Annotated in this window: 55 protein-coding genes (2 of these 55 running past the window's edge); 20 read left to right on the forward strand and 35 right to left on the reverse strand. The window is 30.3% G+C overall.

The window, feature by feature from the left end:
- From D1817_06010 to D1817_06040, 7 genes are all read right to left on the reverse strand, one after another.
- Positions 1–140: the start of an acetamidase gene (locus D1817_06010; GenBank protein ID AXT19436.1), read on the reverse strand. The gene continues 889 nt to the left of window position 1, outside the view; 140 of the gene's 1,029 nt are visible here — the first part of the coding sequence; the start codon lies at positions 138–140; the stop codon falls past the left edge of the window.
- 84 nt (positions 141–224) lie between these two features.
- Positions 225–2,480: a hypothetical protein gene (locus tag D1817_06015; GenBank protein AXT19437.1), complete on the reverse strand. Its 2,256-nt coding sequence runs from the start codon at positions 2,478–2,480 to the stop codon at positions 225–227.
- Positions 2,481–2,550: 70 nt separating this feature from the next.
- Positions 2,551–3,735, reverse strand: a complete 1,185-nt coding sequence (locus D1817_06020) for a DUF1624 domain-containing protein (protein ID AXT19438.1) — start codon at positions 3,733–3,735, stop codon at positions 2,551–2,553.
- A gap of 36 nt (positions 3,736–3,771) precedes the next feature.
- Positions 3,772–4,125, reverse strand: coding sequence for a hypothetical protein (locus D1817_06025; protein ID AXT21239.1), 354 nt, complete (start codon positions 4,123–4,125; stop codon positions 3,772–3,774).
- Positions 4,118–5,107, reverse strand: a complete 990-nt coding sequence (locus D1817_06030; GenBank protein ID AXT19439.1) for a hypothetical protein — start codon at positions 5,105–5,107, stop codon at positions 4,118–4,120. The genes D1817_06025 and D1817_06030 overlap by 8 nt, the downstream gene beginning before the upstream one ends.
- A 6-nt stretch (positions 5,108–5,113) precedes the next feature.
- Positions 5,114–6,895: a DUF885 domain-containing protein gene (locus tag D1817_06035; protein AXT19440.1), complete on the reverse strand. Its 1,782-nt coding sequence runs from the start codon at positions 6,893–6,895 to the stop codon at positions 5,114–5,116.
- A 109-nt stretch (positions 6,896–7,004) separates the two neighbouring features.
- Positions 7,005–7,349 carry a hypothetical protein gene (locus D1817_06040; protein ID AXT19441.1) on the reverse strand — a complete coding sequence of 115 codons (345 nt, stop codon included), beginning with the start codon at positions 7,347–7,349 and terminating at the stop codon, positions 7,005–7,007.
- A gap of 207 nt (positions 7,350–7,556) precedes the next feature.
- Between D1817_06040 and D1817_06045 the strand changes: the two genes are divergently transcribed.
- Together D1817_06045 and D1817_06050 are read left to right on the forward strand one after the other, a co-directional pair.
- Positions 7,557–8,159, forward strand: a complete 603-nt coding sequence (locus tag D1817_06045; GenBank protein ID AXT19442.1) for a sigma-70 family RNA polymerase sigma factor — start codon at positions 7,557–7,559, stop codon at positions 8,157–8,159.
- Positions 8,128–8,544, forward strand: coding sequence for a hypothetical protein (locus D1817_06050; protein AXT19443.1), 417 nt, complete (start codon positions 8,128–8,130; stop codon positions 8,542–8,544). The genes D1817_06045 and D1817_06050 overlap by 32 nt, the downstream gene beginning before the upstream one ends.
- On the opposite strand, the gene D1817_06055 is transcribed toward D1817_06050, so the two are convergent.
- From D1817_06055 to htpG, 11 genes are all read right to left on the reverse strand, one after another.
- Positions 8,541–9,860, reverse strand: coding sequence for a hypothetical protein (locus D1817_06055; protein AXT19444.1), 1,320 nt, complete (start codon positions 9,858–9,860; stop codon positions 8,541–8,543). The genes D1817_06050 and D1817_06055 overlap by 4 nt on opposite strands.
- 143 nt (positions 9,861–10,003) lie before the next feature.
- Positions 10,004–11,527, reverse strand: a complete 1,524-nt coding sequence (locus D1817_06060; GenBank protein ID AXT19445.1) for an alpha/beta hydrolase — start codon at positions 11,525–11,527, stop codon at positions 10,004–10,006.
- Between the two features lie 103 nt (positions 11,528–11,630).
- Positions 11,631–12,869: a DEAD/DEAH box helicase gene (locus D1817_06065; GenBank protein AXT19446.1), complete on the reverse strand. Its 1,239-nt coding sequence runs from the start codon at positions 12,867–12,869 to the stop codon at positions 11,631–11,633.
- A 55-nt stretch (positions 12,870–12,924) separates the two neighbouring features.
- The gene (locus D1817_06070) at positions 12,925–13,377 is read right to left on the reverse strand and encodes a tRNA (cytidine(34)-2'-O)-methyltransferase (protein AXT19447.1); all 453 of its coding nucleotides are present in this window, start codon (positions 13,375–13,377) and stop codon (positions 12,925–12,927) included.
- Positions 13,377–14,015: an MOSC domain-containing protein gene (locus tag D1817_06075; GenBank protein AXT19448.1), complete on the reverse strand. Its 639-nt coding sequence runs from the start codon at positions 14,013–14,015 to the stop codon at positions 13,377–13,379. Before D1817_06075 ends, D1817_06070 begins: the two co-directional genes overlap by 1 nt.
- 18 nt (positions 14,016–14,033) lie before the next feature.
- Positions 14,034–15,020, reverse strand: a complete 987-nt coding sequence (locus D1817_06080) for a cyclase family protein (GenBank protein AXT19449.1) — start codon at positions 15,018–15,020, stop codon at positions 14,034–14,036.
- A gap of 123 nt (positions 15,021–15,143) precedes the next feature.
- On the reverse strand, positions 15,144–17,075 hold the full coding sequence (locus D1817_06085) for a serine hydrolase (GenBank protein AXT19450.1): 1,932 nt from the start codon (positions 17,073–17,075) through the stop codon (positions 15,144–15,146).
- Positions 17,076–17,249: 174 nt separating this feature from the next.
- Positions 17,250–18,047 (reverse strand): nuclear transport factor 2 family protein, encoded by a 798-nt coding sequence (locus D1817_06090; GenBank protein ID AXT19451.1) that lies wholly within the window; start codon positions 18,045–18,047, stop codon positions 17,250–17,252.
- Positions 18,048–18,157: 110 nt separating this feature from the next.
- Entirely contained in the window at positions 18,158–19,237 is a 1,080-nt protein-coding gene (locus tag D1817_06095; protein AXT19452.1) for a class A beta-lactamase-related serine hydrolase, read from the reverse strand.
- Positions 19,238–19,335: 98 nt separating this feature from the next.
- Complete coding sequence (locus D1817_06100) at positions 19,336–20,085, reverse strand: LytTR family transcriptional regulator (protein AXT19453.1); 750 nt, start codon at positions 20,083–20,085, stop codon at positions 19,336–19,338.
- Between the two features lie 113 nt (positions 20,086–20,198).
- Positions 20,199–22,112, reverse strand: a complete 1,914-nt coding sequence (gene htpG, locus D1817_06105; protein ID AXT19454.1) for a molecular chaperone HtpG — start codon at positions 22,110–22,112, stop codon at positions 20,199–20,201.
- 223 nt (positions 22,113–22,335) lie between these two features.
- Here htpG and D1817_06110 point away from each other — a divergent pair, with 223 nt between their 5' ends.
- Positions 22,336–23,343, forward strand: coding sequence for a ketoacyl-ACP synthase III (locus D1817_06110; GenBank protein AXT19455.1), 1,008 nt, complete (start codon positions 22,336–22,338; stop codon positions 23,341–23,343).
- 485 nt (positions 23,344–23,828) lie between these two features.
- Here the strand turns inward: D1817_06110 and D1817_06115 are convergent, their stop codons facing one another.
- On the reverse strand, positions 23,829–26,297 hold the full coding sequence (locus D1817_06115) for a TonB-dependent receptor (protein ID AXT19456.1): 2,469 nt from the start codon (positions 26,295–26,297) through the stop codon (positions 23,829–23,831).
- 378 nt (positions 26,298–26,675) lie between these two features.
- Here D1817_06115 and D1817_06120 point away from each other — a divergent pair, with 378 nt between their 5' ends.
- Positions 26,676–27,038, forward strand: coding sequence for a CoA-binding protein (locus tag D1817_06120; GenBank protein AXT19457.1), 363 nt, complete (start codon positions 26,676–26,678; stop codon positions 27,036–27,038).
- Here D1817_06120 and D1817_06125 read toward each other — a convergent pair.
- On the reverse strand, positions 27,015–28,472 hold the full coding sequence (locus tag D1817_06125) for a sodium:solute symporter (GenBank protein AXT19458.1): 1,458 nt from the start codon (positions 28,470–28,472) through the stop codon (positions 27,015–27,017). The two genes, D1817_06120 and D1817_06125, sit on opposite strands and share 24 nt — an antisense overlap.
- An 81-nt stretch (positions 28,473–28,553) precedes the next feature.
- On the opposite strand from D1817_06125, the gene recR reads away from it, so the two are divergent.
- From recR to D1817_06140, 3 genes are all read left to right on the forward strand, one after another.
- Complete coding sequence (gene recR, locus D1817_06130) at positions 28,554–29,171, forward strand: recombination protein RecR (protein AXT19459.1); 618 nt, start codon at positions 28,554–28,556, stop codon at positions 29,169–29,171.
- Positions 29,172–29,178: 7 nt separating this feature from the next.
- Positions 29,179–30,282 (forward strand): glycosyltransferase family 2 protein, encoded by a 1,104-nt coding sequence (locus D1817_06135; protein ID AXT19460.1) that lies wholly within the window; start codon positions 29,179–29,181, stop codon positions 30,280–30,282.
- An 84-nt stretch (positions 30,283–30,366) separates the two neighbouring features.
- Entirely contained in the window at positions 30,367–31,677 is a 1,311-nt protein-coding gene (locus D1817_06140) for a 2-oxo acid dehydrogenase subunit E2 (GenBank protein ID AXT19461.1), read from the forward strand.
- 104 nt (positions 31,678–31,781) lie between these two features.
- Here D1817_06140 and D1817_06145 read toward each other — a convergent pair whose 3' ends face one another.
- The 8 genes from D1817_06145 to D1817_06180 all read right to left on the reverse strand — a co-directional run bounded on the left by D1817_06145 (position 31,782) and on the right by D1817_06180 (position 38,090).
- On the reverse strand, positions 31,782–32,552 hold the full coding sequence (locus D1817_06145; GenBank protein AXT19462.1) for a DNA-binding response regulator: 771 nt from the start codon (positions 32,550–32,552) through the stop codon (positions 31,782–31,784).
- Positions 32,545–33,597: a histidine kinase gene (locus D1817_06150; GenBank protein ID AXT19463.1), complete on the reverse strand. Its 1,053-nt coding sequence runs from the start codon at positions 33,595–33,597 to the stop codon at positions 32,545–32,547. The genes D1817_06145 and D1817_06150 overlap by 8 nt, the downstream gene beginning before the upstream one ends.
- 83 nt (positions 33,598–33,680) lie before the next feature.
- A complete protein-coding gene (locus tag D1817_06155; protein AXT19464.1) occupies positions 33,681–34,424 on the reverse strand; it encodes a hypothetical protein in 744 nt (247 codons plus the stop codon).
- A gap of 241 nt (positions 34,425–34,665) precedes the next feature.
- The gene (locus D1817_06160) at positions 34,666–35,370 is read right to left on the reverse strand and encodes an amino acid racemase (protein AXT19465.1); all 705 of its coding nucleotides are present in this window, start codon (positions 35,368–35,370) and stop codon (positions 34,666–34,668) included.
- Between the two features lie 136 nt (positions 35,371–35,506).
- Complete coding sequence (locus D1817_06165) at positions 35,507–36,037, reverse strand: hypothetical protein (GenBank protein AXT19466.1); 531 nt, start codon at positions 36,035–36,037, stop codon at positions 35,507–35,509.
- A 56-nt stretch (positions 36,038–36,093) separates the two neighbouring features.
- A complete protein-coding gene (locus D1817_06170; GenBank protein ID AXT19467.1) occupies positions 36,094–36,636 on the reverse strand; it encodes a hypothetical protein in 543 nt (180 codons plus the stop codon).
- Between the two features lie 149 nt (positions 36,637–36,785).
- Positions 36,786–37,337: a hypothetical protein gene (locus D1817_06175; protein AXT19468.1), complete on the reverse strand. Its 552-nt coding sequence runs from the start codon at positions 37,335–37,337 to the stop codon at positions 36,786–36,788.
- Between the two features lie 351 nt (positions 37,338–37,688).
- The gene (locus tag D1817_06180; protein AXT19469.1) at positions 37,689–38,090 is read right to left on the reverse strand and encodes a DoxX family membrane protein; all 402 of its coding nucleotides are present in this window, start codon (positions 38,088–38,090) and stop codon (positions 37,689–37,691) included.
- A gap of 139 nt (positions 38,091–38,229) precedes the next feature.
- Here D1817_06180 and D1817_06185 point away from each other — a divergent pair, with 139 nt between their 5' ends.
- The 10 genes from D1817_06185 to rimO all read left to right on the forward strand — a co-directional run bounded on the left by D1817_06185 (position 38,230) and on the right by rimO (position 46,388).
- A complete protein-coding gene (locus D1817_06185) occupies positions 38,230–39,006 on the forward strand; it encodes a 3'-5' exonuclease (protein ID AXT19470.1) in 777 nt (258 codons plus the stop codon).
- 41 nt (positions 39,007–39,047) lie between these two features.
- A complete protein-coding gene (locus D1817_06190) occupies positions 39,048–39,659 on the forward strand; it encodes an FAA hydrolase family protein (GenBank protein ID AXT19471.1) in 612 nt (203 codons plus the stop codon).
- 2 nt (positions 39,660–39,661) lie between these two features.
- Positions 39,662–40,003, forward strand: a complete 342-nt coding sequence (locus D1817_06195; protein AXT19472.1) for an Hpt domain-containing protein — start codon at positions 39,662–39,664, stop codon at positions 40,001–40,003.
- The gene (locus D1817_06200; GenBank protein AXT19473.1) at positions 40,003–41,247 is read left to right on the forward strand and encodes a competence/damage-inducible protein A; all 1,245 of its coding nucleotides are present in this window, start codon (positions 40,003–40,005) and stop codon (positions 41,245–41,247) included. Before D1817_06195 ends, D1817_06200 begins: the two co-directional genes overlap by 1 nt.
- Positions 41,248–41,329: 82 nt before the next feature.
- Positions 41,330–41,566 carry a 50S ribosomal protein L28 gene (locus D1817_06205; GenBank protein AXT19474.1) on the forward strand — a complete coding sequence of 79 codons (237 nt, stop codon included), beginning with the start codon at positions 41,330–41,332 and terminating at the stop codon, positions 41,564–41,566.
- A gap of 26 nt (positions 41,567–41,592) precedes the next feature.
- Positions 41,593–41,775 carry a 50S ribosomal protein L33 gene (rpmG, locus tag D1817_06210; protein ID AXT19475.1) on the forward strand — a complete coding sequence of 61 codons (183 nt, stop codon included), beginning with the start codon at positions 41,593–41,595 and terminating at the stop codon, positions 41,773–41,775.
- Positions 41,776–41,828: 53 nt separating this feature from the next.
- Positions 41,829–41,981 (forward strand): DUF4295 domain-containing protein, encoded by a 153-nt coding sequence (locus D1817_06215; GenBank protein AXT19476.1) that lies wholly within the window; start codon positions 41,829–41,831, stop codon positions 41,979–41,981.
- Positions 41,982–42,198: 217 nt separating this feature from the next.
- Complete coding sequence (gene ftsY / locus D1817_06220; GenBank protein AXT19477.1) at positions 42,199–43,152, forward strand: signal recognition particle-docking protein FtsY; 954 nt, start codon at positions 42,199–42,201, stop codon at positions 43,150–43,152.
- Between the two features lie 128 nt (positions 43,153–43,280).
- Positions 43,281–44,939, forward strand: a complete 1,659-nt coding sequence (locus D1817_06225; GenBank protein ID AXT19478.1) for an amidase — start codon at positions 43,281–43,283, stop codon at positions 44,937–44,939.
- A gap of 147 nt (positions 44,940–45,086) precedes the next feature.
- Positions 45,087–46,388, forward strand: coding sequence for a 30S ribosomal protein S12 methylthiotransferase RimO (gene rimO / locus D1817_06230; GenBank protein AXT19479.1), 1,302 nt, complete (start codon positions 45,087–45,089; stop codon positions 46,386–46,388).
- Between the two features lie 31 nt (positions 46,389–46,419).
- On the opposite strand, the gene D1817_06235 is transcribed toward rimO, so the two are convergent.
- The 6 genes from D1817_06235 to D1817_06260 all read right to left on the reverse strand — a co-directional run bounded on the left by D1817_06235 (position 46,420) and on the right by D1817_06260 (position 52,516).
- Complete coding sequence (locus D1817_06235) at positions 46,420–46,644, reverse strand: hypothetical protein (protein AXT19480.1); 225 nt, start codon at positions 46,642–46,644, stop codon at positions 46,420–46,422.
- A gap of 70 nt (positions 46,645–46,714) precedes the next feature.
- Positions 46,715–47,458 carry an alpha/beta fold hydrolase gene (locus D1817_06240; GenBank protein ID AXT19481.1) on the reverse strand — a complete coding sequence of 248 codons (744 nt, stop codon included), beginning with the start codon at positions 47,456–47,458 and terminating at the stop codon, positions 46,715–46,717.
- A gap of 97 nt (positions 47,459–47,555) precedes the next feature.
- Positions 47,556–48,167, reverse strand: coding sequence for a hypothetical protein (locus D1817_06245; GenBank protein AXT19482.1), 612 nt, complete (start codon positions 48,165–48,167; stop codon positions 47,556–47,558).
- A gap of 95 nt (positions 48,168–48,262) precedes the next feature.
- Positions 48,263–49,363, reverse strand: a complete 1,101-nt coding sequence (locus D1817_06250) for an AraC family transcriptional regulator (GenBank protein AXT19483.1) — start codon at positions 49,361–49,363, stop codon at positions 48,263–48,265.
- 146 nt (positions 49,364–49,509) lie between these two features.
- Positions 49,510–49,944, reverse strand: a complete 435-nt coding sequence (locus D1817_06255) for a hypothetical protein (protein ID AXT19484.1) — start codon at positions 49,942–49,944, stop codon at positions 49,510–49,512.
- An 88-nt stretch (positions 49,945–50,032) separates the two neighbouring features.
- Complete coding sequence (locus D1817_06260) at positions 50,033–52,516, reverse strand: zinc carboxypeptidase (GenBank protein AXT19485.1); 2,484 nt, start codon at positions 52,514–52,516, stop codon at positions 50,033–50,035.
- 226 nt (positions 52,517–52,742) lie between these two features.
- On the opposite strand from D1817_06260, the gene bshC reads away from it, so the two are divergent.
- A complete protein-coding gene (gene bshC / locus D1817_06265; protein ID AXT19486.1) occupies positions 52,743–54,338 on the forward strand; it encodes a bacillithiol biosynthesis cysteine-adding enzyme BshC in 1,596 nt (531 codons plus the stop codon).
- Here the strand turns inward: bshC and D1817_06270 are convergent.
- Positions 54,335–54,814, reverse strand: coding sequence for a hypothetical protein (locus D1817_06270; GenBank protein ID AXT19487.1), 480 nt, complete (start codon positions 54,812–54,814; stop codon positions 54,335–54,337). The two genes, bshC and D1817_06270, sit on opposite strands and share 4 nt — an antisense overlap.
- Before the next feature lie 83 nt (positions 54,815–54,897).
- Here D1817_06270 and D1817_06275 point away from each other — a divergent pair, with 83 nt between their 5' ends.
- Together D1817_06275 and D1817_06280 are read left to right on the forward strand one after the other, a co-directional pair.
- Positions 54,898–56,433, forward strand: a complete 1,536-nt coding sequence (locus D1817_06275; GenBank protein AXT19488.1) for a glutamine-hydrolyzing GMP synthase — start codon at positions 54,898–54,900, stop codon at positions 56,431–56,433.
- A gap of 143 nt (positions 56,434–56,576) precedes the next feature.
- On the forward strand, positions 56,577–57,671 hold the 5' portion of the coding sequence (locus D1817_06280) for a LysM peptidoglycan-binding domain-containing protein (protein AXT19489.1). Its footprint extends 825 nt past the window's final position; the window shows 1,095 of its 1,920 coding nt (coding positions 1–1,095); its start codon is at positions 56,577–56,579; its stop codon lies off the right edge, out of view.

The raw sequence follows: 57,671 nt of genomic DNA on the forward strand, positions 1-57,671 counted from the left end.
GTTAATGTGTATTGTATTTGAGGTTCTGAAGCAGCGATCTCTTCTATTTCATTTTCTATTGTAATTTCTTGTGGTTGTTCTTTACAATTGTATGCGATGATAAGTATTGCAAAGCTTAAAATTATATTGGCTTTTTTCATTTTATCGGTTGTGTTATGTGTTATAAATTGAATTTATGATTATAAGTTCTTTAAATTTCAATTGCCTACTACTTTGCTCAGACCTCATTCAACCTCCCATTCTGATTTCCAATCGCCTTGTGTTTTTAAATAGGTAATCACTTCCGCACGCGCTTTATGCACATCATCTAACACCTCTTTTTCATAGGCTTTAACTTCTGGTGTGTCTTTATATAATAAGTAATACGATTCTATTTGTTGTTGTTTCCATAGATACTTATGATTTTTCTCAAAATAGATATTTCGTAAGGTATTAGCAAAAGTTTCAGCATTGCCTTGTAAAGCAGCACATATCATCTCATGATCTTCTTTAGTATTGTAAGCAGCTGACATAATACTGCCTGGTTTAAGCGTGTCAAAGAGTGAACATAATTTTGAAGCTATGTTTTGTTTTAAGGATGTATTACCTTCTAAGTCAGCAATGACAGCATATTTTAAAAGTACTCCAATTTGATTAATATCATTTTGGTCTTCAAATGAGTTTCTACTAGGTTGGTAATCAGGATTAACTATGTCTGGAAACGTATCTTCTATAATCGTTTTTGCTTTATCGCTATTTCCAGATATTAAGTACATATAGGATAAAACGTCACTTATAGGACGATTAGATACTTCTCCAAAACGTTCTTTGAAGCCTTCTAAAAGTTGAATATTAATAGCAGCATTTCCTTTTATACTATTTATATTGACAAATAGCCCAATGGTGTTAAGACTTTCACGATAATGTGTCATGCTTATATTCAAATAGTAATCAGCAGCAGGGATCATATCTAAATCTATAAAAGCTCTAGTGAGCCCATTAAGAAGTATTCGATTTAAGCTGTCTTTTTTATAGGCATTATATATGGTTTTGAAACTCCCCACAAGATCGCCATAAGGTTTTGAGCGTAATAACTCAGCTTTATTATTATGCGCATTTGCAAATTTTGGTGAACGTTTAATAAGGTCATCTAAAACACCTAAACCTTCTTCATATTTTTCATTACCTATATGAAAATCAGCTAAATTACTACTAATGACATCACTTAAAGGATCGAGCTCATGCGCTTTCAAAATATATTGATACGCTTTTTCGCCATCGTACTCTTGATATATATGTACAATATGATTGTATATGTAGGCATTGTTGGGCTCATACTCCAATCCTTTTTGGAACGCTTTCAAGGCTTCTTCATCACTATTTGGTATAATATCTAATTGTTTGTAATAGCCTAATGCTCTGTATGCGACCCCTAAATTGTTGTTGAATTGTAATGCTTTATCTACATTTTGTTTCATATTTATTGTAGTCTCTTCTATGGATGGGCCTCCATATTCGATTAAGAAACCATAGGCAAGGGCTAGCCTAGAATACGCTAAACCAAAATCTTTGTCTAAGGCTATGGCATTTTTATAATGTTCTATAGCTTGTTGTATATCTTCAGGGCGTCTATTGGCTACTAACTGTGTCCCTTTTAAGTAGGCATTATAAGCCTCTAAGTTTTTTGTCGGAAAGCTTTTGATTTCTGTTTCTTCTTGCGGTAAAAGACGTACTTTAAGTTCGTTAAGTACGGTGCGCGATATTTCTTCTTGTATATCAAAGACATTATTGGCAGTAAGTTCTCGGTCATAGGTTTCTGACCAAAGATGAAAACCATCCTCTACCTTAATTAATTGCGCTGTAATACGAATTCGATTTCCAGACTTACGCACACTGCCTTCTAAAATATGATTTACATTTAACTCATTGCCAATTAGTGTGAGATTTTCATTTTGCCCCTTAAATTTGAATGATGAGGTGCGTCCAGCAACTTTCATATCTTCTACTTTGGCAAGTATATTTAATAGCTCTTCCGATAACCCATCTGAAAAATATTCTTGATCCCCTTGAGGCGATAAATCAGCAAACGGTAATACCGCTATTGAGGTAGAGCCAATATCAAGGTCGCTTGAAGATGTATTATTAGCAAAGTATAGGCGCTCTACAATTAAAAAAATGATGGCTAAAGACAAAACACTAATGATAATCTTGTTTAGCTTTTTACTCTTGGAAGCTTTAAATGTATTTATGGTGTCTGTAGATTCTACACTATCGGTTTTCTTTAAACCATCTGGTGTTAATTCAAATGCCCAAGCAATGATAAGTGCAATAGGAAAACCAATGCCCACTAAAATAATAACTGTTGTGTCTAACCAATCGGGTAGCGATAAGGGTTTTTCAATAGCAACAATTATTTGAATAATAAGCCATCCTGCAATTGCATAAGCAGTAGCCACTTTAAAAACATTACGCCTTTTAAGTTCTTGGAAGAGTTTATTCATTTAGTTATGTTAATTGGTTAATTAATAGTTGAATGCGATAAAGTTACATCTTTAAATAATGAATAAAAAATTATAGATAACTCAACCACCATTTATCTTTATTGTTCAATTTATATTTCATATACCATTTGCAAATAGGGTAGAGTAGTGCTACAATACCAATCCAAATAAGATAGGTTGTAAATAGAGAATAGCCATAACCTTCAAACGGATTGCTACTGCCAGCAGATTGATTAAAAATCATAATCTTCCAATCTTTCCCAGTAATTAAAAGCCCAATTATAGCACCTGTATGTATAATAAAAATATGTAAGATGTAATAAAAGAAGGGTACTCGACCAAACACCAATAAAAAATCTGTGATTTTATTTTTAATAGTTTCGATGCCGTATAAAAATAAAAATGCTGGCCCTAAAGTAATTAATAAAAAGCCTAAAGAAGGTGGATATTTAGTGACATTAAAAAAAGAAATAATAGTTTTTGTTGTTGTTTCTTGTGCTGTCCAAGGAGATAAATCTGCATAAAAATTAAAACCCCTGAAGATGAAAAATAAAACAATACTTCCAAAACCTAAATATAGTAACCACTTTTTTCTAAATGCTATTAAAGCTCCTTTCTTATAAAAATCACCAAAACAATATCCTAATAACATAACTCCAATCCAAGGTAATACAGGATAAGCAAACCATACAAAACGACTCCCTAAACTAATCCCGTTAGATTGATGTAACATATACCAGATTACTGAAATTATATCTTGTCCATTTCTGGTAATGTCATCTAAAGCATTATGGCCAAAAACTAAAAGTAATCCTAAAATTAATATTAGACGTTTAGGTAAATATATAACTAAACCTAAGATAATCATTGAAAACCCAATAGCCCAAATAACCTGAAGATTAGTGAAACTAAAACTCACATCAAACCACCATAAAAAATTATTTATAAAAATCTCAACAAAAATTAGCCATAAGCCACGTGTAATTAAAAACTTAGATAATTGTTTTTTGGGTCTTGTTTGACCATATAAAAATGCCGAAGTTCCAGCTAAAAAAACAAAAACGGGCGCACAATAATGTGTTATAAAGCGTGTGAAAAATAAAATAAGCGTAGTAGATTCTAAATTTTCTGGATAATTATTTGCAAGTGCATTAATATGAAAATAATCACGAACATGATCTAATGCCATAATAACCATAACAAGTCCTCTTAAAATATCTATAGATTGTATTCTGGATGATTTTATTAAGGCCATACCTTTATTAATTATTTAAATATAGCAATAATTAGGTTATAGGTAAGAATACGCCCAATACATCAATACAAATTGTAATGGTATACGAAGTATTAAAACCCATTTTGGGATACCAGCTGCAGCTTTTTTACCTGATAGCATATAAAAATGCACGGATAAAAAGATAATGAGCATTATTATAATACTATAGATTGATATTGTTTTAAAAACAGGAATACATAATCCAATACCCAATATGACTTCTAAAATACCGCTTATGTAAACTAACAACCTATGTTTTGGTAAATATCGAGGCATTATTCTCATAAAAGCTTTTGGCTTAAAAAAATGCATTATACCAGCAAAAATGTAGATTAATGCCATAAAGTATAAATGCCAAAGGCTATTCATCTTTATAAACATTAAGATGCATGCCAATACCATAATTATTAATACCAGATTTTAAAAGACTAGAAGGCTTGGTTTGGCTTTCTTTTTCATGGCGTAACCAATAGTTACCATTAATAAACACTCGTTTTACATAAGTGCGATTTTCAGGTATTTCTTCTGTAAAGGGGAGTAGAGGTCTAAAATTGGTAGGGATTTTTACTATTCCGTTTTTAGATTTTATCTCTTTATATTTTTTATTTGGTAATAATTTACCTGCTTTATCTGTATAGCCTAATACTTGAATGGAAACAAAAATTCCATTTTTAGGGACGTAAATATCATAATCTGTAACATCTAATTCAAATACATCTTTGTTTTGTTCTGTAACTCTAAATGTTATATTCTCGTAACTTAATACATCTCCGGGTAGTCCTCTCTTATCACTATTATAAAACTGTACTCTAAATAAAGTTGAAAATGGCCGTTTTTTTGCTCCTGACCGTTTACGCTCTTTCCAATCGGAAGCTTCTATTTTTATAGGAAAAAAAACAGTTGTTATTTTTTTTGTTTGAGGTGTTGTATTTGGGAAAAATACTGCAATTTCAGATTCTATTGTTGGTAACCAACATTTAAAATAATCATTATGTACCTTAGGTTTTCTCTTTTCAACTTTAAATTTTCTGTTAATTTTTGTTTGAACAATAATTTCTTGTAATTCGTCAGCCTGAGCCTCTAAAAATAATGTTTTTGGTAAATTAAGTGTGGCAATTTTTAACTCTTTATATCCTAATGCAGAAATATATAATGTGTCTATATCTGGATATATTTTTTTTGTAAATAAAAATGAACCATTATCATCTGCAAAAACCCCATTTCCGTTACCGAATGAAATAGTTGCAAAAGATATTGGAGATTGAGTTTTACTATCCTCTATTTTTGTTTGTGATACAGAAGATAGTACTACTAATAAAAAACAGAATAGTAATACGTATCTTTTTAACATATATTATTATTTATTAGCTTCAATCCACTTATTAATTTTATCTTCTAAAATAGATAATGGAACTGAACCAGTTTCTAATACTTGATTATGATATTGACGAATATCAAACTTATCTCCTAAAGCTGCTGAAGCTTTTGCACGTAGTTCAAGAATTTTTAATTGTCCGATTTTATAAGATAGTGCTTGACCTGGATTTGCCATATAACGCTCTATCTCCCTAGTAATATCTGCTTCACTTTCGGCTTCATTGTCTAAAGAGTATTGTATCGCTTGTTCACGTGTCCACCCTTTAGAATGTAACCCCGTATCGACTACCAAACGAACTGCACGATGCATTTCTGCTCCTAACATTCCAAATAATTGATAAGGATCTGTATATAACCCTAGCTCTTTACCTAAAGATTCGGTATATAATGCCCAACCTTCTCCATATCCGCTATACCAAAGTGTTTTTCTAAATTCTGGTAACTCAGTACTTTCTTGAGTTAATGAAATTTGATAATGATGCCCAGGAATAGCTTCGTGTAAAAATAAAGATTCATCTGAGTATACATTATATTTTGTAGCATCTGGAATTGGGGTGTAAAAAATACCAGGTCGAGTTCCGTCCAAAGATCCTTGATTATATTCTGCACTTGCAGATTTTTCTCTAAAAGCTTCAGTACGCCTTACCTCAAAAGCTGTTTTTGGTTTTACATCAAATAACTTTTCTATTTGTGGTTTCATACGCTCATGAATTGCATTAAAATTTGCAATTACCTCTTCGGGAGTAGTAAATGGCATTAATTCTTTTTTGTTTCTTACATAATTAAAAAAATCTTTTATAGAGCCTTCAAAACCAACTTCAGTTTTAATTTTTTCCATTTCAGATAAAATACGTGCAACTTCACTTAACCCAAGATTATGAATCTCATCTGCAGTCATATCAGTAGTTGTATAAGTTTTTATTTGATGAGCATAATAAGCTTCTCCATTTGGAATAGCATCAATACCACTTGTGGTACGACCAGCTTCCATATATTCTGTATTCATAAATTTATGAAGGCTCTTATAGGCTGGGATTACCTTATTATTAAGTATTGTTGTGAACGCATCAGTTAATGATTTTTTCTCTTCTTCAGAAAAAGAATCTGGAAATTGTTTTATTGGGTTGTAAAATAAATGTGAATTTAAATCGGTATTTGTTAATACATCTAATTGTGGTACTACTTTAGCAATTAAAGATTTTGGCAATACATACCCAGAAGCCATTCCTTCTCTCATTTTAGCTTCAGCTGAAGTCATCCATTGTAAATAACCTTCTAAACGCTGTAACCAATTGTTATAATCGTCAACTGTTTTAAAAGGTTGTGCTCCTTGTCCACTAGCTAACTGTCCCACCATTAAATTTACAGACCACATTTGATCTATAGGAAAAAGATCTTGCCTAAATGTCAAGCGATCTAAATTTATCTCACAATCCCATTTTAAAACTGCTTTACTCATTTTCTGGCTTTCAGATAAATCAGCGTCATTATATTTAGATAATTGATCTAGATAATTTGTATAGTAAACTTTTAATTCGTCATTATATGCTTTAGAAAGCGTATTTGGAAAACTATTATTATATCTATTATCTCCAGAAAATGTGGCATCTATCGGATTTAATTTTAAGCGTTCTTGATTATAATTATCTAACATTTCGTCAAATGCAGAGCTAGTCGTTTCTGAATTATCAATATTAGAAGTTTCATTTTTACAAGCTATTACTATAGTAACAATAAATATTAAAGTGAAGAATTTTTTCATTATATTTTTTTAATTTACCTGCTAAAGGTACTTAGAAAATAGAAAAAGACATAAAAAAACCGCCTTAATAAGTTAAGGCGGCTTGATTATGCGGTAGTTCGTTTTTTGATTAGTCTACCCATTTTTTAGTTTGTGTGAAGCCTACATATAATCCAACCCCTGCCATAAAGAAAATTGTAGCTGGATATACAGAATGCCTGTCTAATGTAGTGTAAGCATCTAATATTGAAGCTAAAAAAACTCCTAAGCCTACCCCCATAGATAAAAAAGCTAAATTAAGAACTAATACTTTCCAGATAGGTGCTGTATGTTCTTTGCCTTTAGCAAAAATAGTAGCATCTGCTCCTTTTTCGATTAAGGCTAAACGTTCTTTATTACGTGTTGAATAATATAAGTAAAATACTCCAAAAATTGCTCCAAATATTATTGGTACGATTATTAATTCTGATCCCATAAGTGTTGTTTTAAAATTGATATTTCTTAATATGTTCATAGCTTATGACGATCACTTTTAAGTTTCGGTTACAGTTTTTTTAATTTTATTAAAATTTAACTTTATTTAAGTATTTATATATTTGATAATGAGTGCTTAATGAATATATAAGATATTAAACGTATATTTATGTAACCGATAAAACTAAAATGTCGTCTTACATTAAAAATGACCACCATCGACGATCAAATTTATATAGATAAGATATTAAATGGCGATACCAATGCATTTGCAATTTTGGTGGATCGTTATAAAGACTTGGTGTTTACTTTAGCTTTACGAATGCTTAAAAATAAAGAAGAAGCTGAAGAAGTATCTCAAGATACATTTATTAAGACATACAAATCTTTGAATAGGTTTAAAGGTAATTCAAAATTTTCGACCTGGATTTATAGGGTAGCTTATAATACATGTCTAGATCGATTAAAAAAGAATAAACGCAAACAAAATACAGTAGCTATTGATGAATATACAGAACATCAGGTAAAGACTATAGATAATGCTTTAGATAGAATTGAAACTCAAGAAAAACAACAAGCAATTAAAAATTGTTTAGAGTTACTTCCAAGCGAAGATAGTTTTTTACTAACTTTATACTACTTTGAAGAACAATCGTTAGACGAAATAGCAAAAGTTGTAAATCTTACGCCTAATAATGTAAAAGTAAAACTGTTTAGAAGTCGTAAAAAATTAGCAACGATTTTAAAACAACAATTAGATAACGAAACTATAGAAAGTTATGCAGGACAATACAGAGCAGCATTTAGATAAATTGGCTGAAAAAATAATGAAGTCATCATTTTTAGAGCAACCATCTATGGATTTTACAGAACATTTGATGACGAAAATTGAAGCATCTACCTCTAAAGTAACAGCTTATAAACCATTAATCTCAAAACATATATGGTTTACTATTGCTATTTTAATCATAGGAATTATTTCATATTCACTTTTAGGAACAGAATTGAAAACTTCAGAATGGCTTAATGCGATTGATTTTAGCATACTTTCAAATAATAAGGTAACAGAGACAGTATCTAATTTTTCGTTTAGTATATCTAACATTTTAATGTATGCCATTGTGTTTTTTGGTTTAGCCTTTTTTATACAAATAACTGTTCTTAAAAACTACCATCAAAAACGATTAAACTATTAATCTTTATAATACCAAAACGGAATACGAGAAATACGAGTGTTAATAGTATCGTTTCTTCTAATTCTTAAACGATTAACTCCTAATATGTGTTTGCCATCTTCTAAAGCTTTTGTACTAACATAGGTTTCAAATCCTAGCTTTCCATTTTTACTCTTAGCTAAAATAAAATTAGTGTCATAATCAGTAGTATCTATTCTTACAGAATAAATATCGTTGAATGTTTTTAAATAAGACCGTCTTAAACTATCTCTTTTGCGAAAGTTAATGTTTGTACCAAAGCTAATACCTGAGGTTAATCCTCTAGCATCTTCTTCAGGTCTTAATTTAGGATTAAAATCAAAAATATTATCTTCAATATTTTCAGAATACAAAACAAAAACTTTTATATAATTTTCTGAAATCACTTTTGATTGAATAGCTACATTATCTATAAATCCATTAGTCTCATCTAATAAGTTTTCATAATTGTTGTTATTTGCAACATAACTATTTGATGATATATCTGAATGAAGATAATTTGAGACTTTGTAATTAAAAGAAGTTGCTAATGCAATTAAAATATAAAATGGCACTAATGCCAAGCTGAGGCGTTTTCCAAATTTGTTATCTAAAAAGTTATAAACTAGTGGGCGATACAAAAAAGATAAAGTTATAAAGCTAAACACCCAATATACTGGAAAATATATTTTAGACAACCATTTTTTCTTTTTAAGAAAACCAAGAGTAATAAAATCGAGAAGCGTTAAAAGTAAGCCAATAGAAATAAAAACGACAGCGGAAACACCAACTCCGAGAGATAGCCAATTTGGTAAGTTATCGTTGTCTATTAATTGAGTTGAAATTAAAACAATGGTTAATACGGTAAAAGTAATTGCTAATACATAAAATATGAGTAAAAATGATACTGCAAAAATAACACTACAATAATTTTCTAGAGTACCAATATATTTGTCAAAAGAGCCAACTCGTTTTTTTAAATATTTTGTGAATTTTGCACTGTATTTTAGGCTATCATAATCAATATCACCAGAAACATAGCGTAATCCTAAAGCACCAATCCATAAGCCTCGTAATAATACATGAAGTAATAAATTGAAAATTAATATCGAACAAGATATTAATGCAATTAATAGAGTAACAAATTTATAAATTTGTTGACTATTTTGCGCTTCGTTAAACCCTTCGGAAATTGTAGGAATTGCTGTAAATAAACCAAAAATGGCAAAACCAGAGATTAATAATTCTAACTGCCAACTTTCTTCTTGAAGTTTTTGAAGTAGCTTTTTAAATTCTGGTTTAGTATAGTCATTATTCATTTTGTAAAATGTTGGTTAACATTAAAAGTACTAACTTTTATAAAGAGGCTTCTAAAATACAAATGTTAGATTCTAAAAAACAGATATAATTTTAAAATTTTTAATGATTTTCTTTAAAAATTTAATTCATAAGAAAGAAAGTTTTATTTCTTTAACTCTAATAACCTGTTAATTGCATTTTGATTTTCTGAATTTAACTTTAAAGATTTTTCAAAATTAATAATCGCATTTTTTGTATCTCCTAAATGTAAGTGTCCTTCAGCCAAACTATCAAACAAATTAGAAGAATTTGGATAAATTTGAGTTGCAAGTGTAAAAATAGAAATACCAGAAGATGAAGTTTTAGGATTGAAAATTAATTGTAACCCTAAGTTATTAAGTCGTCCTTCAGGTAATTGTAAATTGGGATATTTTAGTGAAAGAGAATCGTATATTTTTTTTAAGTTTTTATAGCCTTGTTTTGCAGCAAGGTCATTAAAATCTTGAAAACTGAATGACTTTAAATTTGGTTTTTTAAATTGTTTAGAAATTAACCTTTCTTTAATACTATTTTGCTGAGGTGTATTCTCTATAAATTGAAGTGCTTTTACATCATTTTTTAAATAAGCATTTAAAAAATTTAATGTGTATTTTGAAAGCAATTTATAAGATTCCATAATTTCGAGATCACTCTTATCTTGCCGTTTATCTTTTGATTTAAGTAATAATCCTAAAGTGCCAAACTGTGAATGAGATAAATTATGAAAACGTAAACGATATGCTTTACTATTGGTTAAACTATCATAGAATTGAAATTTAGTGTTTAATTCTGGATCTATATGATCTTCTTTTAAAACTTGTTCAGGAATTATTTTTTGTGCCATATGTAAATAAGGAACATCTACATTTTCAATTTTTGCATATGGAGATTTCATTAATGTGTTATAATCGTATCTCGACTTACCATCTAAACTTACCATAGCTTTAATATTATCATTACGCATTTGTGTAAGTACTGCTGCTAATCCACCAAGACTATAATCCAGAGTTGCTATTTTTTCGATATTAGCTGACGGAAATGTTTTTATTTCTTTAATTAAAAATTCTAAATCACGTGCTTGTGTTTCTACATCTTTAAGAGTTCCACCTTCTTGAAAACGATGCTCAGTTCCTCTAGCAGAACTAGCAATAACTATATAACCGTGACTTGCTAGATATTCGCAAATCCCAAAATTTTCAACAGAAGATGCTCTTAAACTTGCAGAATAGAGTATCACAGGAAATTTTCCTTTTAAAGCTTGGCTATTTAAAATAGCTATTGCAGATTCTTTTAAATGCTCTTGATTTTTAGGCGTATTAGGAAATTCAAACCAATTTAAAATTTGTTCGTTTGGTAAATATTCCCATTCTTCTTCTTCCTTAACAATTTCCATATAGTTTAATATAGAAAGTGGAGATTTATCTGATTTTATAGAAGGATACCAAATACTTATAGGTATTGGTCTAGAAATACTTCTGTTAGTCCAATCCTGAAGACGTGTATATGTTCTTGAGTGATCAGATTTTGTATAATGACGAAAACCAACAGTGTAATCTCCATAATCTAAGTTAATAGCTTTTAATGATGTTTGAGAAAATAAATAATGAACTGAAAATAACAGAGAGAAAATAAAAAGCTTGAGTTTCATAAATCTATGGTTAATGTTTTATTATAGATGCTAGTTATTTTAAAGTGTTACAGTATTTTACAAATCTATGATCCAAAACCAAATCAACTTGAAACTTATTTATTTAGTACCAACGCTTTTTCTTTTTTTTAGAAGCTGCACTTTTACGCCCTTTTTTATGTTTACTTTTTCCTGGCGTTTTATGAATTTCTTTTTTTGCTTTAGGATCTAAAGGATATGGATGATTTTCAATAATATCTATTTGTAACTGTATGAGTTGTTGAATATCTTTAACATATGTTTTTTCGTCTGCAGAACAAAACGAATATGCAATACCTGAATTTCCAGCTCTTGCAGTACGACCTATACGATGTACATAAGTTTCAGGAATATTAGGTAAGTCAAAATTAATTACAGCATCCAAATTATTAATATCAATACCACGTGCTGCTACATCAGTAGCGATTAAAATATTGACCTCTTGTTTTTTAAATCGATTAAGAGCAGTTTGTCTATTACTCTGACTTTTATCTCCGTGAATACTATCAACTTTATATCCGTTTTTAAGAAGTGTTTTTTCAAGTTTATCTACTCCAAATTTAGTACGCCTAAAAATGATGATATTCCCTTTTATTATGTTTCTTAATAGGTGTAAGCACAATTCAATCTTATTTTTTTTAGGGACATAATATAAAAACTGATTTACATTTTTTGATGTAGATGAATTTGGCGTGACTTCAATACGAATAGGTGCTTTTAAAATAGTATTGGCTAGTTGTTCTACTTTAAAAGGAATAGTTGCAGAAAACAATAAAGTTTGTTTTGTTCTAGGGCAGAGGCGTTCAATTTTTTTGACATCGTCTATAAAACCCATATCTAGCATTAAATCAGCCTCATCTAAAACGAGCGTTTCAATATAATCTAGATTAATAATGTCTTGTTTATGTAAATCCAGTAATCTACCTGGAGTGGCTATTAAAATATCTATTCCTTTTTTTAAAACATCTTTTTGAGGTTCTATAGATGTTCCTCCAAATATTACTGTTGTACGTAAATTAATGTAAATACTATAGTTGTTAAAATTTGCTTCAATTTGTGAAGCTAACTCTCGTGTTGGACTTACTATAAGGGCTTTAATTTTCTTACCTTTTTTAGGAGCATTTTGTCTATCGTACAAACGTTGAATAATGGGTAATGCAAAAGCAGCTGTTTTGCCCGTTCCGGTTTGTGCCGAAACGATAATATCTTTATTATTTAATACCTGAGGGATGGTTTTTTCTTGAACTAATGTAGGTTCGTCATAACCTTGTTCAGCTACAGCCCGTAAAATAGGCTTGTTAAGTTGTAAATCTTTAAAAGACATTAATAGTATTTAGTATGTATGGACAAAGATAGTTTAAAACAAACAGATATTTATTTTACTTAATATGCTTCAATCCTTCATAAACTACAATACTCACTGCATTGGCTAAATTAAGACTTCTAATATGTTCGCTATATAAAGGAATTTTATAAAGTTGAGCCGAATTAGTATTAATAATTTCTTTAGACAGCCCTTTTGATTCTTTTCCGAAAACAAAAAACATGTCGTCCTGATAATCAATATCCCAATGAACTTGTTTTCCGTGACTTGAAAAATAAACTAAATTTTTGTTATGATGTATTTTATAGAAATCTTCAAGACTATCATAAATAGATAACGAAATGTGCTTCCAATAATCTAATCCTGCACGTTTTAATCGGGCATCACTTAATTCAAATCCTAATGGTTTTACTAAATGTAAATGCGATCCGGTAGCTAAGCTCAAACGACCGATATTTCCTGTGTTGGTATGGATTTCGGGTTCGACTAAAACAATATTGTATGCCATTATTGTTTGATAAAATTTGCTAATGCAACTTTTAGACTATTCGGAACCACTTCATTATTTATAGCTATAGCCAAATGATTTTGATCTTTTTCTCTTGCAAAAATGAGTTTAAATAAATTAAAAATGCTTAAACTATTCTTAGCTTTTTCTACAAGTGAAATAGTATCGTTAACATTAACTTCTCCTTCTTTTAATACTTTAACATAGACTCCAGAATACCCATAACTTACAAATTGCGGTAGTACTTGTTGTGATTCAAATTTTACTCCAAACTTGTAACAAGGCTCCCTAGGTTGTGTCACTTGTACTAAAGCGGTGCCTAATTTGTAAATATCTCCAATATGTATCTGAGTTTCATCTAAACCTTTTACTGTTAGGTTTTCACCAAACATACCATATTCCCAGTCTAAATTAGGATATAAATTTTGCCAATATGCGTAATGATCTACCGAAAATAAATAACAAGCCTTATTGATTCCGCCATGAAACCTACGATCTGAAACCTCATCGCCTTTTACTTCTTCTTTATTTAGATATAGTGGTTGATTTACTGGTTTTTTGTAGATGCCTGTAGTAACTTCGTTACCACGCCAAATAATTGTTGTAGGTTTTGCAATATTGGTAGATATAATTTGCATAAAAATGTATTAAATAGATTATCGAATCGCTATTGGTCGTCCAGGAGAACCTGTAGCACCTTTAAATGGGATTGGTGTAAAAATAAACATAAACTCAGAAACTTTATCTTTTACTAAAGATTCAAAAGTGAGGTTTTCTAAATTTAGAATTCCATTTTGATTTAATAAAAGTTGATGTACAGGAAAAGCTTCGCCAGCGACTGAGCTAGGTTCGACTTCAGTGCCATATTGGTCAGACCCGACCATAGTTACATTTTTGGTAACTACCCATTTAGCAACTTCCATTCCAATTCCTGGAGGATTAGTATTATATTTTTCTGGATCTCCCCAATATTTTGACCATCCGTATCTAAAGAAAATTGCATCTCCATTTTTAAAACCCTCTTCTTTAATGCCTTGTTTTTGCATTGCACCTTTAACATCGGCAAGAGTTACTTCATAACTATTAGGAAGTACATCTACATTCTTGTACCCAGCAATGTCAATTAAAAAACCTCGAGTTATAATTGGTTTTACTTTTTCGATCCCTAATTGTTGTAGTCCATAAGAGCTGTACATTTTATCTCCAACAACTCCATTGTAATACACATCGTGTTCTTTCCCATCTTCAAATTTCATACGTGTGCCTATATGACCTAATCCATCAAATTGAGTACCAACTTGACCAATTTCGGTAGTGATAAGTTCATCATTATATACCAATGTGTTATCTCCAAATGGACCGCCAGTAGGATTGCCTGGACTTACCATTTTATAAGTGCGAGTACCATATAAAGGCATATTAGCTTCATATACTTGCCCCATTTCATAAACTTTGCCAGTTTTAACCATCGTCATTGCTTCTAAAATTTTTTCAGAAGTAATCCAGTTTGATGCTCCAGCTTGATCATTAGCACCCCAAATAGGATGTGGCCACCAAGGCCCTTTTTCTATAGTTTGTGCTTTAACTGTAATAACACTAATTAAAGTAAAGATTACTACTATTATGGATGTTTTCAGTTTCATAAATTTTAAATCTTAAAGTGCAATGGCACGAATTTAGTTGTTTTCTTGGATAAGAACAATAAAAAAAATCCACTTCAAAATAAAGTGGATTTTTTTATGACTAATGAGAGTAAGAGTTATTAGTTACTCTATTTTTTTTGCCAACATTTCTTGACCATCTTGAAACAAGGTTAGACTCTCTACCTTGTTCGAGGCATCTTTATTAAACCTAACTTTTGCAGCAACAACTTTTACAAAAAAGTTAGCTTTATCTTCAGCAAATAATTCAAATTGCCCTTGCCCAGTTGCTTGAGCAAAAATCTGAGTATCATCAATTGTAATTTCAATAATAAAGTCAGGTGCTAACTCATATTTTCCAACATATTGTTTTAATACATCTAGGGGTAATGAAATTTCTTTTCTCTCAGATGGTACTGCTTTATCAATTTTTTTTGCCAACATTTCTTGACCACCTTGAAACAAGGTTAGACTCTCTACCTTGCTCGAGGCATCTTTATTAAACCTAACTTTTGCAGCAACAACTTTTACAAAAAAGTTAGTTTTATCTTCAGCAAATAATTCAAATCGTCCTTGCCCAGTTGCTTGAGCAAAAATCTGAGTGCCATCAATTGTAACTTCAATAATAAAGTCAGGTGCTAACTCATATTTTCCGACATATTGTTTTAATACATCCAAGGGCAATGAAATCTCTTTTTTCTCAGATGGTGACGCTTTATCAATGCCTTTGCCCATAGCAGAAATACCATTAGAAGTCATTTTTACCATACGCTTCTCGTTTTCTGTATAAAAATCATATACTGTAGTTCCACCATCAAAAATGAAATTACTTGCCGTCATAGGATATATCTCTACATTTGTACTCCCTTCTTTTTGACTAAATAGTTGCTTGCCTTTTAATGTGATATGGCGAATTATACTGCCTTCAAACTCATAAGCGCCAACCCATTTTTTTAATTGATTTTCATTTAGAACTATCGCATCTTCTTTATTTGGAAAAGGTTTTCCAATTACTAAAGCAGCAATTTTATTAGCGATAGCATCAGGAGATTTGCAATCACAATTTGTAAGAACAGATACAAAAACATCTTCTTCTGGCATATAAATACCCATTGTGGCATACCCGAGAGTACTTCCGTTATGAGAAATACTTTTAGAACCTTGAATATTATTTGTATCTAACCCGTATCCATATGTAATATGTTCGCCGTTATTTAGTGTAGAACCATTAATGGCTTTTTCATAGCTTTTTCGAGTAATTAATTGATTTGTATTTAAGGCTTTTTGCCATTTATAAAGATCATCTATATTAGACATTAGCGCCCCAGCTGCGTAAGCTAATGTTAAACTTAAATACTCTGAATTTACATAATCATTGCCATTTTGTTGGTAACCTGAAGCTCTGTTTTTAATGATTTGTTTTGTTTTCCCGTAAGTGGATGAAGACATCTCTATTTTATCAAAAATATATTTTTCAATAAAACCTTCATACGATTGTCCAGATACAATTTCGATAATATGCCCTAATAATACATATCCTGAATTACTATATAAAAATCGCTCTCCAGGTCTGAAGTCCATAGGTTCGTTTTTAAACACATCAATAAGTTCAGTAGGTGACATATCTGTTCTTACTAACTTTATGAAATTTTCCATGCTGGTATAATCTTTAATTCCAGATGTATGATTTAACAAGTTATGGATGGTTATAGTAGCTCCTTGAGTTGGATAATCGGAGATGTATTTCGTAATGTTATCGGTTACTTTTAATTTTCCTTGCTCTTCGAGCATTAAAATAGCAATGGCAGTAAACTGTTTAGTGATAGAGCCAATTTCAAACACGTTTTCAGGTTTCATTTTCGTTTCTAGTTCTAGATTAGAAAGGCCAAAGGCTTTTCTGTATATGGTTTTACCGCCTTTGCCAACTAATACTGTTGCTCCAGATTCATTTGGTTTATAAACAGAATTGATATAGTTGTTTATTTGTGTTTCTAAGTTTTGTGAATGCCCAAAATAACATACAAAAAGGAATGAGATGATTGGTAATAGTGATTTCATAAAGAAATAATTAATGATTTTTTTGATTGAATTCATAGATTTTTTTAATTAATAATATAATTATACATTATATACAAAGACGCATTATTTTACGAGAAGGTTGCCTATGTTTATAAATAAAAAAAATCCACTTCAAAAGAAAGTGGATTTTTTTATTATGAGTAAATAAATGATTTATTTAATTCGTTTTGCTTCTTCAACTATTTTTCCATTTTCACGAATAATAAATTTAATAATATTGCCATCATCATTTTTTATAAATTCGAAAGTTAAAGGCGCTTGTTTATGAAAAAAGAGAGTCTCAGATTCAGGATAAATTTTAGCAATCATTTTACCAGCATTTATTTCAAGAGTATTGTCAACGATAGTTATATTAACAATTCCAGTATTTGGAGCTTTATATTCCCCTGTAAGTTTTAATAGTTCATTTTTAGATAATGTAATTTTATCTTTTGAAGTATTTTCAGAAATAGGTTGGTGATCATAACTTATTATACGAGACATCTTCCATCGATTTTCTTTTAATTGCCATATATGTGTAAACTTAGCTTTTTCAATAAGTTTTTCTTTTTCTCCATTTTCTGTTAAATAAAAAGTATGTTCTCCGGATATAATAGCTCCATAGTTGTTTAAAGGATATACATTTACTGAAGACTTAACTGCTTCTCTTCGTAAACGCATATTTTTATTGCCACAAAGACCATTTTTAACTGATGTCATTAATTTGGATAATGTAGTGATTAAACCTCCTTTATCGTGATAAAACTCTAAGTCGTCAGTTAAAAATGTTTTGAAATTTTCTAAATCACATGTATTGTAAGCTTTCCAGAATTGGTTATCCAATTCGAGAATTACTTTATTCAAATCTTCAGAATTATATTTGACATTAGTAGATTGTGCATTTAATTGATGCGAAGAAATAAAAATGCTTAGTATTAAGAAATAGATGAAGTGAAAATGTTTTGAATTCATTTGTCGTTTTTTAATTGATTTTTTATTTTGATATGACGACTTAGAACGATTTTGGGTTACAAAAAAACCACCTTGCTTTCACAAAATGGTTTTTAGCTTGAATTTCATTATTACTGTTTTTTTTGAGAAATACCTATTAAATTTCCTGCCACTGTACTTACCTCTTTTCCAGCACCAGATGTATTTGAAACAGTTACAACAACGGTTTTTCTACCTGGAATAATAAATAGCTGTGTTGAAGTTCCTGTTTGCGCACCATTGTGCCCATATATACTTCCTTCGTTAGGATGTTTTCCATAAAGAAAAAATCCAAATCCATAACTATTATTAACTTTCTCTAAGCTATGGTGTTCAGTCATCAATTTTATAGTATTCTCATTTACTAGTGTATTATTAAGTAATGCGTTTCCAAATTTTATAAGATCATTAACAGTAGAGTAAAAACCACCACCAGGAATACGATTACTTAGGTTATTAACTTTTGAACTTTTAAGTTTTTCTTTACGATCTCTTCGATATAAAGATGCTGTATTTTCTCTTTTGCTTTCTAATTTTTCTATACCAGTATTTGTCATATTAGCTTTATCCCAAATATGTTTTTGCATATAAGTTTCAAATGATAAACCAGATACTTTTTCTATTAAGAGACCTAAAACAACATAACCATAACTTGTGTAGTAATATTGCGTGCCAGGTTCAAAACGTAACTTACGATCTTTAAATACTTCATAAGCATCGAGTAACGATTCATAATTTACTTTGTTTTCAATTTCTTTTATATTTTTATAATCATCAATTCCTGAGGTATGTGTTAATATATGCTTTGTAGTAATTTTTATTTTTGCTTTCTGAATAAATTCAGATATATAAGTGTCAATAGGTAAATTAATGTCTATTAAATCTTGTTCAACCAATTGCATAACGGCTATGGCAGTCATAGATTTAGCAATTGATGCTGTTCGTACTTCAGTATCTGTTTTAAATTCTTTGCCTTTATCTTGATCTGCAAAACCTGCAGCTGATTTCCATAATATATCTCCATTAACAGAATAACCTGCAGATACTCCAACTACCTTTTTTTCTTTAACTAAATTTTCAATTAGAACATTAGAAGCTTCAGTTCTGCTTTGAGCAACTATATTTAATGTAAAGCAGATTAAGATGATTACAATTGGAATTGATTTTTTCATAATAGATATTATTTAATAGGAATCAAATCTACAGATGACCTCAATAAAAACCTCTATATTTATTGCGTTTGGGATAAAGTATATGTTTTTAGGGACGATTAAATTAGTTTCATTACAACAGCTCTATAATTTTTTGAAACAGGGATTTCTATTTCCGTAAGTTTTATACTATTAGAACCATTCCATTCTTTAAAATGAACTGGGTTAATTAAATGAGATCGATGTACTTTAAGTAAATCAGGAACATCATTTTGAGTATCTTTAAGTGTATTGCGTAATAATTTTTTATGCAATGTTCCTTTAATAAGATAACTGACTTCTATATAATTATCAGCACTCGATACACAGATTAAATCTTCAAATAAGATTTTTAAAATATCTAATTTATTACCACCTTTAAGTGTAATTACACTTGATTTTTTTGATGCTTTTTTATACAAAAACCATCTTGAGAAGATAAAAATTGGAAGTATAATTAAACAGATAGGAAGGTAAACTTCTAAACCAAAGGCCTTAAAGTCATAATTGCCGTTGACAATATCTGTTTTATAGTACAAGTATGATAGAAAAAATAATGCGATGTCATAAACTAAAATAAAAATAATTTCTAAAGAGATATTCCATATTTTATAGTGTTTAAAAAACCAATTTTGAATAAAGATTAACAATAAGTAAGTTCCAAAACAGAGAACACCATAAAATGGTAAGATTTTAAAACGATTGACAAAATTTAATTCCGAAGCATCAAAGGGTGCAATAAAAATAAGGAATGTCACCAGCCATAAACTAATTACCAAAGCAACTAGAGTATGATGCCTAAAAGAAGTATTAAGAGGTAACTTTCGCATTAATATTTAACGATTAAAAATCTAAGATAATTGAAATCGTAATAAACTCAAAAAAAACAAAAAACCACCTTGCTTTCGCAAAGTGGTTTATATATAAAATAAAAAGTAGGGACTTACTTAATCATCTCGTAACTACGCTTAATAAAATTAGTAAGCTCTTCTCCTTTTAATAATCCTTGAGATAAACGTGCTAAATCTAAACTTTGAGTAATCAAACGCTCTTGTTTCTTTTTAGTTTTAGTATTTAAAATTTCACTAACAAGAGCAGAATTTGTATTTACTACTAGATTGTACATTTCTGGCATATTACCCATGCCAAACATACCGCCACCACCGCCAGTTTGTTGCATTTCTTTCATACGACGCATAAATTCTGGTTGTGTGATCATAAATGGAGCAGCTTCGCTATCCATAGCATCTAATTGCACCATGAATTTTTCAGAAGGAATAACTTCTTTCAATAATTCATCTAAAGCCTTAGTTTGTTCTTCATCTAATTTAGAAATAGTAGTATCATCTTTCTTAATTAGCTTATCTATAGAATCAGCATCAACACGTGCAAAAGAAATCTTTTCTTTAGTGGTTTCAAGCTTTTGCATTAAATGCGATACTATAGGAGAATCTAATAATAATACTTCATAACCTTTTGCTTTAGCAGCTTCAATATAACTATGTTGCTCATCTTTATTTGAAGCATAAAGAATTACTAGTTTATCATCTTTATCTGTTTGATTTGCTTTAATTTTATTGTATAATTCTTCATAAGTATAATGCTTACCATCTACACTAGGGTATAAGGCAAAAGCATCTGCTTTTTCGAAGAACTTTTCTTCAGAAAGCATTCCGTACTCAATTACAATTTTGATATCATTCCATTTAACTTCAAAATCTTCACGATTGTTGTTGAATAATGATTTTAATTTATCGGCAACTTTACGTGTAATGTAAGATGAAATCTTTTTTACATTACCATCGGCTTGTAAATAACTACGTGATACGTTTAACGGAATATCTGGAGAATCAATAACACCTCGAAGCATTGTTAAGAATTCAGGAACAATGCCTTCTACATTATCTGTCACGAATACTTGATTTTGGTATAATTGAATTTTATCTTTTTGAATGTTTAAATCATTCGTCATCTTAGGGAAGTATAAAATCCCTGTTAAATTAAACGGATAATCTACATTTAAATGAATGTTGAACAAAGGTTCTTCAAATTGTGTTGGATACAATTCTCTGTAAAAGCCTTTATAATCATCTTCCTCTAAATCTGCTGGTTGTTTTGTCCAAGCTGGATCAGGATTATTGATAATATCATCAACAGTGATCTGACGATGAGGTTCAGTAGTTTCCTTTCCATCTTTATCTGTTGTAGTTTCTGGAGTATGCTCAGGGTCGTTAATTTCCTTAGTTCCGAATTTAATCGAAATAGGCATAAACTTATTATACTTTAAAAGTAATTCTCTAATACGTCTTTCTTCTAAAAATTCTGTAGAATCTTCAGCAATATGAAGAATTATTTCTGTTCCTCTATCTGTTTTATCAGATGCTTCTAATGTAAATTCAGGAGATCCATCGCAAGTCCAATGTGCTGCTGGTTCATCTTTATGAGATTTAGTAATGATTTCTACTTTTTCAGCTACCATAAAAGCAGAGTAAAATCCAAGCCCGAAATGACCAATTATACCCGAATCTTTAGCAGCATCTTTATACTGATCTAAAAATTCTTCGGCGCCAGAAAATGCTACTTGATTAATATATTTTTCAACCTCATCTGCAGTCATACCTAAACCTTGATCGATAATATGAAGCTTTTTTGCATCCTTATCGATCTTAATTTCAATTTGAGGGTTACCATATTCAGATTTAGATTCACCAATACTAGTTAAATGTTTTAACTTTAAAGTGGCATCTGTGGCATTACTTATAAGCTCACGTAAAAAGATTTCGTGATCACTATATAGGAATTTTTTAATTAGGGGAAAGATATTCTCTACCGAAACATTAATACTTCCTTTTGTCATAATATATATTGTTATGTTAAAAATTGTTTTTTGTGTAAGACAAAAAAAGTACCAATGACTAAAATGTGACAAACTGACACAATATTTCTGTTAAAAACAGGAGTTTTTAATCTATCGTTTTAGTAAAATGTATGTTTATTAAAAAAATGAGATTGATAAATTTGCACTATATTTAATAATTAAAAAGAATTTCTACTTCTGTAGGAAATTATAAAAGAGTTTTATGTACAATTCAAAAATAACTGGCCTTGGCTATTACGTTCCAGATAATATAATTACGAATGATGATTTATCCAAAATGATGGATACTAATGATGAATGGATACAAGAACGTACAGGAATAAAAGAGCGTAGATGGATTAAAGAGGGCACTGACGATACTTCTGCTGTTATGGGAGCTAAAGCTTCGCGTATAGCTATAGAACGTGCAGGATTAACAAAAGATGATATTGATTTTATCATATTTGCTACTTTGAGCCCAGATATGTATTTCCCAGGAGGAGGTGTTCAATTACAAGATATTTTAGAGATGCCAACTATTGGGGCTTTAGATGTTAGAAACCAATGCTCTGGATTTATATATTCGTTATCTGTTGCAGATCAGTTTATAAAAACTGGAATGTATAAAAATATACTTGTAGTAGGTGCAGAGTACCATTCAGGTGGATTAGATAAAACTACTAGAGGAAGAAATGTTTCTGTAATATTTGGAGATGGAGCAGGAGCAGCAATATTATCCAGAACAGAAGATAATACAAAAGGTATCTTATCATCGCATTTACATTCAGAAGGAAAACACGCAAAGGAATTAACTGTTGAAGGGCCTAGTATATGCAAATGGGTGCCAGAGATTCTGGAAGCTAACGATCCAGATGATACATCTTATTACCCTTATATGAATGGTACATTTGTTTTTAAACATGCTGTGGTTCGTTTTAGTGAAGCAATTATTGAAGGATTAAAAACAAATAACTTACAAGCTTCAGATATAGATATGTTAATTCCACATCAAGCTAATTTGAGAATTTCTCAATTTGTTCAGAAAAAATTTGGACTAAATGACGATCAGGTATTTAATAATATTCAGAAATATGGTAATACTACAGCAGCATCTGTAATTATCGCACTAACTGAGGCTTGGGAACAAAATAAAATTAAAGATGGTGATACAGTTGTATTAGCTGCTTTTGGAAGTGGATTTACATGGGGAAGTGTTATTATAAAATGGTAACGAATTACTATTAAATAGTATATCCTAATAAATAAAGAATTAAAAAAGCCTGAAACATAAGATTTGTTTCAGGCTTTTCAACTATTAACCAACATTAACACTTATTAAAAAATGCTTATACTAGTTAGACGTAATAATTTCCGTTTTATTATAAAATAGATTCAATTTTAACCATTTTTAACATATTTAAATAAATAAAGCTCGAAAATTTAAAGTTTTCGAGCTTTTGTGGTTTGTAATTTTTAAGAGAAATATATGTTTAGAAGACTAATTCAAATTATATAGAAACTCGTTTTGTTTATTTTTACAACCAATTAGATGATGGTGTTTTTAATTAACTACATTGAATTGATTTTTAGTAATTAATATTGATTTAAAGATTAATAAAAAATGTAAACCCAAAATAATGTTACTTTGGGTTTACTGATTAACAGCCAAACATTAACACTAACCATCAATTGTAAATGTTAACTATTAATTTTTATTTAAAAAATACTCCCCCCATCTTTTTCATCTTTATCTCTTTGTTTTCTAGATTTAGCTCTGTATTTACCACCTCCAAACCTATAGAGAATACTTGCAGATACAGTTCTAAATTCAGGACTAACATCTGCAGTTTGTAAGAATGGGCGTTCTCCAAGAATTGAAATTTCTTGGGTACCTAAGACATCATTAAAGTTTAAACTAAAGGTTCCATTAGGAATAAAGTTATAACGCATTCCTAAATTAAGAAAATAAATAGGATCTGTTTCAAATTGTAAGCCTCTATCTTTTCCACGATATAAACCGAAAGCAGTAAATGTTAACTTTTTATTGACTCTAAAGTTATTAAAAACTCTAAAATTCCAAATCACATTATCTACTTCTACTTCTTCAAGGCGAATATCGTCCATTGTTGGGTTGATGATACTAGCATCTAATACTTCTGAAAAACTTCTTTGCGTTTGTGAATATAAATCGAAACTTGCATTTAGACTCCACCATTTAACTGGTCGATAATTACTGGACAATTCTATTCCATATGCTGTAGTATTATCAAAATTATCAAAAGTTAAAATAATTCTTCCCGAATCTAGATCTGAATCATCTACTCTAACAGCTTGATTAATTTCATCTTCAATTACTCTAAAAAATGTGCCAGCTGTTAAACTTCCTTTTTTCAATTTTCTAGTATAATTCACTTCAATAGAGTTTGTGAATTGTGGTTGTAAATTTTGATTCCCAAATTGAGAAACTAAGGGAGTATTAAATTCAGGAATAGGGTTCACTTGTCCAACACCAGGGCGATCAACTCTCCTGCTATAACTTAATTGGTAAGAATTTTTCTCAGAAGGATTATACGTGAAAAATGCAGATGGATATAATTGGACGTAATCATTTTCAAAAGGGAATAAAGTTGTGACATTTGCATCTAAATCTGTATCAATAGCTAATGCATCAACATTTACACTTTCAGCTCGTAAGCCTAACTGGTATGACCATTTTTCTAATTGTTTGCCATAAGTTACATAAGCAGAAAAAATATCTCTACTGTAATCATAATCTGTTGCTGATGGAATAAATTCTCCCATTGAGTTTCGTATTCTGGCATCAGAATTATAAAGTAAACGAGTATCAAATAATCGTGCTTGTAAACCTAATTCTAGTTTTGTATTTTCAGATAGTGGATTAACATAATCTAAATTTATAGTAGTTCTGTCTCGTTCTGTATCAGTAAATTCTAAAAAGTTAGGCCTTGCATTTGGCCCAGAAAATAAATTGTTAGTTTCTATGTCATTATTAAATGTATTATAATCTACTTCCAACTCAATATTATGACCTTCTTTGGCAAAATCTAATTTATAATCAAAATTGTATTGAGAGGAATGATTTTCATTTATACTATTAATTTCTTGGTCTTGATCGTTAGATGGATTTGTAATAAAATCAAGATTTGTTAAAATTAGATTATCGCCTTCAAAAATATTTTGATTGGTGAAAAAAGAAAGAGTATTCTTCTCATTTAAATATAAGTCTACCCCAACTTTAAATAAATGTGAATCCCGATCATCTAAAATATCTATGGTTTGCAAAGAATTATTTACTATTTGCGCAATATTTACATCAGTTTGATTTTTAGATAAGTTATTCCCATAATTACCATACAAATTAAATTTCCCATTTCTATAATTCATATCAATAGAGCTATTAAACTTAGGTTCTCTTTGGTATCTTAATCCAACATTTAAATTACCATTAAACCCAATATTGACATTCTTTTTTAAAACAATATTAATTAACCCACTTAAACCTTCGGGATTGTATTTAGCAGAAGGATTTGTAATTAATTCAATTTGTTTTATTGAGTTAGAAGGTAACTGTCTAAGCAATTGTGCAGCTGGAATATTTGATAATTTTCCGTCTACCATTACTTGTACATTTTGATTTCCTCTTAGTGAAATATTTCCTGTTTGTTGATCTACATTCACTGATGGTATAGCTATCATTATATCAGACGCAGTACCACTTGCTGCTAAATCCTTGCCAATGGTAATAACTTTTCGATCTACCTTTTGTTGAATTGTAGATACTTCGGCGGTTACAGTAACTTCATCTAGAGCAGAAGCACTTTCTTCCAACATAATTCTCCCTAAATCTATCTTGTAATTGCCTTTAGCAATTGTGACTTCTTTAGTTACAGATTTATAACCAATATATTGAGCTGTAACGGTAAACTTTCCTTCTGGAATCTTATCAATTTTAAATGTTCCATTTTCTTGAGTTATTCCACCAGTTACAACATCACCTTCTAAGCTCTTGACAATAACATTCACATAGGGCATAGGCTCATTAAGAGCTGCATCGATAATTACTCCAGAAATAACCCCGTCTTTAAGTTCTTTATTTTCTGTTGCTTGTATGCTTAATGAGGTAAGTAAAAATAAAGCACACCACAGAGTGATTTGTTTTTTCATTGATTCGTTTTTTGATTGATTGATTTACTATTATTGATTAATAGTGAGACTGTCAATTCATAAAAATGTTACTCCTTTTTATGATGTTAACATTATTTTAACAAAATAATGTTTTTAAATAACTAAAAAATAAAAGCCCGAAGGATTGAAACTTCGGGCTCTCTTATTAATAACCGCGCATTAACACTAACCATCAATTATTTCTGCTGGCTATTAAAATCTTTATGAGATGTTAAAATGATTTAATCTAAAAGAAATACTTAAGATTTTCATTGAATAAATTTGTTTTTTGATTGATTGATTTACTTTTATACTTTAAAGACTGCAAGATTATAAATGTGTTACTCTTTTTTATAAACTTAACATGATTTTAACAATATGAGTAAAAAAACTTTAATTATTGGAGCTTCATTAAAAGCTTATAGATATTCTAACCTTGCAATTCATAAATTATTGTCTAAAGAACATTCTGTAGTAGCAATTGGATTAAGAGAAGGGCAAATAGCTGGTGTAGATATCATTAAACAAAAAAAGAATTTTAAAGATATTGATACTGTAACCTTGTACATTAGGCCTCAACATCAATTGGAGTATTATGACTATATTATTTCTTTAAAACCTAAACGTGTTATATTCAATCCTGGAACAGAAAATCCTGAATTTTATAAACTTCTCATTGAGCATAAAATTATTGCAGAAGTATCTTGTACATTAGTATTACTTTCGACGAATCAATATTAATCCAATAAAAGTAATCAAACCATTTATAGGTAATAATTCATAACCTACTTTGTAACCTCCTATATATTGAGGAGGAATATTTGCGATGGTGATAATAATAAGTACAGAGCAAAGTGCTACTACCCAAACCAGCTTGTCTTTAACTTTATGTTTTGTGAAAATTCCAAATGCAAACAATCCAAGTAAAGGGCCATAAGTATAGGTAGCAACGGTAAGTAAGCTATCAATTACATTTCGATCTAAAATGTGTTTAAAGATAATAATAACAACAACTAGCAATATACTCATTGCAATATGTATTCGTTTTCGAATTCTCTTTTGATCAGCTTCAGGTTTTTTTTCAATGTTTAAAAAATCAATACAGTAAGAAGTTGTTAAAGAAGTTAAAGCGCTATCTGCACTACTGTAAGCAGCAGCTATTAAGCCTAACATAAATGTTATGGCTAGTGTAATACTTAATCCGCTATTAAGTGCAATTTCAGGGAATAATAAATCGGTTTTTGCCTGCCCATCCATTAAAGGAGTAGCAATATTAAATTTTTGAGCATATATAAACAAGAGTGCTCCTAAAAGTAAGAATACAAAATTCACAACTACCAACACCAAACTAAAAGATACCATATTTTTCTGCGCATCTTTAAGTGTTTTGCAAGTCAAGTTCTTTTGCATCATATCTTGATCTAATCCAGTCATGCATACAGCAATAAATAAACCACCTAAAAACGATTTTATAAAATGGTTTTTTTCAAGAAAACTATCTAAAAAAACGATTTTATTATACTCTTTTAGTTCATCAGAAGCTAAGAATTCAGAGAAACTCCAACCTAGTTTATCATTAATATAATATATTGATAAACCAACAGCAATAAGCATAAATAAGGTTTGCAAGGTATCTGTCCAAACAATTGTTTTAATCCCCCCTTTAAATGTATATAACCAGATTAATGTAATCGAGATAATAACAGTAATTTCAAAGGGAACATTCCAGGCATCAAATACAAATTGTTGTAAAACAATAGCGACTAAAAATAATCGAAAAGAAGCTCCTAATACACGAGAAATGAAAAAGAAAAACGCACCTGTTTTATGACTCACCACTCCAAAGCGTTCTTCTAAATATTCGTAAATAGAAGTTACATTGTATTTATAATATACAGGCATTAATACATAAGCGATTATAAAATAACCTACTAAGTAGCCTATAACTACCTGCATGTAACTAAATTGAGCTCCTTCTACCCAACCAGGAACAGATATAAATGTAACACCAGATAAGGATGTGCCTATCATTCCAAAAGCAACTAAAAACCAAGGTGATTTCTTGCCAGCTTTAAAAAAATCTGCATTACTATCATTTTTTCCTGTAAAATAGGAGATGAGTATAAGCACACCAAAATAAGCAGCTATAAGTAAAAGGATTTGAGTTGCAGTCATATGTAAAAGATTCTACTGCCAAAATACAAATTACATTGGGATAAGAATAATTCTTAAATCAAAAATTGTAAATTCGCAGCTATGGAATTTTCTTCAAAACTTCTTGAAAATGCAGTAAATGAAGTGTCGCAATTACCAGGTATAGGTAAGCGTACAGCATTGCGTTTAGTGTTGCATTTATTAAAGCAACCTGAATCGCAAACGTTACATTTATCACAGGCATTGTCTGCTATGAGAGAAGATATTAAATTTTGTAAGAGCTGTCATAATATTAGCGATGTAGATCTTTGTGAGATTTGCTCAAATAAATTTAGAAATGAAGAAGTGGTTTGTGTTGTCGAAGATATTCGTGATGTGATGGCTATCGAAAGCACAAGCTCATTTAAAGGATTATATCATGTATTAGGAGGCAAGATATCGCCTATAGATGGTATAGGACCTCACGATTTAACTATAACTTCTTTGGTTGATAAAGTTAAACAAGGACGCATAAAAGAACTTATTTTTGCATTGAGCTCTACTATGGAAGGAGATACCACTAACTTCTATATTTATAAACAAATTAAGGATTATAATATAGTTACGTCTACAATAGCCAGAGGAATATCTGTAGGAGATGAGTTAGAATATGCAGATGAGGTTACTTTAGGCCGAAGTATTTTAAATAGAATTCCTTTTGAATCTTCTTTAAAAATGTAATCAAAGTTTGGAACTTTCTGTTGTTATATTAAATTATAATGTTCGTTATTTTTTAGAACTCTGTATAAAAAGTGTGCAAGCAGCTATTGCAGATATTGATGCAGAAATTATTGTAATAGATAATAACTCTTCTGATAAAAGTTGCGAAATGATAATGCAGCTATTTCCAGAAGTACACTTAATTAAAAATACAGAAAACTTAGGCTTTTCAAAAGCCAATAACTTAGCTGTTAAAAAAGCTAAAGGTAAATATGTTTGTATTTTAAACCCAGATACAGTAGTTACTGAAAATACGTTTAAAACACTTTTAGAATTCGCAAACTCTAAAAATAATTTAGGAGTTGTTGGCTGTAAGCTTATAGATGGTTCTGGTAAGCTTTTACCTGAGAGCAAACGTAATATCCCGTATGTAAGCGCGGCAGTTTTTAAGCTTTTAGGAAATACAAAACGTTATTATGCATCACATTTATCTGAAAATAGAGTAGGAAAAGTAGATGTACTTGTAGGTGCATTTATGCTGATGAAACGTAAGTTATATGATGAATTAGGAGGGTTTGATGAAGATTATTTTATGTATGGAGAAGATATTGATTTATCTTATAGAGTATTAAAATCAGGAAAAGATAACTATTACTATGGAGAAGAAACTATTATTCATTACAAAGGAGAAAGTACATTAAAAGATAAAAATTATGCAAAGCAATTTTTTGGAGCGATGCAGATTTTTTATAAAAAACATTTTAAGAAAAACTTGATTTTCGATAGCTTAGTTTGGCTGGGAATTCGTTTGGCATATTTAATGCGTGAGGAGCAAGAATCAAAAGATCAAACTATTTCAAAATATTATTTTGTGTCTGATAGGCAAAATAAAAAACTAGAAGATAAATTAGATAAAAAATTAATTTTACAATCAAAACTAAATAGTTTTGAAGATAATACCGAAATTATTTTTGATGCTAATTATTTGAAATATCAACAGATAGTTGAAAAGATATTGGAAATTAGTGAAATTGATAAAGCAATAACATATAAAATCTTACCTAATAATTCGAATTTTATAATAGGAAGTGATCAAAAATTTAGTCAAGGAACGAAGATTATTTTTGAGTAATTAATTGATGAACCTGCAAAGAATTATGCGATTTTTTATTAATTTTGCAAATGTAAACCAGAAAATAGCTTTATAAATAGAGATATGGCAAAATTTGAACTTAAATTGCCCAAAATGGGTGAAAGTGTTGCTGAAGCGACAATTACAGCTTGGTTAAAAGAAGTAGGAGATGCTATTGAAGCAGATGAGGCAGTATTAGAAATAGCTACAGATAAGGTAGATAGTGAAGTTCCTAGTGAAGTTGATGGTGTTTTAGTTGAAAAACTTTTTAATGTAGACGATGTTGTTCAAGTAGGACAAACGATTGCAATTATAGAAACAGAAGGAGAAGGTTCAGTAGATGTATCTGTACCAAAAACAGAGTCAGTTAAAGTAGAAGCTCCAGATAAAGCAGTTGAAGAAGTAGCGCAAACTGTAGTTGCTGCGCAAGCTACCGTTGTAACAGAAATAAGTTCTAACGGAGATCGTTTTTATTCTCCTTTAGTAAAAAATATAGCTAAGCAAGAAGGTATTGCTCAAGCTGAACTAGATGCTATACCAGGCACAGGAAAAGAAGGACGTGTAACGAAAGCAGATATTTTATCTTATATAGAGACAAGAGGAAATCAAACTGTACAGCAGACGGTAGTTAAAGTTACAACTCCAGCTCAAACAAGTGTTGTTTCTGCACCAATTGTTAGCAATGGAGAAGATGAAATTATTGAAATGACCAGAATGGGCAAACTTATTGCTAAACACATGGTCGATTCTGTACAGACATCTGCACACGTACAATCGTTTATTGAAGCAGATGTTACTAATATCTGGAACTGGCGTAAAAAAGTAAAAGATGCATTTAAAGCCAGAGAAGGTGAGAACTTAACGTTTACACCTATTTTTATGGAAGCGGTTGCTAAAGCATTACGCGACTTTCCGATGATGAATATTGCTGTACAAGGTGATAGTATTATTAAAAAGAAAAATATTAATCTGGGGATGGCAGCAGCTTTACCAGATGGGAATTTAATTGTACCTGTAATTAAAAATGCAGATCAATTAAATTTAATCGGAATGACTAAGCAGGTTAACGATCTTGCTAATCGCGCTAGAACAAATAAATTAAAACCAGACGATATTCAAGAAGGTACATATACAGTAACAAACGTAGGTACATTTGGTAGTATTATGGGAACCCCTATAATTAACCAGCCGCAAGTAGGTATTTTGGCACTCGGAGCCATTCGTAAAACACCTGCGGTGATTGAAACCCCGGAAGGCGATTTTATAGGTATTCGTTATAAAATGTACTTATCACATTCTTACGACCACCGTGTAGTTAATGGTGCTTTAGGTGGGCAGTTTGTAAAAGCTGTAAAAGATTACCTTGAAGCTTGGGATGTAAATACCGAAATATAATTCCTGAATAAAAAGGAATCTGATTAAATATAAAAAAGCATTTACTTTAATAAGTAGATGCTTTTTTAGTAAGTTATTTTTAGAGTGTTTGCTTACACATATTATTATAACCCCATCCAAGAGTTAAATGATGCTGTATTATTCTGACTCGTTTTCAATATGTGAGACTTTATATGAATAGCAACGGTATTTTTAGTGTAGCGATTTATTTTCTCAACATAATCTCTGTTTATCAATTCACTCCTGTTAATTTTGAAGAATTTCATTGGGTTGAGTATTTCTTGTATTTCTTTGAGAGTCGTTTGATTTAATAGGTGCTTTTTATTAGCTGAGTCATACGCAAAAATGACACCATAATCTGATTGAATAAAGACAACATCTTCCACTTTTAAAAAGTAAATACCACTATTGGATTTCACTGAAATATATTCCTTATACACAGGTTTTAGATCTAATTTACTCTGGTAATAGGCATCTAGTTTTTTAAAGATATTATTGTGATTAATTTCCATTTTGTTTTTCAGAGAAGTGTATTTATTCCAGGCTTTTTCAAAACGATTATAAGAATAAGGTTTCAGCAGGTATTCAATACCACTCGTTTCAAATGCATTCATCCAAAATTGGTCATAAGCAGTAACAAAAATGATAGGAAAATTAATTGTTATTTGGTTATATACATCAAAAACATTCCCATCTCTTAATTCAATATCCGAGAAAATTAAATCGATATCGGGAGATGTTTGAAAAAATGATTGGGTTTCATCAACAGTTTCAATTTCTTTTATGATTTCAATAGGCTCTCCTATTTTTCCCAGGTAATTTTTAAGCTTCTTTCTCGCTGGAGCTTCGTCTTCTATAATTACTACTTTAATCATTGTTATTCATTTTAATAAGAGGTAAGGTGACAGCAAAATTAGCTTCAGATTCCTGAATAGTAATAGGATTATTCGTTAATAGTTGAAATTGTTCACTTAGGTTTTTTAAGGCCACTCCATTACCCTTTTTCTTTCTGCTTTGTACAATTTTATTATTACTAACTTTTATTCCATTTTCGAATGTTATATGAATGATTACAGGACCTTGAATTGTCCCTAGATTATGTACAATAGCATTCTCTACCAATACTTGAAGACAAAATGGAGGAACTATAGTAGTTGAGGTGTTAATACTATCCGTTACAATTAATTTGTAATACCCTTGATATTTTTTCTCCATTAATTCAAAATAGTTTTGAGTAAATGTTAGCTCTTCTTGAATAGCGATGAGCTCTTTTTCGGAACTTTGCAAAGCGTAACGATATAGTTCTGAAAAATGACTTAAAAAATCGGATGCCTTATCTTGATCTTCTTCAATTAACTGATCTAATATGTTTAAATTATTAAAAAGGAAATGTGGGTTTAACTGAGCTTTGAGCTGTTGTATTTTACTTTTAGAATTGCTTATTTCATATTCATCTAACCTTTTTCTATAGTTCCTGTTTTCTTTTGAGTATAAATAGGCTAAAGAAATACCACCAAAAATTAAAAAATCAATAGTTTGACTAAAAATTCGATAAGTTATTTGATATGAAGAATTAAAGTTTCTAGCTACTGTATTAAAAGAAACAGAAACAAGAACTCCGAATAGATTTTTAATAAGTAAATAGCTGACAAAACTTATTCCGAAAATTTTTAGATATGTCCATACAGATGGCGTTTTATTTATAACCCTTTTTTCATTCTTTCTTTTAATAAAATTGGTAAATATAAAGATGAGGAATCCATCTATAAAAACCCAAAAAGGAGCATCTGGATGAAAAACAAAATTACTCCACGATGTTGCAAATCCAATGTTATTTTTAAGTGTTAATACCCAACTAAAAACAAACAAGAAAATGATGATGACTTGATTTTCTTTTAGAAATTGAATGGTGTTTTTCATAATAAAAAGAGGTAAATATATAGAATTTGCTATAGAATTTGCGATGAAGATTTTTAATAAAACTCCACCGCAAATTTTTAATTTTATTTTTTTTCAGGCCAGGAACTGATTATATTTCCTTTTTCATCATACGCTATAAGTTTAACATTGTTTTCTTTATCTATAATAAACTTAGCTCTTGGCCTTCCGCTGTCGTCGTACAAGAATAAGCCATTTTGTTTTCCGGCTGTCTGCCCAAGAGCAACTCTTGGTACTTCTCCTATAAGCCCTTTTTTTCTATATTCTTCATATTTTTTATATCGTTCTTTTCTGTCTGTTATTGTTTTTAATTCCTTTGAAATCTTAGTCATACTTTCTTTAGTTTCTTTATCACCGCGGTCATTAAAAACAAGGTAACTAGATTTATTTCTTTTATCTCCAATTTTGCTGTCTGTAGTTATCAATTGCATAACCTGATCTCCATCGTATTGGTCATAAGTTAGAGAGAGGCCTGCGCTATGGCCGTTTTTTGTTTTGGCTCCATCATAAATAAACCCACCAGCTTCTTTTCCGTCTTCTGTAAAAAATAGCATTCCTGCACGTTTTTTACGCTCATGATAGATTCTGCCATTTATGCTATCTCCAGCGGTTGGAAAATGACTGGCATTAGTGATGACCATTTTTGTTGTACCATCATTTTCAACAATATTAATACGTTCCACATCAATGGTTCCAAATTTTTGATTGCCAGAATGTTTAAAGGCAACCGAAGTAAACATTAATAATCCTAAAACTGTAGTAATTGCAAATGTTCTTAAAAAAACAAGTTCTCTTTTTGTATTTTTCATAATAAATAGATTTAATAATTAATGATGACCCAAAACTATAGGGATCATCATGTTTAAAAAATCGGTTTCTGATGAATGCAGGAAAAATTAAACAGAACTAAGGAAGAACAGTGTAAAATGAGATAATAAGATAAATAGTTTATTAGTGTTGAAATAGTTTTTTTGATAACGGTCTTGTGTATGATGTTCATTGCCAGCTTTTGCTGGCAATGAACATCATACACGTTGTTGTAGCCAGTTTTTATTTTTTCAAACCTTCCAATATAAAATTCACTCCTGCTTTTGCATGTATCTTTGTTGTATTGAAAATTGGAATTTGTAAATCAATATCATTTATCATCAATGGAAATTCCGTACAGCCTAAAATGACACCCTCAGCTCCTTTTTCTGTAAATGATTGAATGATGTTAATAACATATTCTTTGGACTGAGTGATAATTTTTCCATAAGTCAATTCTTCTTGAATTATCCGATGTAATTCATTGATTTCTTTCTCCTTATTTGGAGTAAGTACCTCAACTCCATTATTTGATATTCTATTGGTAATAAAACTCTCTATCATAGAGTATTTTGTACCCAGGAAACAAACCTTCTTCATATTTTTTGATTTAATCTCCTTCGTTGTTGCATCTGCTATGTGTAATATTGGAGTATTAATTTCTTTTTCTACAATATCGTAAACTTTATGAGGAGTATTAGCACAAAACATTACCATATCAGCTCCTGCTTTTTCGAGGTTTTTTGCTGCGTTAATCAATATTTCAGCTATACCAATCCAATTGGATTCTCTTTGATATTGATGTATTAAAGATTGATTTAAAGTATATATAATCAAAGGCGGATTTGTGTTATCTCCAAAATAGTCATTAACGAGCTGATTAATATTTCGATAATATTCTATTGTTGAATGCCATGATGTCCCTCCGATTAATCCAAGTGGTCTCATTTTTTTTATTTTAATTGTTCACAACGGTTTCGTATAACCGTCAGTTACGGGTTAAGTTAGCGATTATTTTCAGTTTGACACTGACTTTGGCAATTCCGAGTGGATTCGGACGTAGTCGAATCTGCCGTAATTGCGATTATACATTGTTGTATACTGGCTTTTTTTTCAATAATTCAATTATTCTTGGTTGGATTACCCATATTCCAATTGGGAATACCCAAAAACCCATCATGTACCAAAGAGAAAATTCATGTTTGTTTCTTAATGTAACCATACATTTTGACAGAAAATAGATTGTATGAATTATTGAATACATTAAGATTAAATGTAAAGGAATAATAGCCCAAACTGTCCAACCGTAGTCTGAGATATTTTCATTAGTAATTTCATATCCACCAAAAGGGAAGACGATAATGAAATAAATAACTACAAATGCAATTTGATATTTAAATCGTTTTAAGTTTAATATAGATTTGTCTTCAAGTCTTTTATGAAGTTCTTCTCCAACGCGTAATGTCCAATACGTGAATAATCCACACCAAAGAATCATGTATAAAACTCCGATTTTTGTCTCCGCGAGAATAGCAAATAGCATTGCAGATAGAAATAAAGCCCAAGGTTTAATCGTCAATATTTTATCCAGTTTGTATTTCATTTCTGCTTGCATTAGCTAAAGAAAGCTATTAGACACTAATTCGTTATAGTCATTGTTGCACACCGTTTTTATTTTTCTGTTTGTTTTTTCAATTCGCCATTTGGATAATAATACTTCCAAGTTCCGCTTTTTTTTCCATTAGTATGTTCATTTTTCAAATATAAGTACCATTTATTCAGTTCGAAAGAGTATTTGTAATCCTTTGATTTGATAATAAATGTGATATGCCTATTAGAATTTTCAAACTCTTGTAAATCGTTTGCAGTTGTATTTAGCGCAAGAGTTTTTGAGTCAGATACAAGATTTCCATTTTTATCAAAGTATTTATTATCCATAACCGTTTCCCACGAGTCGTAAACACTCTCTGTTCTCGAACCATTTTTGTAATATCTAATATGTTTTCCAGTCAAGAAAGAATACTCCTTGCCATTATATTCGTAATAGGAAGTAGTTCCAGAATATTTTGGTTGTCCGTTCTTAAAATGGGTTTCAATTTTACTTGAATCAATGAGTTTTAAATTGTTCATTAATTCCAAATATTTATCACTATGCTGAGCATAAGAAAAGAATGGAATTAGAATCAGAATCTTGATTGTATGTTTAATGTTCATTCAAATGTTGTACGGTTTTGTGTATGATTAGTTGCGAAAAAGGATGCGAGTCATTTTCCGCCGTAGCCGAAAGATAGCAAATTAGCGTTGAATTCCGATTAGGAATTCAACCGCAATGAACTATAGCCAATGTTAGGTATAGTTGTTTTTTATTCAGAACAATATACATATCCGACTTGACCTCCTAAATATCCTTGTTCATTCGTTGATAGTCCAAGAAAATATTCAGCACTTAATCTTTCAGAAATTTTGTCAATGGTACATTCGCACAATTTTTCGCTATTTGGTCTTTTTGAGAGAGCATAATTACAAATGTCTAAAAATTGCTTTTTTTCACTTTCAGTCCAAGGAATATCGTTTTGACTTTTTATATAAATATCCCATAATTTAAAAGCATCTGGTCGTCCTTTGCTTTCAGCTTTCAGTTTACTCGCAACAGTTGAGTATTCCAAAAATGACGGACATAGTTCGTGAAGCTTTCTTGAAATATTTTCTTCTTTTTCAGAATCGTAATTCACGAGTTTAATTTGAACGGTTTTTATGTAAATCATTCGGTTACTTGGATAACTGTTGTTTTTAGAATATTGTTTTGAGAATTCATCGCATAGTTCTAAAGCAATTTCCTTGTCAGTTTTTGTGTCTTTTTGTTGAGCACAACTCAAGCTTGTTATTAAAAGAAAAAATATTAATGGGTGTTTCATATCAATTATACCTAACTTCTGTTTAAACCAAATATATTTAAAAACTTTGATTTAAAGTTGTATAGAGTAGTTAAAAGCAATCTTTATATACTGAACGTAATACTCTTGCTTGTTAGCTTTATTACAACTTTTATCTAAATATAGATGTTAAAGTGTAGTAACGAATAATTAAAAAACATTTTTTCAATTATTCTAGGAAATGATTCACGTTTCATAAAAGACACGTTTTTCTTTTTCCGCTTAAAGTAAGATTGCTTTTAATCAGTCAGTCACAATACTTCTTTATCAATTGCTCTGTCTTTTAGGTTAAATACTTTGCGATTTTATTATTAAACATAAATAAAAATACTTCTAACTTAATATAAATATACAAGCTACAGTAACTAAAAAGTAACCTACTAATGTACTAGAGCCTTCATACTCATTAGCGACTCTTTGACCAAAAAATAAAGCGACTATAGATAAGGCAGATAACTGAGCACCAATTAAACCTAAACTCGTACCGCCATTAATAATTAGTTGTAAAGCACCTATAGTTGTAAAAATACCAGCAGCTATTTCTAGTATCGTAATCACAGGCATAAGTAAACCCACAGTGTTTTTTAAAATGCTTTTAGCAAAGTGAGATTTAAAATATTCGTAATTTCCTTTGTAATTAAAAACTTTATCTAAGCCAGATTGGATAAAAAGAATAGCTAAAAATATTAAAATAATAAGTTGTAAAAAAGTTGTCGCATCTAGAAGGTTACTCATAATTATAGTTTTTGATAGTTATTAAATGTAGTCGTAATTTTTAATGAATATTTATTTATTGGTAAAATAAAATAGCTTTTAAAAATCGCTTAAGGCTATTAGGGTTATTCTATATATCTTTGCGCTCAAACAAAAACAAATGCAGCTTAATCTTACCAAACCTATTTGTTTCTTCGACTTAGAAACCACTGGGATTAATATTTCTAAAGACAGAATTGTTGAAATTTCAATATTAAAAGTATTTCCAAATGGTACAGAAGAAAGCAAAACATGGTTGGTAAATCCAGAAATGGAAATACCTGGAGAAGTGATTGCAATTCATGGCATTACTAATGAGAAAGTTGCAAACGAACCTACATTTAAAGATCTCGCAAAGGATATTCATCTTATGATTAAAGATTCTGATCTAGGAGGATTTAATTCAAACCGATTTGATATTCCGTTGTTAGCAGAAGAAATGCTTCGTGCTGAGGTAGATTTTGATATGAAAAATAGAGTTGCTGTAGATGTACAGACTATTTTTCATAAAATGGAACAACGCACCTTAAGTGCAGCATACAAATTTTATTGCGATAAAAATTTAGATGGTGCTCATAGCGCAGAAGCAGATACCAATGCAACTTACGAAGTCTTAAAAGCACAGGTTGAGAAATACGACGATTTAGAAAACAATACGAAGTTCTTGGCAGAATTTAGTTCTCGAAAAAAGTTTGCAGATTTTGCAGGGTTTATAGCGTTTAATAAAGATGGAGTAGAGTGTTTCTCGTTTGGAAAACACAAAGGAAAATTAGTTACAGATGTTTTAGAAAATGAGCCAGGATACTTTGGTTGGTTGCTAAATGCAGATTTTCCGCTATATACTAAAAAAGTACTAACAGCGATTAAGTTAAGAGCATTTAATAATAAACTAGGGTAATACCGATTAGATTAAAGAATAAATAAAATAAACAATTACTAGTGAAACTCATTTGCATAGGCCGTAATTATACAGAACATATTAAGGAGCTGGAAAACGAAAAACCTACAGACCCTATTATATTTATAAAACCCGATACAGCAATATTATTAAAAAAACAACCGTTTTTTATTCCGGATTTCTCTGATGATGTGCATCATGAGGTAGAAATTTTAGTAAAAATTAATAAAGTAGGTAAACATATCGATAAAAAATTTGCTCATAAATATTACGATGAGATAGGTTTAGGGATCGATTTTACAGCTAGAGACCTTCAAAGCAAATTAAAAGCAAAAGGGCATCCATGGGAAAAAGCAAAAGCTTTTGACGGAGCAGCAGTAGTAGGGAAATGGCTTTCAAAAAGTAATTTCGATAATGTAAACGATATTAATTTTAAGTTACTTAAAAATGATGAAGTCGTTCAGGATGGTAATACAAACTTAATGCTTTGGAAAATAGATGAATTAATCGAATATGTATCAAAATATTTTACATTAAAGATTGGAGACATTATCTTTACCGGCACTCCAGCAGGAGTTGGCAGAGTTGTAGCCAATGATAAATTAAAAGGATTTGTAGAAGAAAACGAAATGTTTTCAATAACAGTAAAATAAGTATGGAAGAATATTATAAGTTAGATAGAGTTCGTGAATTAGCAGATAATGACGAAGAATTTATCGAAACTTTAGCATTAACATTTTTAGAAGAAGTGCCAGAAGATGCAGCACTTTTAAAAATAGCTGTTGAAAATAAAGATTATAAAGCAGCATATCAATCTGCTCATAAAATGAAACCTACCATAGATTTATTTGAGCTAGGCATACTTTCAGATTTAATAGAAGTACAAGACTGGGGTAAGTTTGAGAAAATTGGAGAAGATATCTCTCAAAAGCTAGAGATCGTTTTAACGGCAGTTGAAAATGCTGTTAATGCGATAAAAGCCGATTTTAATATATAATGCAAGCCGAAATAATTACCATTGGTGATGAAATTCTTATTGGTCAGATCGTAGACTCTAATTCTGCATTTATTGGTAGAGAACTTAATAAAATTGGAGTTTCTGTTTACCAAATTACTTCTGTTCAGGACGATCAAACACATATTTTAAAAGCGCTTGAAGAAGCTGAAAATAATGTAGATATAATTATTGTAACAGGAGGACTAGGTCCAACCAAAGACGATATTACAAAAACGACATTAACCAAATATTTTGATGATACTTTAGTACAAAATGAAGTCGCATTAGAGAATATTAAATCTATTTGGAAACAATACAAAATACCACTTACCCAAGTTAATATAGACCAAGCACTAATACCCTCAAAAGCAGAAATGCTTTTAAATAAGTTTGGAAGTGCACCAGGTATATGGATTAATAAAAACGATAAAGTATTTATCTCGTTACCAGGAGTACCTTTTGAAATGAAGGCATTAATTACTGATGCGGTGATACCTAAATTAAGAGCAACTTATAAACTCCCTTTTATTTATCATAAAACCTTATTAGTTTATGGGATAGGAGAGAGTATGCTTGCAGAGAAAATCGCTAGTTGGGAAGATAATCTACCAAAATTTATAAAACTTGCCTATTTACCTAATTTGGGAAGCGTGCGTTTAAGATTATCTGCAAAAGGATTGAAAAAAGAAACAGTCTTAACAGAAATAGATGATCAATTAGAAAAACTAACGCCACTTTTAGAAGGCATATTTTTTAGTTTTGAAGAAAGCGAATCTGCTGAGGTTTTATTAGGGCAACAATTAACTCAACTTAAAAAAACAATAACCACTGCAGAAAGTTGTACAGGAGGCAAAATAGCAGAACGTATTACTGCAAATTCTGGTGCTTCTGCTTATTTTAAAGGAGGGCTAGTGACCTATGCAACACAATCTAAAATTGATGTGCTAAAAGTAGATGCCTCATTAATAGAAAAACATTCAGTAGTAAGTAAACAAGTGGCAGAAGCTATGGCTTTAAATGCGAAAGCATTGTTTAATACAGATTATGCTATTGCTACAACAGGAGAAGCAGGTCCAACAAAAGGAGATTCTAATGCAGAAGTAGGTACTGTTTTTATTGCATTAGCAACCCCAGAAAATGTTATCGTTAAAGAATTTAATTTAGGGCAGCCACGTTTTAAAGTTATTAATAAAGCAGTTAATAAAGCCTTTGAAATGTTGCAGAAAGAAATTTTAAAAAATTGACATATTTAATTTGCCAACTATTAAAGAATTTGTAAATTTGCACCTCGTTTAAAAATAACAACATTTTTTAAAGTTAGATATAATGTCAAGAGTTTGTGAACTTACAGGAAAAAAAGCGATGGTTGGTAACAACGTTTCGCATGCATTAAACAGAACTAAGCGTAAATTTAATGCAAACCTTATTAAAAAACGTTTCTACATTCCGGAAGAGGATAATTGGATAACTTTAAAAGTATCTACATCAGCATTAAAAACGATTAATAAAATTGGTATTTCTGCTGCGATTAAAGAAGCTAAATCTAAAGGATTTTTAAAATAAAAGCCTAATAGTTAAAGATAAGTACAATGGCAAAAAAAGGAAATAGAGTTCAAGTAATATTAGAATGTACAGAGCATAAAGCATCTGGACAACCAGGAACTTCTAGATATATTACAACTAAAAATAAAAAGAATACGCCAGACAGAATGGAGATTAAAAAATTTAATCCAATTCTTAAACGTATGACTGTTCATAAAGAAATTAAATAATTAGAAATTTTATAACCTATAAAGTTTAAAGTTTCAAATAACGCATAAGAATTATGGCAAAGAAATCAGTAGCATCATTACAAACAGGATCTAAAAGATTAACAAAAGCAATCAAGATGGTAAAATCACCAAAATCTGGAGCTTATATGTTTGTAGAATCGATAATGAGTCCAGACCAAGTAAACGACTTTCTTAATAAAAAATAGTCATACTTCGCACAAGATATTTAAAGCTGCTTTCTTATAGAGAGCAGCTTTTATTTTATATTTACGTCACATTTTTATGACAAATCTTCCGACTCATTAAATGGGCAAGAAAATTGTTATATAATTATGACGTTTTCAGGTTAATAAGCATGATGAAACTTTTTAAATTGAAGAGCGACAAAAGTTTAATAACACAATAAAACCAACGGCAACACAAATGAGTTTTTTTAAAAAGATATTCTCTTCAGAGAAAAAAGAAACACTAGATAAAGGTTTAGAAAAATCTAAATCCTCCTTTTTTTCGAAATTAAATAAAGCTGTAGCAGGTAAATCTAAAGTAGACGATGAAGTTTTAGATAACTTGGAAGAAGTTTTAGTTACAAGCGATGTAGGAGTAAATACAACACTTAAGGTAATAGATCGTATTGAAGATCGCGTTGCAAAAGATAAATATTTAGGAACTTCTGAACTTAATCAGATTTTACGAGAAGAGATTGCTGGACTTTTATCAGAAACTAATTCTGGTGAAGCTACAGAATTTTCAATCCCAAAAACAGGCACACCTCATGTTATTATGGTAGTGGGAGTTAATGGTGTTGGAAAAACAACTACTATTGGTAAATTAGCTTATCAGTTTAAAAAGCAAGGTTTAAATGTAGTCTTAGGCGCAGGAGATACCTTTAGAGCAGCTGCTATAGATCAATTACAAGTTTGGGCAGAACGTGTAGGAGTACCTATCGTTAAACAAGATATGGGAAGTGATCCAGCTTCGGTTGCTTTTGATGCTTTAGAATCTGGGGTGGCCCAAAATGCAGATGTTATTATTATAGATACAGCAGGGCGTCTTCATAATAAAGTAAATTTAATGAACGAGCTTACTAAAGTAAAGCGTGTGATGCAAAAAGTAATAGGTGATGCACCACATGATGTATTACTAGTGTTAGATGGTTCTACAGGGCAAAATGCTTTTGAGCAAGCAAAACAATTTACTGCAGCTACAGAAGTATCTTCATTAGCAGTTACTAAATTAGATGGAACAGCAAAAGGAGGTGTCGTAATAGGGATTAGTGATGAGTTTCAAATTCCAGTAAAATACATAGGTGTAGGTGAGGGTATAGAAGACCTTCAAGTATTTAATAAATATGAATTTGTAGATTCATTTTTCAAGTAAATTCTAACCTGAATAGATATTAAAAAGCTAGTTTATATTAATAAACTAGCTTTTTCTTTTAACAACAATATTTATTACTTTAGTCGGCTTAGTAATAAACCATATAATCCTTTTTAATTCAATCTAAAATGAAAAAACTAATTTTATTATTTCTTGTTGTATTTACAATTGTATCATGTAAAAAAGATACTAAACAAACTGAAGAAATACCAGAAGATGCTAAAATTGAAGCAAGTGATATTGAAGTTAAAGATTTTAGAGAATTTAAAGTATTAGATTCAAAATACATCACTTCAAGTGATGTCATGAAAACTGTTGAAAGTGACTTAAAAGGATTTACAGAAGAAGATTATAACCGTCTAAAAGGTTTAATTATAGACAAAGATATTCCAAGACTTCAAAATCATATTTTAACAGGAAGATTAACTTATGAAAACTTAACAAAATTCTATTTATACAGAATTAAAAAGTATGACAGAAATAATGAGTTATCATTAAACTCTATAATAGCTTTAAATCCAGATGCAATTAAAATAGCAAAGCAAAAAGATGCAGAACTTAAAGCATCTCCAAAAGAGATGAATCAATTAAAATATTCAGTTTTTGGGATGCCAATTTTATTAAAAGACAATATTAATACAGAGGGGATGATGACCACTGCTGGTGCTGCTGCTTTAGAAAATAATAATGTAGGAGACGCTTTTGTTGTAGAACGTTTAAAAGCTAATGGAGCTATTATTTTAGGGAAGGCTAATTTAAGTGAATGGGCTTATTTTTTCTGTGGTGATTGTCCAAGTGGTTATAGTGCCATAGGTGGACAAACGTTAAATCCATATGGGAGACGTATTTTTGATACAGGAGGTTCTAGCTCAGGAAGTGGTGTTTCTGCTACAGCTAATTTTGCTGTTGCGGCTATTGGTAGTGAAACAGCAGGTTCTATTTTGTCACCGGCAAGTAGTAACTCGGCAGTAGGCATAAAACCAACTATTGGTTTATTGAGTAGAGGAGGAGTTGTACCAATTTCTAGCACCTTAGATACTACTGGACCAATTACTAAAAATGTTATAGATAATGCGATCGTATTATCAGCGATGACCGGTAAAGATGCTAAAGACAGTGCATCGTTTACAAATCATGGAGACGGGTTTAATTATGCCAGCAATCTTGATCTAGATTTAAAAGGAAAACGTTTTGGAGCTATTAAAGGATTAATGACAGATACATTATATGTTAATGCAGTTAATAATTTAAAAGAGTTAGGTGCCGAAGTTATTGAAATAGAACAAGAACAAGTTGATCTTCCTGAATTTACAAGATTTCTAACTGCAGAGATGAAAATCGATCTACCTAGCTACTTTGAAAATTATGGAGATAAAAGCTTGAATCTTAAAAACGCAAAAGATGTGGTTACATTTAATAATCAGGATTCTTTAAAATCTGCACCTTATGGACAACGTTTATTTAAAGGTATTGTAGCAGAAACTGCAACAACTAAAGAGTTAGAAGCAATGAGAGATTTATTACGTACTAACGGACGTAAATTTTTTGATACACCAATGAATGCTCATAATTTAGATGGTGTATTATCTATTAATAATTTTCATGCTGGTTTTGCAGCAGTAGCTTTGTACCCTGCTATAACAGTACCTATGGGTTATAGAGATAATGGACAACCAAGAGGATTAACATTTATAGCTAAACCTAAAGAAGAGCTTAAATTATTGAGCTGGGCTAATGCATACGAACGCGCTTCAAAAATGAGAATTTCCCCAAAAAATTATAATTAAAACGTTAGATATAATAATTAAATCTTATTAAAAAATGCCATTTTAAGCTACCTTATAATGGCATTTTTTAGCTTTAAGATATATCCGTTATAAATAATTATACCAAACAAATTTAGGTTGTATCTTTGCAGCTCGATAAATTGAGGTATGCGAACAAAATCACTAAAAAAGAATAAGATTAACGTAGTAACACTAGGTTGTAGTAAAAATGTTTACGATAGTGAAGTGTTAATGGGACAGCTTAAAGCAAATAACAAAGAAGTTGTACATGAAGAAGAAGGTAATATTGTAGTGATAAATACTTGCGGATTTATTAATAATGCTAAAGAAGAAAGCGTTAATACCATTTTAGAATACGTTAAAAAGAAAGAAGAAGGAGATGTAGATAAAGTGTTTGTAACAGGATGTTTAAGCGAACGATATAAACCTGATTTGCAAAAAGAGATCCCAAATGTTGACCAATACTTTGGAACCACAGAGTTACCAGGTTTATTAAAAGTTTTAGGAGCAGACTATAAACACGAACTTATAGGAGAACGCTTAACAACAACTCCTAAAAACTACGCATATTTAAAAATCGCTGAAGGTTGTGATCGCCCATGTAGTTTTTGTGCTATTCCATTAATGCGAGGGAAACATAAATCGACCCCTATTGAAGAATTAGTAGTTGAAGCTGAAAAATTAGCGGCTAATGGAGTAAAAGAATTAATTCTGATAGCTCAGGATTTAACCTATTACGGATTAGATCTATACAAAAAACGAAACCTTGCCGAACTACTTGAAGCTTTAGTAAAAGTTGAAGGAATCGAATGGATTCGTTTACATTATGCGTTTCCGACAGGTTTCCCGATGGATGTGTTAGATGTTATGAATCGTGAACCTAAAATATGTAACTATTTAGATATTCCGCTACAGCATATTTCAGATTCTATATTAAAAAGTATGCGTCGTGGAACTACAAAGGAAAAAACTACTAAACTGCTTAAACAATTTAGAGCTACCGTTCCAGATATGACAATTAGAACGACTTTAATTGTTGGTTATCCAGGAGAAACAGAAGAAGATTATCAAACGCTTAAAAACTGGGTTCAAGATATGCGATTTGAACGTTTAGGGTGTTTTACCTATTCTCACGAAGAAAATACGCATGCATATAATTTAGAAGATGACGTGCCAAAAGAAGTGAAACAAGAACGTGCCAACGAGATTATGGAAATTCAATCTCAAATCTCTTGGGAACTTAATCAGCAAAAAATAGGGAAAGAGTTTAAAATAGTTATCGACCGTAAGGAAGGTGATTACTTTGTAGGGCGTACTGAATTTGATTCACCAGACGTAGATAATGAAGTTTTAATAAATGCTTCAGAAACTTACCTTAAAACGGGGGAATTTGCTAAAGTTAAAGTTACAGATGCATCAGATTTTGATTTGTATGCAGAAGTAATTTGATTAATCCTAAATATAGTTAACGAATCTTTGTTTACTTGCTATTTTTTATATAATTAAGGAGTAATTTAAAAATAACTACTGTAGAAGTTCCCATTAAGAGTAGTACGATACTGTTTTTGCTTTGGAAAAGGGTTTCTGTAAATAAATCAGTTACAACTAGAGCCAATAAGGTAATCCCAATAAACCATAACGAAATAAATACAATTAATTGTTTTCTTGAAGGATTGTTGATCCAGATGTTTTTTATTTCTTTCATAGCTTTAATAAAACTTTAATGCAACAGTAAGACGATTTTATATAATATTGTTACATTATTTTATAAAAATTCACAACGTTTTTTTAAACCACTCTATTATTTCATTATTCAGATTTTGATTAGCTTTTAAGATATGAGCGCCGTGCTGATTTCCTTCAGCAATAACTATTTTTCGTTCCCTAGAAGTTTTTGCATATAATTCTTCAGCCCATTTTTTGCGTAACCCACCTTGCTCATTTTTTGAAGCAATATGAAATGCATTTTTTAGTTTAATAGGTGCTTTATTACCACTTAAATTTTGTGCAGCAGAAGTTTTTGAAGATAGAGAAACTATAGATTTTACTCCATATTTGGAATCGGAAGCAGCTACACAAGCTAAATTAGCGCCTACTGAAGCTCCCATAATTCCAATACGTTTGGTATTAATACGCTTATCATTATGTAAAAAGTTAATTGCAGCTTGTAAATCTAATGGTGCTCTATTGGGGTTATTAAATAAGTCAAAAATGTCTCCTTTGTCTTTTGATGATTTACCATGTTGTCTGATATCATAAGCTAATATTGCGTATCCTTCTTTTATGAGTCTATCGGTTATAGATAAACCTAACCATTCTTGTTTTGAAGAACCACCTTGATGAATTAGTATAATAGCAGGGTAATTTTCAACTTTAGTTTGCGGTATTAAATAAGTAGCACTTATAGTTTGATTATCTTTTGTGTTAAAGTTTATTTCTGAAGTATTATTAACTTGTGCACCTAAGGCAATTAAAAATGTAATTGATAATATAAATGCAAGTGATATTTTACGAGTCATAAATTTATAATATTGAAAGTTATGTTTAAGTTTAAAATATAATTTCCAATATTAACGTAATAGATAATAATTCACTGTTAATTAAAGTTAAAGAGTGTTAATTGCTAGAAAATTGTTTTTCACAAAAGATCTTCCAAAATATATATTCCCCATTTGGCAGTTCGGGATTTTCTATCTTTCCTTCCCAATTAAAACCTTGATGAGTTATATTATAAAACGTAAGAACACTAGTAGCAGATTTCCCATTAGGTGTTTTAGTTTCTCGTTTTAAAACTATGTTTTCATCTTCTTTACGACCAGTCCATGTACTGGGTATAGCACTTAAATTAGGTGTGAAATAGCTCACGTACCACTGCTTATTTGTTTTGTCGTAAGAACGAATACTCGTAAAATATGAAGGATTATCTTTATTGCCAAACCACCCTTCATCCTGAACACCATTACCATTCATAATATACTTCCATCTCCATTTTAAAGATAAAGTATCTGCCCATTTTCCATCAGCTTGTCGAGAAACACTTTTGCAGTCACAAACACCAATTAGTTTGTCAAAATCATTAGTAGGAGCAATTTTACTTGTACTTAATCTACCATAAGGAAGGTTTTTTGAAGGTTCATCTTTAAACCAAGATTTTGGAAACGACTCGCTTTGCGAATATGTAAATAAGCTGCTTAATAAGAACATGATAAAATAATGATTTACTTTCATAATAACTGTTTGTTTAAGATTGTAAACTCAAAACAAAAGTATTTTTAGATTAAAGCTGTTAACTTTTAGAAGCAAGCTTTATTTTTTTGAAATTATTATGAATGAGCAGAAATAAAATCTGTAGGAGCACATTGTTCAAACTTTTTAAAAGCTTTATAAAAAGACACTCTATTGTTAAACCCAACCGAATAAGCAATCTGGTTAATATTTAAATCTTTATTTTTTTGAAGTAATAATGTTTTAGCATCATTAATACGATATTGATTAATATAATCGAAAAACGATAAGTGAAAATGTTCATTAATAACTTGAGACATGTGATGTCTAGGCAGATTAAGATGTTTTGCCAAACTGATTAATTTTAAATCGTTTTCTAAATATGGCTTTTCTTCAATCATTAACAACGCAAGTTGTTCTTTAAGTTCTAAAGACCTTGAATGTGGTAAGCCAGTTTTTTGATATTTAATAAATGGCAATACCTTTTGCATTGGAAGCCCATTAAAAACATCAGGCTGCATAACCCCGAAATAAGTTACAAATCCAATAAAAAAGATAATGATATAACCAATAAAATAATCATTCTGTGTAGTGATTAAATCAAGAGATAATAAAATAAAATAAGAGACGAAAGCTATCCAATAACCAAAAAATGACCCTATAAAAACCTTTAACCAAATCTTTTTATTAGTATTTAATATTGTATTGTTCTTTTTGAAAAGTAAAATTGTAGCAATACCATAAATAAGTAATTGTATAACAATTATCCAACTCAAGTATTTAGGAGTATAACCAAAATCTGACCAACTGCCATTAGTAACAACTGATAGTTTATTATCTGCATTTAAAATATATAATGGCCATCTGCCTATAAGTATAAATAGAAAAGGAATGAAATGTAAAGCATTAATGTATGTTAATGATTTTCCTTTTATAACACGCCTTATATATAAATAAAATAATGGACCATAAGACACCCAAGGAAAATAAACTGTATAAAATAAGTGAATATAAGTTTTGGTATACATTAACTCAGACCAATAAAAACAGTTAGAAATAATATTATACGAAAACAATAATAAATAAACACCAAGCAGTTTGTTTGCGATGTTATCACCTTTCTTTTTTATAAAGAAAAAACCAGACATCAGTAGCCCTAAAAAGGAAAAGAATAAGAAGATGATTTCAAAAAAGTTCATAGCTAAATTTAAGAATACAAATTTAAAAGATATCCTTTTTTAGATGTAAACCTTTGTAAGCAAAACAAATTAAGCTTGAAAAAAATACGATTTATTGTAGAATTTTATTTTTAAAATAATAACCCTTCTCCTGAAGTTATATTTGTTTAGTCGTTGATTAATTCTACTAATTTTTTTAAAGGTTTAGGTGTAACTCCATATTCAAAACTTACACGATAAGATTTTGTTTTCGTTTTTATATCTACCCAACTTTCTCCACCGTCAGCACAATCTGGGCATCCTAAACGATTATCTAAGGCATAAAAATCAGAAAGATTAATTGAGTTCGTTAGTGATTCCCATTTGGTGTATTCTATTTTTTTTAATTCTGTTGCTGTTGGATTATTTATGGTATCTCTCCAAGCTTTTTTAATATTAATCTCTGATTTTTTATTATAAATAACTTCCGAATAGCAATACCCTTCACACATTCCAAATTGAGAACCGTAGCGTATTTCTGTAATTGTAATATCAGGTTGCTTATTACAAGACTGTAACAGAAAAAATAGTATAATAAAATGATTTAAAAATATAGTCTTCATGATTAGAATCCATCATATTTTTAATAAATAATATTAGATCTAGAATTGAAAAAAATAATGACTCCGATGAAATATGTTTGTTATTAAACTACAACTCAAACGCATTACTATTTACAAAGAAGATCGCATTTACTAAAAATAACTTACTATTTTGCCAAAAACCTCTAAATACAGGATCTTCTACCATATAAACTAGACTACCTGATCCCATACGCTCCTCTCCATAAACTAATGAGTTACTTAACTTTTTTATAGCTTCACTACCAGCAAATCCAGACATGCGAGTTGGTGTTTCACCTATATGTGCGACATTAAAACCTCTGTCCATTAAGCTATATGATGTGCCACCTTGCTTTAAAGAAAAATAAGTGTCAGAATATCCAAACCCTAGCGGATGAGTATGATCTACTTTTGTTTTAAATATAGCACCAGTAATTAAGTTTCTTGCACCTTCACGTTCACGATCTGCATAAGCAATAAGCTTATTAGGTTCTTTATCTTCAGATTCATTATATTTTAAATTAAATCCTTTTTTTCCTGCAAAAGCATTAAGCGCACGATCAATAGCAATTACTTTTCCACCTTTACGAATCCAGGTTTGTAACTCTTTCATAGCATCTTCATCTAAGATGTTATTATAGAAACCACTTGGCATGATTAGTATATTATATTTAGAAAGCTCTACAAAATTTAAATGCTCTGTATTTATAGAAGTTACAGGATAATGTAATTGTTGTTCAAAGAAATGCCATAATGCTCCGTAATTTAATGATGAGGTTCCATCTCCAGATAAAATGGCTATTTTTTGTTTATTCACTAATTTTATATCAGGTGACCCTAAATCTGGCCCGCTTTTAGAAAATCCAGTCGAAACTATATTTAATTCACGATTAAATTTGTTTGCTTTTTTTAATAGAATATCATCAAGATTGCTTATTTTTTTATTATCACCACGTACAATAATTAAAGATCCTCTGTTAAAAGTTTTTCCAGCAGTATTTAATGGTTTTTCTGTAAAACGTACTTTAATATTTTGTTTTAATAAATCTGCCAGAAATTCTGCATCTTTTAAACTATTCCATTTTACAATATAAGCTGTAGCATTTGTATTTTTAGAATTTGAAATAGTTTTTGATGTTGATGTATTTGACGTAATTAATTTTGTGCTTGCAATAGCATTTAAACCATAAGCATAAGGAATACTCCAAGCAGTAATGTCATAAGTTAAAGAATCGCTAAGCTTTGCATCTGGCTCAAATAATACTTTAATCATTTTTCCTTTTGGTTGATTTGTGCTTACTATCAGATCGTTAGATGTAGTGGTTATACTTCCTTGAGTATTTGTTGCATAACTTAACCCTGTTACTTTACCATTTGAAGGACTACCATAAATAATTTCATGTTGATCTAATAAATTTTTAAGACTTTCAATATTATCTGCATTCCCCTGTAATACATAACTTTTATATTTTAATGATGAATTATTAAAAAACTTCTTGAACTCAGCATTTAATTGTACGGCATTTTTTGAAGAAATTTCAACAGTAGATAAACCTGTAGTTGTATGATGTGTTAAGCGATCAACTAATGTTAAAACATCTCCTTCGTCATTTAAAACACCAAGACCTCCACGACCATGACCTCCTTGCTCATATGTCATCCCAATAGCTCCCATGTAAGTTGGGTAAGTATCTCCATAACTAGGATAGAATAAATCAAAACGTTCGCGAGTAAAATAAAGCCATCCATTTGAGTCAAAATATTTAGCATGATTTTGCCCTATTTGTGTTTGAAAATCACGTTGCCAATCACTAATTACTTCATGAAAAGGTTCCGCAGCTGGTGCAAAATAATAAGGTTCATTAATTCCTTGTTCATGAAAATCGACATGAATATGTGGCATCCATTTATTATATATTTTTAATCGAGAAGCAGATTCTGTTTGTGTCGCCCAAGCCCAATCACGATTTAAATCGAACAAATAATGATTAGGTCTTCCTCCAGGCCAAGGCTCATTATGTTCACTTGCTTGTTGATCAATATCATAAGGCATACTTGCGGTTTCGTTAAACCAGTTAGCATAACGATCACGTCCGTCTGGATTAATACATGGGTCAATAATTACAACAGTATTTTTCAGCCATTCTTGCTTTTCTGTAAGTAAAGTATAAATCGTTTTCATAGCTGCTTCTGTACTCGATGCTTCGTTTCCGTGAACATTATAACTCAGCCAAACAATAGCTATATCTGTTGCAGAAGGTTCACCATCTATAATACCAGCATTTTTTAAATTGTTCTCACGTATAGTTTCTAAGTTTTTTAAGTTTTCTTCAGAAGAGATATAGGCGACATATAATGGACGGCGTTCGTAAGTTTTACCATATTGCTCTAATTTTACTTGGTTAGAAACAGTATTTGCAACATGCTTAAAATAATCGACAACTTGATGATGCCTAGAAAACTGTGTGCCCAACTCATAACCTAAAAAATCACTAGGAGATTGTAATTGCTGAGCATTAATTATTGAAAACGAACTAAGTGTGAATAATAAAACGTAAAAAAGCTTATGCATTGTTTTTATTTTGATTAAAAAGTGTGAGTAAATATATGAAGCAGAAATGAGGTTTGATAAAGATAATCTTTATTTTTTCTTAATCATTTAAAATTAAAGTTATAGAAGTTGTTGGCTTATTTTTGAAATTAAAAAGGGAAATGACATTATCGAATTAACTAAAATTTAGTAATTATAAGGGTAAAGAGCAGTATATTTACGCGATATTTTTCAATACTAATTATCTATGCCAACAGAATGTTTATCATTTAGAGATACTAATTATTTCTCATCTTTAATTTGTGATTATTTAGATGAAAAACCAGAATTAAAAACATTCTATAATAGATTTCCAAAGCTTGAGAATTTTAAAGCACAAATTATTGAAAAACAAGATAGTTTCCCAAATACATCAAGAGTTGTTTTGGAAAATGTATTGAAGCAACAGTATGCCTCAATTAATACTTCACTTGCAACTCAAAAACATATTGAAAGCTTAAGAGAGTCAAACACATTTACGATTACTACAGGGCATCAGTTAAACCTTTTTACGGGACCACTTTATTTTTTATATAAAATTATTTCTGCTATTAATTTAGCTAAAGAGCTAAAAGTAGAATATCCTGAATATAACTTTGTACCTGTATATTGGATGGCATCTGAAGATCATGACTTTGATGAGATTAATTTCTTTAATTTTAAAGGAAAAAAAATACAGTGGCAAAGAGAAGCTAGTGGAGCTGTTGGGGAGTTAAAAACTGAAGGCCTAGATGAGGTTTTTAAAATGTTTTCTTCAGAACTAGGGCAAGGCAAGAATGCAGATTTTTTAAAAAACTTATTTGAAGAAGGATATCTGAAACATGATAACTTAACAGATGCAACACGTTACATAGCAAATACTCTTTTTGGAGAACAAGGATTGGTTATTGTTGATGCTAATAACTCAGAATTAAAGCGTTTATTTATTCCCTTTATAGAAGAAGATTTAGTAAAAAACACATCTTATAAAGAGGTGTCTCAAACTTGTGAATCGTTAAAAGAGCTAGGTCATAAAATACAGGTAAACCCGAGAGAGATTAATTTATTTTATCTCATTAATGGATTACGAGAACGTATTGTTGAAACAAATGAAGGATATCAGGTTAATGAAACAAGTATTACTTGGAGTAAAACAGATTTATTAGCTGAAGTTAATGAATTCCCAGAACGATTTTCTCCTAATGTAATTATGCGTCCTTTATATCAGGAAGTAATATTACCTAACCTGTGTTATATAGGTGGAGGTGGTGAATTAGCGTATTGGTTTGAATTTAAAACCTTTTTTGAAACTGTGAATGTGCCTTTTCCAATGTTGCTATTGCGCAATTCGACACTTGTGAAAACAGCAAAACAAACCGAAAAACAGAAAAAATTAAACCTGTCATTAAAAGATTTGTTTTTAAACCAGCAAGTATTAGTAAACCAGCAAGTAAAAAACTTATCTGAAATAGATATTGATTTCACAGACCAAAGAGCATTTTTGAAATCACAGTTTGAAAATTTATATACGTTAGCCGATCAAACAGATAAATCGTTTTTAGGAGCAGTAGCTGCGCAAGAAAAAAAACAACTAAAAGGGTTGAATAACCTTGAAAAACGCTTATTAAAAGCTCAAAAACGTAAATTAAGCGAACAAGTTACACGAATAAAAGAACTACAAAACGAATTGTTTCCTGGGCAAAGTTTGCAAGAGCGTAACCTTAATTTTTCAGAATTGTATTTAGAGTTCGGAAATGATCTAATTTTTAAATTGATAACGGAATTAAAACCTTTGTCAAAAGAGTTTTTAGTTATAGGAATTTAAAAGCTAAGCTCTAAATTTAGCATCTCATCATTTTTCAACGCTTTCCACTTTATAACAAGACCTTGGTACACATTTCTAATCTTTGTAAGCGTTTCAGAATTAAGATTATTAGGAAATGGTAAATTATTATCACTTAATATCTGCTTTAAATCTTCAATAAAATTGTGATTGTTTCCTGAGTTTAAAAATTCTACTTCTAAAAGATTTACAATATGTTCGGTGACTAAAGATTCAGGGGTAATAAGATTTGGACGCTGTTCTTTTGGTAATTCAAAATCATTAATATTAAAACCTTTGTTGATAATACCATAAAAGGCAGATGTAAATTTTAAAACCTTTTCAACCGCATAATGTGCTAAATCATGAGTTTCCATCCCTATGTGTAATTTAGACCAAGTGCTACTACCATCAGAACGAATAATAGTTAAAATACTTGGTTTAGAGAACGATTTTTTAATAGATATTTTGAGAATCATAGTGCTTGAAAAATATTTAATAATATAGTAAATTATAAATATAAAAAGGTTGTGAGAATACCTTTAATGGATTAATTTTGCATATGCAAAACAACAACGTATTAATCTTAGATTTTGGTTCGCAATACACACAACTTATAGCTCGTAGAGTTCGAGAACTCAACATTTATTGCGAAATTCATCCTTATAACAAAATTCCATCTAACCTAGATAATTTTAAAGCTGTAATCCTATCTGGAAGCCCATTTTCTGTAAGAGGCGATGATGCATTACATCCAAACCTTTCAGAAATTCGAGCTAAAAAACCATTGTTAGCTGTCTGTTATGGAGCACAATATTTAGCACATTTTTCTGGCGGAGAAGTAGCACCTTCAAATACAAGAGAATATGGTCGTGCTAATTTATCGTTTATAGAAGAAAACGAACCGTTTTTTCAAAATATTTCAGTAGGCAGTCAGGTATGGATGAGTCATAGTGATACTATAAAAGCATTGCCAACAAATGCAAAATTATTAGCTAGTACACACGATGTGCTTAATGCCGCATTTAAAATTGAAGGAGAACAAACTTATGCTATTCAATTTCATCCAGAAGTATATCATTCTACAGATGGAAAACAAATATTGGAAAATTTTTTAGTAAATATTGCAAGTGTAGCCCAAGATTGGACTCCAGATTCTTTTGTTGAAGAAACGGTAGCTAACTTAAAATCACAAATAGGAGATGATAAAGTTGTATTAGGATTATCTGGAGGAGTTGATTCTAGTGTGGCAGCTGTATTATTACATAAAGCTATTGGTAAGAACTTATATTGTGTATTTGTAAATAATGGTTTGTTACGTAAGGATGAGTTTACAAGTGTGCTTAAACAGTATGAAGGAATGGGGCTTAATGTAAAAGGTGTTGATGCTTCGGCACGCTTTTTGGATGCTTTAGCTGGACAGAGCGACCCAGAGCAAAAACGAAAAACAATAGGACGAGTATTTATTGAAGTTTTTGATGATGAAGCACATTTAATAGAAGATGTAAAGTGGTTAGCTCAAGGTACTATTTATCCAGATGTGATTGAGAGTGTATCTGCTACAGGTGGACCTAGTGCAACAATTAAGAGTCATCATAATGTAGGAGGCTTACCAGACTTTATGAAATTAAAAGTTGTCGAGCCACTTAAAGCTTTATTTAAAGATGAAGTACGACGTGTAGGAGCTACTTTAGGGATCGATAAAGAATTACTAGGACGTCATCCTTTTCCAGGCCCAGGACTAGCAATTCGAATACTCGGAGATCTAACTGCAGAAAAAGTACGTATATTACAAGAGGTGGATGCCATTTTTATAAATGGATTACGTGAATGGAAATTATATGATAAAGTATGGCAAGCTGGTGCGATATTATTACCCGTTAATAGTGTTGGTGTTATGGGAGATGAGCGAACTTACGAAAAAGTAGTCGCTTTAAGAGCTGTAGAAAGTACAGATGGTATGACTGCCGATTGGGTAAACTTACCATATGAGTTTTTACAAAAAACCTCAAATGATATAATAAACAAAGTAAAAGGCGTTAATAGAGTAGTGTATGATATTAGTTCCAAACCACCAGCAACAATTGAGTGGGAATAATTAATATTAAAAAAGCATACTCACATTAAATATGTGATTAGGCTTTAGCAACATGTTTTCTGTTATTCTTAATAAAATTTGGAATTCAAAAAACGTTAGTACAATTGCTCGATCTTTAATGCAAAAAACAAAAATATTAGCAGATGAAAAACGTTTTAACCTGCCTTAGTTTTATACTCTTTTTTGGTTATATAGCCTTAGCGCAAGATTATAAAACACATAAAGTAAAGCAAGGAGAAAGTATTGAAAGTATTGCGAAAACTTACAAGGTAACCCCTTTCGATATTATTGCATTAAACCCTGATGCAAAAACTAATCTTGAACCTAATATTGTGTTAGTTATTCCAAAATCTAAAGTATTAGAAACACCTATAGAAACAGAAATTAAAAAATTACTCAATTATGTTACGCATAAAGTAAAGCGTAAAGAAACTTTATTTAGCATCTCTCAAAAGTATAATATTGAGATTGAAGATATTAAAAAACACAATAAGAGACTATACTCAGAAGGATTAAAAAAAGGAGATCGTATTCAAATTCCAAAATTTGGAATTGTGAAATCGACAACGAATTTAGGAAATACTTTAAAAAAATATAAAGTACAGCAAAGTGAAGGTAAATGGAGGGTAGCATATAAATTTGGAATATCTGTTCCAGAATTAGAAAAGTTAAATCCTAAAATAATAGGCGAAGAGTTACAATTTGATCAGGAAGTAATTGTTCCTAATATTGCAGATAATGAAGAACTTGAAGTAGATGAAGAATATGGGTATTATACTGTATTACCTAAAGAAGGATTTTTAGCGTTATATCGAAAAACAGGACTGCAGCAAGATGAATTAGAAACGCTAAATCCAATTTTAAAAGAAGGAGGCTTAAAAGTAGGAATGATTTTAAAGGTTCCGAAATCAGTAGAAGCACTTGTTGGTGGTGACTATAAAAAATTCTCACTAATAGATAATATCATAAATTATGATACTAAACGATTAGCAGTAATGCTTCCATTTCGTTTACATAGGCTAGACATGGATTCTATTAGTAATATAAAAGAGCAATTAAATAGAGACGGAGGAATTTTAAATATTTCATTAGATTTTCATACAGGAGTGCTTGTAGCTCTAGATTCTGCAAAACAATTAGGGATATCAACAAAATTGGATGTTTACGATACAAGAGCTCGAATAGGAGATGTTACACGTATTATAAACGACAATAATTTTTCTAATTATGACGCTGTT

The sequence above is a fragment of the Flavobacteriaceae bacterium genome (assembly GCA_003443635.1).
Taxonomy (GTDB): domain Bacteria; phylum Bacteroidota; class Bacteroidia; order Flavobacteriales; family Flavobacteriaceae; genus AU392.

Coding starts and splice junctions, on each gene's coding strand:
- D1817_06260 (AXT19485.1), bottom strand. CDS start 52,516: ATGCATAAGCTTTTTTACGTTTTATTATTCACACTTAGTTCGTTTTCA.
- D1817_06270 (AXT19487.1), bottom strand. CDS start 54,814: ATGATTCTCAAAATATCTATTAAAAAATCGTTCTCTAAACCAAGTATT.
- D1817_06195 (AXT19472.1), top strand. CDS start 39,662: ATGGAAGAATATTATAAGTTAGATAGAGTTCGTGAATTAGCAGATAAT.
- D1817_06255 (AXT19484.1), bottom strand. CDS start 49,944: ATGAAGACTATATTTTTAAATCATTTTATTATACTATTTTTTCTGTTA.
- D1817_06095 (AXT19452.1), bottom strand. CDS start 19,237: ATGAAAAAATCAATTCCAATTGTAATCATCTTAATCTGCTTTACATTA.
- D1817_06145 (AXT19462.1), bottom strand. CDS start 32,552: ATGATTAAAGTAGTAATTATAGAAGACGAAGCTCCAGCGAGAAAGAAG.
- D1817_06090 (AXT19451.1), bottom strand. CDS start 18,047: ATGAATTCAAAACATTTTCACTTCATCTATTTCTTAATACTAAGCATT.
- D1817_06045 (AXT19442.1), top strand. CDS start 7,557: ATGACCACCATCGACGATCAAATTTATATAGATAAGATATTAAATGGC.
- D1817_06140 (AXT19461.1), top strand. CDS start 30,367: ATGGCAAAATTTGAACTTAAATTGCCCAAAATGGGTGAAAGTGTTGCT.
- D1817_06185 (AXT19470.1), top strand. CDS start 38,230: ATGCAGCTTAATCTTACCAAACCTATTTGTTTCTTCGACTTAGAAACC.
- recR (AXT19459.1), top strand. CDS start 28,554: ATGGAATTTTCTTCAAAACTTCTTGAAAATGCAGTAAATGAAGTGTCG.
- D1817_06165 (AXT19466.1), bottom strand. CDS start 36,037: ATGCAAGCAGAAATGAAATACAAACTGGATAAAATATTGACGATTAAA.
- D1817_06225 (AXT19478.1), top strand. CDS start 43,281: ATGAAAAAACTAATTTTATTATTTCTTGTTGTATTTACAATTGTATCA.
- D1817_06100 (AXT19453.1), bottom strand. CDS start 20,085: ATGCGAAAGTTACCTCTTAATACTTCTTTTAGGCATCATACTCTAGTT.
- D1817_06065 (AXT19446.1), bottom strand. CDS start 12,869: ATGTCTTTTAAAGATTTACAACTTAACAAGCCTATTTTACGGGCTGTA.
- D1817_06085 (AXT19450.1), bottom strand. CDS start 17,075: ATGAAATCACTATTACCAATCATCTCATTCCTTTTTGTATGTTATTTT.
- D1817_06110 (AXT19455.1), top strand. CDS start 22,336: ATGTACAATTCAAAAATAACTGGCCTTGGCTATTACGTTCCAGATAAT.
- D1817_06040 (AXT19441.1), bottom strand. CDS start 7,349: ATGGGATCAGAATTAATAATCGTACCAATAATATTTGGAGCAATTTTT.
- D1817_06015 (AXT19437.1), bottom strand. CDS start 2,480: ATGAATAAACTCTTCCAAGAACTTAAAAGGCGTAATGTTTTTAAAGTG.
- D1817_06035 (AXT19440.1), bottom strand. CDS start 6,895: ATGAAAAAATTCTTCACTTTAATATTTATTGTTACTATAGTAATAGCT.
- bshC (AXT19486.1), top strand. CDS start 52,743: ATGCCAACAGAATGTTTATCATTTAGAGATACTAATTATTTCTCATCT.
- D1817_06030 (AXT19439.1), bottom strand. CDS start 5,107: ATGTTAAAAAGATACGTATTACTATTCTGTTTTTTATTAGTAGTACTA.
- D1817_06050 (AXT19443.1), top strand. CDS start 8,128: ATGCAGGACAATACAGAGCAGCATTTAGATAAATTGGCTGAAAAAATA.
- D1817_06120 (AXT19457.1), top strand. CDS start 26,676: ATGAGTAAAAAAACTTTAATTATTGGAGCTTCATTAAAAGCTTATAGA.
- D1817_06055 (AXT19444.1), bottom strand. CDS start 9,860: ATGAATAATGACTATACTAAACCAGAATTTAAAAAGCTACTTCAAAAA.
- D1817_06235 (AXT19480.1), bottom strand. CDS start 46,644: ATGAAAGAAATAAAAAACATCTGGATCAACAATCCTTCAAGAAAACAA.
- D1817_06180 (AXT19469.1), bottom strand. CDS start 38,090: ATGAGTAACCTTCTAGATGCGACAACTTTTTTACAACTTATTATTTTA.
- D1817_06160 (AXT19465.1), bottom strand. CDS start 35,370: ATGAGACCACTTGGATTAATCGGAGGGACATCATGGCATTCAACAATA.
- D1817_06155 (AXT19464.1), bottom strand. CDS start 34,424: ATGAAAAATACAAAAAGAGAACTTGTTTTTTTAAGAACATTTGCAATT.
- rimO (AXT19479.1), top strand. CDS start 45,087: ATGCGAACAAAATCACTAAAAAAGAATAAGATTAACGTAGTAACACTA.
- ftsY (AXT19477.1), top strand. CDS start 42,199: ATGAGTTTTTTTAAAAAGATATTCTCTTCAGAGAAAAAAGAAACACTA.
- D1817_06170 (AXT19467.1), bottom strand. CDS start 36,636: ATGAACATTAAACATACAATCAAGATTCTGATTCTAATTCCATTCTTT.
- D1817_06240 (AXT19481.1), bottom strand. CDS start 47,458: ATGACTCGTAAAATATCACTTGCATTTATATTATCAATTACATTTTTA.
- D1817_06075 (AXT19448.1), bottom strand. CDS start 14,015: ATGCAAATTATATCTACCAATATTGCAAAACCTACAACAATTATTTGG.
- D1817_06020 (AXT19438.1), bottom strand. CDS start 3,735: ATGGCCTTAATAAAATCATCCAGAATACAATCTATAGATATTTTAAGA.
- D1817_06060 (AXT19445.1), bottom strand. CDS start 11,527: ATGAAACTCAAGCTTTTTATTTTCTCTCTGTTATTTTCAGTTCATTAT.
- D1817_06245 (AXT19482.1), bottom strand. CDS start 48,167: ATGAAAGTAAATCATTATTTTATCATGTTCTTATTAAGCAGCTTATTT.
- htpG (AXT19454.1), bottom strand. CDS start 22,112: ATGACAAAAGGAAGTATTAATGTTTCGGTAGAGAATATCTTTCCCCTA.
- D1817_06250 (AXT19483.1), bottom strand. CDS start 49,363: ATGAACTTTTTTGAAATCATCTTCTTATTCTTTTCCTTTTTAGGGCTA.
- D1817_06200 (AXT19473.1), top strand. CDS start 40,003: ATGCAAGCCGAAATAATTACCATTGGTGATGAAATTCTTATTGGTCAG.
- D1817_06080 (AXT19449.1), bottom strand. CDS start 15,020: ATGAAACTGAAAACATCCATAATAGTAGTAATCTTTACTTTAATTAGT.
- D1817_06150 (AXT19463.1), bottom strand. CDS start 33,597: ATGAAAAACACCATTCAATTTCTAAAAGAAAATCAAGTCATCATCATT.
- D1817_06205 (AXT19474.1), top strand. CDS start 41,330: ATGTCAAGAGTTTGTGAACTTACAGGAAAAAAAGCGATGGTTGGTAAC.
- D1817_06025 (AXT21239.1), bottom strand. CDS start 4,125: ATGAATAGCCTTTGGCATTTATACTTTATGGCATTAATCTACATTTTT.
- rpmG (AXT19475.1), top strand. CDS start 41,593: ATGGCAAAAAAAGGAAATAGAGTTCAAGTAATATTAGAATGTACAGAG.
- D1817_06275 (AXT19488.1), top strand. CDS start 54,898: ATGCAAAACAACAACGTATTAATCTTAGATTTTGGTTCGCAATACACA.
- D1817_06070 (AXT19447.1), bottom strand. CDS start 13,377: ATGGCATACAATATTGTTTTAGTCGAACCCGAAATCCATACCAACACA.
- D1817_06115 (AXT19456.1), bottom strand. CDS start 26,297: ATGAAAAAACAAATCACTCTGTGGTGTGCTTTATTTTTACTTACCTCA.
- D1817_06125 (AXT19458.1), bottom strand. CDS start 28,472: ATGACTGCAACTCAAATCCTTTTACTTATAGCTGCTTATTTTGGTGTG.
- D1817_06175 (AXT19468.1), bottom strand. CDS start 37,337: ATGAAACACCCATTAATATTTTTTCTTTTAATAACAAGCTTGAGTTGT.
- D1817_06215 (AXT19476.1), top strand. CDS start 41,829: ATGGCAAAGAAATCAGTAGCATCATTACAAACAGGATCTAAAAGATTA.